Source organism: Mucilaginibacter inviolabilis (assembly GCF_011089895.1).
Taxonomy (GTDB): domain Bacteria; phylum Bacteroidota; class Bacteroidia; order Sphingobacteriales; family Sphingobacteriaceae; genus Mucilaginibacter; species Mucilaginibacter inviolabilis.
In genome coordinates this window covers 1-57,671 of record NZ_JAANAT010000007.1, presented here as the reverse complement: position 1 = coordinate 57,671, position 57,671 = coordinate 1, and the positions used below count along the sequence as shown (strand labels likewise).

The 57,671-nt window shown below is 43.6% G+C and carries 51 protein-coding genes (1 of these 51 running past the window's edge); 22 read left to right on the top strand and 29 right to left on the bottom strand.

Annotated elements, in window-relative coordinates; all coding sequences use genetic code 11:
- On the bottom strand, window positions 1–2,688 hold the 5' portion of the coding sequence (locus G7092_RS30305; RefSeq protein WP_166096220.1) for a methylmalonyl-CoA mutase family protein. It extends 777 nt beyond the left edge of the window; 2,688 of the gene's 3,465 nt are visible here — the first part of the coding sequence; its start codon is at window positions 2,686–2,688; its stop codon lies beyond the left edge, outside the window.
- 320 nt (window positions 2,689–3,008) lie between these two features.
- On the bottom strand, window positions 3,009–3,338 hold the full coding sequence (locus G7092_RS30300) for a hypothetical protein (RefSeq protein WP_166096217.1): 330 nt from the start codon (window positions 3,336–3,338) through the stop codon (window positions 3,009–3,011).
- A gap of 108 nt (window positions 3,339–3,446) precedes the next feature.
- On the opposite strand from G7092_RS30300, the gene G7092_RS30295 reads away from it, so the two are divergent.
- On the top strand, window positions 3,447–3,653 hold the full coding sequence (locus tag G7092_RS30295; protein ID WP_166096214.1) for a hypothetical protein: 207 nt from the start codon (window positions 3,447–3,449) through the stop codon (window positions 3,651–3,653).
- Between the two features lie 58 nt (window positions 3,654–3,711).
- Here G7092_RS30295 and G7092_RS30290 read toward each other — a convergent pair whose 3' ends face one another.
- The 5 genes from G7092_RS30290 to G7092_RS30270 form a co-directional block, all read right to left on the bottom strand.
- Window positions 3,712–4,920: an MFS transporter gene (locus G7092_RS30290; RefSeq protein ID WP_166096212.1), complete on the bottom strand. Its 1,209-nt coding sequence runs from the start codon at window positions 4,918–4,920 to the stop codon at window positions 3,712–3,714.
- Between the two features lie 78 nt (window positions 4,921–4,998).
- Window positions 4,999–5,274: an ArsR/SmtB family transcription factor gene (locus G7092_RS30285; protein WP_166096209.1), complete on the bottom strand. Its 276-nt coding sequence runs from the start codon at window positions 5,272–5,274 to the stop codon at window positions 4,999–5,001.
- Window positions 5,275–5,752: 478 nt separating this feature from the next.
- Window positions 5,753–6,157: a DoxX family protein gene (locus G7092_RS30280; RefSeq protein WP_166096208.1), complete on the bottom strand. Its 405-nt coding sequence runs from the start codon at window positions 6,155–6,157 to the stop codon at window positions 5,753–5,755.
- Window positions 6,158–6,302: 145 nt separating this feature from the next.
- Window positions 6,303–7,562: an RNA polymerase sigma factor gene (locus G7092_RS30275; RefSeq protein ID WP_202985471.1), complete on the bottom strand. Its 1,260-nt coding sequence runs from the start codon at window positions 7,560–7,562 to the stop codon at window positions 6,303–6,305.
- Between the two features lie 14 nt (window positions 7,563–7,576).
- Entirely contained in the window at window positions 7,577–7,912 is a 336-nt protein-coding gene (locus G7092_RS30270) for a YciI family protein (protein WP_166096206.1), read from the bottom strand.
- A 513-nt stretch (window positions 7,913–8,425) separates the two neighbouring features.
- On the opposite strand from G7092_RS30270, the gene mnmL reads away from it, so the two are divergent.
- The 6 genes from mnmL to G7092_RS30240 all read left to right on the top strand — a co-directional run bounded on the left by mnmL (window position 8,426) and on the right by G7092_RS30240 (window position 15,342).
- On the top strand, window positions 8,426–9,376 hold the full coding sequence (gene mnmL, locus G7092_RS30265; protein WP_166096205.1) for a tRNA modification radical SAM protein MnmL/YtqA: 951 nt from the start codon (window positions 8,426–8,428) through the stop codon (window positions 9,374–9,376).
- Between the two features lie 158 nt (window positions 9,377–9,534).
- A complete protein-coding gene (locus G7092_RS30260; RefSeq protein ID WP_166096204.1) occupies window positions 9,535–10,758 on the top strand; it encodes an acyltransferase family protein in 1,224 nt (407 codons plus the stop codon).
- Between the two features lie 20 nt (window positions 10,759–10,778).
- The gene (locus G7092_RS30255; RefSeq protein WP_166096198.1) at window positions 10,779–11,609 is read left to right on the top strand and encodes a hypothetical protein; all 831 of its coding nucleotides are present in this window, start codon (window positions 10,779–10,781) and stop codon (window positions 11,607–11,609) included.
- A 9-nt stretch (window positions 11,610–11,618) separates the two neighbouring features.
- Entirely contained in the window at window positions 11,619–12,974 is a 1,356-nt protein-coding gene (locus tag G7092_RS30250) for an acetylxylan esterase (protein ID WP_166096195.1), read from the top strand.
- Window positions 12,975–13,156: 182 nt separating this feature from the next.
- Window positions 13,157–14,008, top strand: a complete 852-nt coding sequence (locus G7092_RS30245; RefSeq protein ID WP_166096192.1) for a hypothetical protein — start codon at window positions 13,157–13,159, stop codon at window positions 14,006–14,008.
- An 8-nt stretch (window positions 14,009–14,016) separates the two neighbouring features.
- Window positions 14,017–15,342 (top strand): acetylxylan esterase, encoded by a 1,326-nt coding sequence (locus G7092_RS30240; protein WP_166096190.1) that lies wholly within the window; start codon window positions 14,017–14,019, stop codon window positions 15,340–15,342.
- Window positions 15,343–15,550: 208 nt separating this feature from the next.
- On the opposite strand, the gene G7092_RS30235 is transcribed toward G7092_RS30240, so the two are convergent.
- The 10 genes from G7092_RS30235 to G7092_RS30190 form a co-directional block, all read right to left on the bottom strand.
- On the bottom strand, window positions 15,551–16,027 hold the full coding sequence (locus tag G7092_RS30235; RefSeq protein WP_166096187.1) for an SRPBCC family protein: 477 nt from the start codon (window positions 16,025–16,027) through the stop codon (window positions 15,551–15,553).
- A 47-nt stretch (window positions 16,028–16,074) separates the two neighbouring features.
- Window positions 16,075–16,911 carry a sulfurtransferase gene (locus tag G7092_RS30230; RefSeq protein WP_166096185.1) on the bottom strand — a complete coding sequence of 279 codons (837 nt, stop codon included), beginning with the start codon at window positions 16,909–16,911 and terminating at the stop codon, window positions 16,075–16,077.
- Window positions 16,912–16,971: 60 nt separating this feature from the next.
- Complete coding sequence (locus G7092_RS30225) at window positions 16,972–17,445, bottom strand: ribonuclease H-like YkuK family protein (protein ID WP_076378570.1); 474 nt, start codon at window positions 17,443–17,445, stop codon at window positions 16,972–16,974.
- Window positions 17,446–17,757: 312 nt separating this feature from the next.
- Window positions 17,758–18,492 (bottom strand): lysophospholipid acyltransferase family protein, encoded by a 735-nt coding sequence (locus G7092_RS30220; RefSeq protein ID WP_166096183.1) that lies wholly within the window; start codon window positions 18,490–18,492, stop codon window positions 17,758–17,760.
- A 40-nt stretch (window positions 18,493–18,532) separates the two neighbouring features.
- Window positions 18,533–19,093, bottom strand: a complete 561-nt coding sequence (locus tag G7092_RS30215; protein ID WP_166096180.1) for an NUDIX domain-containing protein — start codon at window positions 19,091–19,093, stop codon at window positions 18,533–18,535.
- A 126-nt stretch (window positions 19,094–19,219) separates the two neighbouring features.
- The gene (locus G7092_RS30210; RefSeq protein ID WP_166096177.1) at window positions 19,220–19,582 is read right to left on the bottom strand and encodes a nuclear transport factor 2 family protein; all 363 of its coding nucleotides are present in this window, start codon (window positions 19,580–19,582) and stop codon (window positions 19,220–19,222) included.
- Between the two features lie 32 nt (window positions 19,583–19,614).
- On the bottom strand, window positions 19,615–20,220 hold the full coding sequence (locus G7092_RS30205) for a VOC family protein (RefSeq protein WP_166096175.1): 606 nt from the start codon (window positions 20,218–20,220) through the stop codon (window positions 19,615–19,617).
- 1 nt (window position 20,221) lies between these two features.
- Window positions 20,222–20,662, bottom strand: a complete 441-nt coding sequence (locus tag G7092_RS30200; protein ID WP_166096172.1) for a nuclear transport factor 2 family protein — start codon at window positions 20,660–20,662, stop codon at window positions 20,222–20,224.
- A gap of 100 nt (window positions 20,663–20,762) precedes the next feature.
- Window positions 20,763–21,341 carry a Crp/Fnr family transcriptional regulator gene (locus G7092_RS30195; RefSeq protein ID WP_166096170.1) on the bottom strand — a complete coding sequence of 193 codons (579 nt, stop codon included), beginning with the start codon at window positions 21,339–21,341 and terminating at the stop codon, window positions 20,763–20,765.
- Window positions 21,342–21,382: 41 nt separating this feature from the next.
- On the bottom strand, window positions 21,383–22,006 hold the full coding sequence (locus G7092_RS30190; protein ID WP_166096167.1) for a LysE family transporter: 624 nt from the start codon (window positions 22,004–22,006) through the stop codon (window positions 21,383–21,385).
- Window positions 22,007–22,191: 185 nt separating this feature from the next.
- Here G7092_RS30190 and G7092_RS30185 point away from each other — a divergent pair, with 185 nt between their 5' ends.
- Window positions 22,192–23,121, top strand: a complete 930-nt coding sequence (locus tag G7092_RS30185; RefSeq protein WP_166096164.1) for a cobalamin-binding protein — start codon at window positions 22,192–22,194, stop codon at window positions 23,119–23,121.
- Window positions 23,122–23,378: 257 nt separating this feature from the next.
- On the top strand, window positions 23,379–25,955 hold the full coding sequence (locus G7092_RS30180; RefSeq protein ID WP_166096161.1) for a family 20 glycosylhydrolase: 2,577 nt from the start codon (window positions 23,379–23,381) through the stop codon (window positions 25,953–25,955).
- Between the two features lie 264 nt (window positions 25,956–26,219).
- Here G7092_RS30180 and G7092_RS30175 read toward each other — a convergent pair whose 3' ends face one another.
- From G7092_RS30175 to G7092_RS30155, 5 genes are all read right to left on the bottom strand, one after another.
- Complete coding sequence (locus G7092_RS30175; RefSeq protein ID WP_166096159.1) at window positions 26,220–28,307, bottom strand: TonB-dependent receptor; 2,088 nt, start codon at window positions 28,305–28,307, stop codon at window positions 26,220–26,222.
- A gap of 396 nt (window positions 28,308–28,703) precedes the next feature.
- Complete coding sequence (locus G7092_RS30170; RefSeq protein ID WP_202985470.1) at window positions 28,704–30,878, bottom strand: carbohydrate binding family 9 domain-containing protein; 2,175 nt, start codon at window positions 30,876–30,878, stop codon at window positions 28,704–28,706.
- Window positions 30,879–31,064: 186 nt separating this feature from the next.
- Window positions 31,065–33,479: a glycoside hydrolase family 31 protein gene (locus G7092_RS30165; protein WP_166096156.1), complete on the bottom strand. Its 2,415-nt coding sequence runs from the start codon at window positions 33,477–33,479 to the stop codon at window positions 31,065–31,067.
- Between the two features lie 139 nt (window positions 33,480–33,618).
- The gene (locus G7092_RS30160; protein ID WP_166096154.1) at window positions 33,619–34,065 is read right to left on the bottom strand and encodes a hypothetical protein; all 447 of its coding nucleotides are present in this window, start codon (window positions 34,063–34,065) and stop codon (window positions 33,619–33,621) included.
- A gap of 2 nt (window positions 34,066–34,067) precedes the next feature.
- Window positions 34,068–34,673 carry a DUF1684 domain-containing protein gene (locus G7092_RS30155; RefSeq protein ID WP_166096151.1) on the bottom strand — a complete coding sequence of 202 codons (606 nt, stop codon included), beginning with the start codon at window positions 34,671–34,673 and terminating at the stop codon, window positions 34,068–34,070.
- A 163-nt stretch (window positions 34,674–34,836) separates the two neighbouring features.
- Here G7092_RS30155 and G7092_RS30150 point away from each other — a divergent pair, with 163 nt between their 5' ends.
- Together G7092_RS30150 and G7092_RS30145 are read left to right on the top strand one after the other, a co-directional pair.
- Complete coding sequence (locus tag G7092_RS30150) at window positions 34,837–36,552, top strand: IlvD/Edd family dehydratase (RefSeq protein WP_166096149.1); 1,716 nt, start codon at window positions 34,837–34,839, stop codon at window positions 36,550–36,552.
- A gap of 138 nt (window positions 36,553–36,690) precedes the next feature.
- Window positions 36,691–37,458 (top strand): SDR family NAD(P)-dependent oxidoreductase, encoded by a 768-nt coding sequence (locus G7092_RS30145; protein WP_166096147.1) that lies wholly within the window; start codon window positions 36,691–36,693, stop codon window positions 37,456–37,458.
- Window positions 37,459–37,610: 152 nt separating this feature from the next.
- On the opposite strand, the gene G7092_RS30140 is transcribed toward G7092_RS30145, so the two are convergent.
- Complete coding sequence (locus G7092_RS30140; protein ID WP_166096145.1) at window positions 37,611–37,904, bottom strand: GNAT family N-acetyltransferase; 294 nt, start codon at window positions 37,902–37,904, stop codon at window positions 37,611–37,613.
- Window positions 37,905–38,204: 300 nt separating this feature from the next.
- Here G7092_RS30140 and G7092_RS30135 point away from each other — a divergent pair, with 300 nt between their 5' ends.
- The 5 genes from G7092_RS30135 (at window position 38,205) to G7092_RS30115 (ending at window position 42,853) form a co-directional block, all read left to right on the top strand.
- A complete protein-coding gene (locus tag G7092_RS30135) occupies window positions 38,205–38,894 on the top strand; it encodes a hypothetical protein (RefSeq protein WP_166096142.1) in 690 nt (229 codons plus the stop codon).
- A 177-nt stretch (window positions 38,895–39,071) separates the two neighbouring features.
- Window positions 39,072–40,967, top strand: coding sequence for a DNA topoisomerase IV subunit B (locus tag G7092_RS30130; RefSeq protein ID WP_166096140.1), 1,896 nt, complete (start codon window positions 39,072–39,074; stop codon window positions 40,965–40,967).
- A gap of 646 nt (window positions 40,968–41,613) precedes the next feature.
- Entirely contained in the window at window positions 41,614–42,108 is a 495-nt protein-coding gene (locus G7092_RS30125; RefSeq protein WP_166096138.1) for a cytidine deaminase, read from the top strand.
- A gap of 85 nt (window positions 42,109–42,193) precedes the next feature.
- Window positions 42,194–42,613, top strand: a complete 420-nt coding sequence (locus G7092_RS30120; protein WP_166096135.1) for an SGNH/GDSL hydrolase family protein — start codon at window positions 42,194–42,196, stop codon at window positions 42,611–42,613.
- Window positions 42,614–42,658: 45 nt separating this feature from the next.
- On the top strand, window positions 42,659–42,853 hold the full coding sequence (locus G7092_RS30115) for an SGNH/GDSL hydrolase family protein (protein ID WP_166096132.1): 195 nt from the start codon (window positions 42,659–42,661) through the stop codon (window positions 42,851–42,853).
- Between the two features lie 56 nt (window positions 42,854–42,909).
- Here the strand turns inward: G7092_RS30115 and G7092_RS30110 are convergent, their stop codons facing one another.
- The 3 genes from G7092_RS30110 to G7092_RS30100 all read right to left on the bottom strand — a co-directional run bounded on the left by G7092_RS30110 (window position 42,910) and on the right by G7092_RS30100 (window position 44,457).
- Window positions 42,910–43,338: a nuclear transport factor 2 family protein gene (locus G7092_RS30110; RefSeq protein WP_166096130.1), complete on the bottom strand. Its 429-nt coding sequence runs from the start codon at window positions 43,336–43,338 to the stop codon at window positions 42,910–42,912.
- A gap of 143 nt (window positions 43,339–43,481) precedes the next feature.
- On the bottom strand, window positions 43,482–43,910 hold the full coding sequence (locus G7092_RS30105) for a nuclear transport factor 2 family protein (protein WP_166096128.1): 429 nt from the start codon (window positions 43,908–43,910) through the stop codon (window positions 43,482–43,484).
- 118 nt (window positions 43,911–44,028) lie between these two features.
- Window positions 44,029–44,457, bottom strand: a complete 429-nt coding sequence (locus tag G7092_RS30100) for a nuclear transport factor 2 family protein (protein ID WP_166096125.1) — start codon at window positions 44,455–44,457, stop codon at window positions 44,029–44,031.
- Between the two features lie 173 nt (window positions 44,458–44,630).
- On the opposite strand from G7092_RS30100, the gene G7092_RS30095 reads away from it, so the two are divergent.
- On the top strand, window positions 44,631–45,143 hold the full coding sequence (locus tag G7092_RS30095; RefSeq protein WP_166096124.1) for a YdeI/OmpD-associated family protein: 513 nt from the start codon (window positions 44,631–44,633) through the stop codon (window positions 45,141–45,143).
- A 5-nt stretch (window positions 45,144–45,148) separates the two neighbouring features.
- On the opposite strand, the gene G7092_RS30090 is transcribed toward G7092_RS30095, so the two are convergent.
- Entirely contained in the window at window positions 45,149–47,023 is a 1,875-nt protein-coding gene (locus G7092_RS30090) for a patatin-like phospholipase family protein (protein ID WP_166096122.1), read from the bottom strand.
- 296 nt (window positions 47,024–47,319) lie between these two features.
- Between G7092_RS30090 and G7092_RS30085 the strand changes: the two genes are divergently transcribed.
- The 5 genes from G7092_RS30085 (at window position 47,320) to ftcD (ending at window position 54,200) form a co-directional block, all read left to right on the top strand.
- Window positions 47,320–47,829 (top strand): MarR family winged helix-turn-helix transcriptional regulator, encoded by a 510-nt coding sequence (locus G7092_RS30085; RefSeq protein ID WP_166096119.1) that lies wholly within the window; start codon window positions 47,320–47,322, stop codon window positions 47,827–47,829.
- On the top strand, window positions 47,822–49,381 hold the full coding sequence (gene hutH / locus G7092_RS30080) for a histidine ammonia-lyase (RefSeq protein ID WP_166096117.1): 1,560 nt from the start codon (window positions 47,822–47,824) through the stop codon (window positions 49,379–49,381). The genes G7092_RS30085 and hutH overlap by 8 nt, the downstream gene beginning before the upstream one ends.
- Window positions 49,359–51,032, top strand: coding sequence for a urocanate hydratase (gene hutU / locus G7092_RS30075; RefSeq protein WP_166096114.1), 1,674 nt, complete (start codon window positions 49,359–49,361; stop codon window positions 51,030–51,032). Before hutH ends, hutU begins: the two co-directional genes overlap by 23 nt.
- 113 nt (window positions 51,033–51,145) lie before the next feature.
- Window positions 51,146–52,363, top strand: coding sequence for an imidazolonepropionase (gene hutI, locus G7092_RS30070; RefSeq protein WP_166096112.1), 1,218 nt, complete (start codon window positions 51,146–51,148; stop codon window positions 52,361–52,363).
- Between the two features lie 178 nt (window positions 52,364–52,541).
- Window positions 52,542–54,200: a glutamate formimidoyltransferase gene (gene ftcD, locus G7092_RS30065; protein ID WP_166096109.1), complete on the top strand. Its 1,659-nt coding sequence runs from the start codon at window positions 52,542–52,544 to the stop codon at window positions 54,198–54,200.
- Window positions 54,201–54,288: 88 nt separating this feature from the next.
- Here ftcD and G7092_RS30060 read toward each other — a convergent pair whose 3' ends face one another.
- Window positions 54,289–56,244 carry a PAS domain-containing sensor histidine kinase gene (locus tag G7092_RS30060; protein WP_166096106.1) on the bottom strand — a complete coding sequence of 652 codons (1,956 nt, stop codon included), beginning with the start codon at window positions 56,242–56,244 and terminating at the stop codon, window positions 54,289–54,291.
- Window positions 56,245–56,401: 157 nt separating this feature from the next.
- Window positions 56,402–57,671 (bottom strand): PIG-L family deacetylase (locus G7092_RS30055; protein ID WP_166096104.1); only part of this gene is annotated, 1,270 nt, incomplete at its 5' end.

Genomic DNA, 57,671 nt, shown 5'->3' with positions numbered 1-57,671 from the left:
AATCACTGAATATTCCGGATCGATACCGTTACTGAAGAAGAATGACAGGTTGGGTGCGAAATCATCAATATGCATACCCCGGCTCAGGTAATATTCAACATAGGTAAACCCGTTGGATAGGGTAAAAGCCAGCTGCGTGATAGGATTGGCCCCGGCTTCGGCAATGTGATAACCGGATATGGATACCGAGTAAAAGTTGCGCACTTTCTCCCGGATAAAATACTGCTGCATATCGCCCATCATCCGCAGGGCAAATTCGGTAGAGAAAATACAGGTGTTCTGTGCCTGGTCCTCTTTCAAAATATCAGCCTGTACTGTACCGCGAACGGTAGATATAGCGTAGGCTTTTATTTTTTCATAAACATCGGTCGGAAGAACTTGATCGCCGGTAAGCCCCAGGAGCATCAAGCCGAGACCGTTATTGCCGGGGGGAAGAAGAGCCTCTCCTTTGGAGAGGGTTGGGGTGAGGCTGTTATATCTTGGTCTTTCCAATCCCTTATCATCATATAGCTCTTTAAACTTAGCTTCTACCAGGTGCTCTAAACCATGTTCTTTGATATATTTTTCGCATTGCTGGTCGATAGCGGCATTCATAAAAAAGCCGAGCAACATAGGGGCAGGCCCGTTGATGGTCATGGATACGGAGGTAGATGCTGCACAGAGGTCGAAACCAGAGTATAATTTTTTAGCATCATCCAATGTGGCAATACTCACGCCGGAATTGCCTATTTTACCATAAATATCGGGCCGGGTATGTGGATCTTCCCCATATAGTGTAACCGAATCAAAAGCGGTAGATAATCGGTGAGCCGGCTGACCAAGCGATACATAATGAAAGCGTTTGTTGGTTCGTTCGGGGCCACCTTCGCCGGCAAACATGCGTGTAGGGTCTTCTCCCTCGCGTTTTAACGGAAATACCCCTGCCGCATAAGGGAACTCGCCAGGCACATTCTCTGTGAGTAACCACCGCAATACATCGCCCCAGGCCTCATACCGGGGCAAAGCGATCTTGGGTATCTGTAATTGCGATAAGGAAGTGTAGTACAAGGGTTGTTTAATCTCTTTGTCGCGCACTTTGTAGATAAAGTTTTCGGCCTTATACTTTTTAATCGTTTCGGGCCATTCCTTAAGCAGGTGTTTACATTCGGGATGAAGCTGCCCTTCGAGATGAGCATACACCTCTTCCAAACCCTCGCCAAAAGAGGGGACTTTGCTTTGCTGATTTTTGTTCTTACTCCTTGTTCCTTGCTCCAATGTCCGTCCCAGCTCCATCACCCCCTTTACCTGGAATAACTGTTGCGCAATTTTACACTGTTCATCTACCCAATCATCATAAGCTTTACTGCTTTCGGCAATTTCTGCCAGGTAGCGGTTACGATCAGGTGGAATGATATAGATTTTTTCAGATTCTTCTTCTTTATCTTTTAGTCCTTCACCTTTTCCCTCTAACAGATCAACCCCCGTTTTAGTCCTGATGTTTTTCATGATAGCAGTGAACAGGGTGTTCATCCCCGGATCATTAAACTGCGAGGCCATAGTACCATATACAGGTAGCTCATCATCCTTAGCGTCGAAGAGGTGATGGTTGCGTTTATACTGTTTGCGCACATCGCGGATAGCATCCAGTGCACCACGTTTATCATATTTGTTAAGGGCAACCAGGTCGGCAAAGTCCAGCATGTCAATCTTTTCCAGTTGGGTAGCGGCACCAAACTCGGGCGTCATCACATAGAGCGAAACATCGCAATAATCGGTGATCATAGTGTCTGACTGACCAATGCCGGAAGTTTCTACAATGATCAGGTCGTACCCGGCAGCCTTGCAGATATCGATACTTTCCTGCACATGTTTGGATAGGGCCAGGTTAGCCTGCCGCGTAGCCAATGACCGCATATAGACTCTTGGGTTATTGATGGCATTCATGCGGATCCTGTCGCCCAGAAGCGCCCCACCTGTTTTGCGTTTGGAGGGATCGACCGAAATAATAGCCAATGTTTTATCCGTAGCCATTAAAAAACGGCGCACAATCTCATCTACTAATGACGACTTGCCCGAACCACCAGTACCCGTGATACCGAGTACGACAGCCTCACCTAAATCCTCTCCAAAGGAGAGGACTTTGCCTTGTGCCCCCTCTCCTTTGGAGAGGGCCGGGGTGAGGCTGTTCTCCGCCATACTGATCAGTCGGGCAATAGCACCCGGGTCTTTTTCAGGCAGATGGTTCACCTCGCCATTAAGGTGGGTAACCGTTGGGAAATCACATTTTTGCAACATATCATTGATCATGCCCTGCAATCCCATGGTACGACCGTCATCGGGCGAGTAGATACGACTAATGCCGTAAGCTTGCAGTTCTTCGATCTCCTGCGGCAGGAATACACCGCCACCACCACCAAATATTTTGATATGACCCGCTCCGCGTTCGGCCAGCAGATCATGCATGTATTTAAAATATTCCAGGTGTCCGCCCTGGTAACTGGTGAGCGCAATACCCTGTACATCTTCCTGTATGGCGCAGTTCACCACCTCATCAACCGAGCGGTTATGGCCCAGGTGTATTACCTCGGCACCACTGCTTTGCAGTATGCGACGCATGATGTTGATAGTGGCATCATGCCCGTCAAACAACGAAGCCGCCGTTACAAAACGGATCTTATACCGGGATTGATAAGGAGCAGTGCTTTCCATGAAAATAGATAATTGGTCAACACAAATTTAGTAATTGTTTTGGAGTGAATATTATGCATGCATAATAAAATGATGGTAAGGACTGGAGGATTTGAGGACTGGTGCCGGAGCAGGCGGGGTGGGAGCGTGTTTTGAAATAGCTATGAGTCAGCTTTATTTATAATGCGTTTCCTGTCGTTTAGATGTTTTTTTCAATTGGCATCAAACTTACCGCCTTGCATAATTTTTAGATGTTCTGGAGGATAGCGATAAAAGCTTAAATGTCTGTTTGTTCACTGCCTGTTAATTGCGTTAAGCTATAAAATTAATAAAATCGGCTTTCAATCACCATAGGCTATTAACCCGTTTTTATTTTTTTCGGCAGCCTCAAGTAATGAGAGCAACTGCTTTACATCCGTGTCGGATTGTAATTGTTTTTGATGAATAGTTTTACTTATTTGTTTGATTAAAGTAGTATCCCATCTGAAATCCGAATAATAATCAAAACGATCTGCAATAATCTTTTTGTCTTTTAATCTCTTAAATGTTTGGTTATCCAACCCGCCAACAAATTTGAGATCTTTTGGGTCAGGATAATTAGGTTTTGCCTGGAGGTCATCTATCAAATAAAAGTCTAACATTTTTTGCCTTTTAAGCTTATTGATTGGCATCCCAATATAAAGTTTATACCACATAAAATAAAGTAAGAGCCTGTTGACATAAGGCTGTCAGTAGCTGCTTTTAACTTTGGTTATTAAATAAAATTAATAACCAATAAAATGGCTGCAATGCATACATTACGAGGACTTGCCACCACCTGTTTTTTAGCAGATGATATGGCTGCGTCAAAATGTTATGCCGAATTGCTGGGCATTGATGATTACTTTATCTCCCAACCAGCCGGAAGTGCCGACTATATAGAATTTTGTATCAGCGATAATGGTGAGGAAAGCTCATCTGTATACCGGATGAACGAAGCGGCCTAAATAAAAAAGGATACGTGCCTATTGCACATATCCTTTCATTACTATAATATAACCTATTTTATTCGCAAACAGCAACCTGAATGGGCTCTGGTTCAGGGATTTCCTCTGCTGCTTTTTCAATTACTTTGTGTTTGGCGTTTTCTTTAATAAAGCTCAGGCCCAGGGATAGCAATAACAAGGGTACAGTCATCCATATCACCTGGTGAATACCATAATGAGCAATAACAAAACCGCCTAATAATGTACCTACCGTAATGCCTGCGTTAAAAAAGGAGGGCAGCAGGCTGTTTACAAAATCGAGCGCGGTACCATGTATGCCGTCTATAACCAACAGATTGGCCACCAAAAAGCCTCCTGTATGTACCAAGCCCCAAACCGAAAGTATAATAACCATTGGAATAAACAATCCGCCAAACTGGTAAGCTAATATATGCATTACCACTAGTGCTGCCAAAAACAAACGACTGGTTACCATGATGTTCTTACTGAGCGCAATTCCTGTAAGCCAGTTACCAATGATGCCGGTACCACCAAATACCAGCAGCATCACACTGATCTGTACGCCATTCATGTGCGAAACTTTGTCCAGATATTCGGCCAGGTAGCCATAGGTGGCAAACATGCCGGCCAGTATAATGGTAGCGGTTAACAGTTTTACCCAAATGTGTAACCGGCCCAGGATTTTTACCTGGCTTTTTGGACTTGCTTCGGCTTCATTAACCGGCATAGATGGTACAAATAAAGCTAAAGCGCCAAAGGCCAACAGGTTAATAAAAGCAGATAGGACGAAGGAGGCCCGCCAGCTAAACAGATCGGCTATATAAGTAGTTAATGGTACGCCCAATACAGTAGCTACGCTCAAACCCGCCATTACGATGGCAATAGCTTTCGGGGCGTCTTTAGGTCCTGCTTGTTTGGAGGCAGCCGTCATCGATACCGCCCAGAATACCGGGTGTAAAAACGCGGGTAAAATGCGGGCTATCATCAGCACCGTAAAGTTAGGCGCTATTGCCGAAAGCAGGTTGGAAATCACAAATATCCCTAACACCAGACACATGATGGTTTTGCGGTTCATTTTTGCGGTAAGCATATTGGTAAATGGTCCGGCCAGGGCAACGGTTAAAGCAAAAGCACTTAAAAGCCAACCTGCGGTATCAATAGAAATATGAAACTGTTTTACCAGCATCGGCAGTATCCCGATAACCCCAAATTCGGTGGTGATAATGCCGAATGCCCCCAGGGCCATGATATAGATAGATTTTTTCATAGATTTTAGTATTTAAATATTCAAATGTTTCGATGTATAAGGTCAAAATAAATCTCTTCATTTTTCGGGAAGAGGGAACTAGTCTTTTAATTCGGTCAGGCAGGCGATATAATCGTCAAGGATCTGTTGATTCAGTACATATTTGAGGTTGCGGCCTTCTTTTTGAGGCAGCAGCAACTCGGCATCAACTAATTGTTTCAGATGATGGGAGACAGAAGGCTGGGTAAGGTCCAACAGGTCATTTACCTCGGCGCAATACAGGCAGTCCTTCTTTTTTTTAAATTCTTGTAAAATAGCTATCCGATTAGCGTCGCTCAATGCCCGGGATATTTTTTCTATTTTTTTATTGTCCATTATTTGCGGTCGATCATATTACTTCGCTTATGATCTTTGTACGGTGCAAAGGTAAATAAAAAATATTAATATATAGAAATGTTTCTATGTATTGATTGTGTCATTTAAGTAATACTAAACAAATTACGGTTAACCATATTTGCTGGATACTTTGGTTTAATATATTGATTTTCAATTATATAAATCAATTTTAACCGTGAAAAGTGTAAATCATGTAAACCCACTTTTGTAAACAAAATGGGTTTATTATTCACACTCTCCCGCGAGATTAGCGCAGCGTATCTCGTGGGTAGCATGGTTAAATCTTCCAACTTTAGTTAAGCTGAAATCCCGCTGCAGTGAGGTTAGTATAAAGAATATGTCATTGCGAGCGTAGCGTGGCAATCTCCTCGCGTTCTCGTTGGTGAGAATAGCTACGAGATTGCTTCGTCGTTCCTCCTCGCAATGACATAATGGATACATATCAAAGGTTATCCGCTTATTTAACCAACGGTATCAGGTCTCGCAGTTTGCTATTGGTGAGATAAGCGCCTACCCATACCAGTATGCCAAATATGATGGAGAAATAAAGCGGGAACCCAACGCGCATCATCGTAGCGGTAGCCCCACCCAGATAAGCGGTAAGTAAGATTGATCCTAATACTTTAGTCTTTGGTATGATGTACAGTATGGTGCAAATCAATAAAATAATGCCCAGGGGTTGCACGGCAGTTTCGGACCAGCCTAATTGTTTGGTACCGCTAACGGATTCGCTATAGCGTACTATTTTACCTATGGAGTCAAATAGCAGGAATAGTATACAAAGTACACTGATAACTGTACCGGTAATAAATGATGCTTTACTGTTTTTAATTGCAGGTTGTAGTGATTGAGTAGTTTCCATGAGTTATTGTTTTTTTAGTAAAGTTAGGGCGTATTTATACCACGCGTGATGTGCATAAATGACATTTACAGGGGGGGATTACGACAAATTGTTTTACGAATAAAGATGATATACGAAGAGTAATTGGTATGGAAGAACCAATGAATTATTTTACCTGCTTGGCAGAAAAGGTTAGTCTTTCCATCTGTTTGGTCAATGTTTTCTTTTCAGATGGTGATTTAGTGAGATTAATGGCTTGCCTATAATGTTCTATTGCTTTAGCGGCATTTGTACCGGCATACAAATAACCCAATAGGCAGTGATAGTGGTTCAATTGGGTAAGGTTTAGTTTTTCTGCTTCTGCTATTCCTTGTTCGTATCCATAAACTTTGGCAAAGGCAAAAGTCCTGTTCAGTGCGGTTATCGGAGAGTACTCTATCAGGATAAGCTGGTTGTAGAGTTGCAGAATATGCTTCCATTGATGCTCACTGGCAGGAGTAGTATGCCAATACGCAATACCTGCTTCCAGGTGATATTTAGAGATCTGGTTGCCTGAGCATGCGTTTATCAGATAATAATTGCCTTTGTCTATCAGCTCCTGGTTCCAAAGGGTTTTATCCTGTTCCTCAAACAGAATAACTTCACCCTCCTGATTCGCCCTTGCCTCAAACCTGGAACTTTGAAAACACATTAAGGCCAATAGGGCATTGGCATGGGTGGAATTGGTTAAGGGGTTTTCGGTGAGCATCAATGTCAGGCGGATAGCTTCCGAACAAAGATCCTTCCTGATCAGATGGTTATTTGATCTGGACGAATAGCCTTCATTAAATAAAAGGTATAAAGTACTTAAAACCGTATACAACCGGGATTGTATGGCTTGTTCCTGTAACTGCCCGATCTGAAAATCATCATTGCGCAGATTTACCCTGGCCCTGAACAATCTTTTTTTAATGGTTTCGGTTTTTGTCAAAAACGCGTCGGCAATCTCGGCTACACTAAAGCCGCAAAGTATTTGTAAGGCCAAACATATCTGCGCTTCGGTGGAGTTGGCCGGATTACAGACTGCAAATATCATGGCCAGTTGACTATCGGAAATGGTTTGATGATTAAATTCAAAGTCATGCTGTGCCTGCAATTCATCTGTTTGTATGGCATCTTTTACCCGTGTTTCAAAAACAGCGAGATGTTTGAGATAATCCTTGGTTTTATTTTTAGCTACGGTGTACAACCATGCCGTTGGGTTTTCCGGTGCTCCATTTATACTCCATACTTCACTGGCTTTTAAAAATGTTTCGCTAACAATGTCTTCGGCTGCTTCTATATGCTTTAATCCAAAATGACGGCATAATACGGCCGTCATTTTAGTATACTCCAGCCTGAATAAATGGGGCAGGAGTTCTGTGGACGATGCAGTTTCTTTTTGCATTTTTAAGTTAATGGTCAGGGCCTGTGCACCAGTACTTCCCTTACTTCTATACTACCACCTATTTTAAATATAGGGTTACTTTTGGCAAATTCTACGGCCTCATCAATGGTTTCGGTTTTTACAATGATATAACCGCTTACAAACTCCTTAATCTCGGTATAAGGACCGTCGGTTACTAGATCGCTGCCCTTCACCGTTTTGGCGTTGCCGACAGAAAGGGTATTGCCTTTATCAGCTAGCTTGTTTTGGGCTGCAATACCCGCCAGCCAATTCATTCTTTCCTGCATTTGTTCGGGCGATGGTTTAAAATCAGGATTGTTAAGTCTGAAAATTAATACGAAGTCTTTCATAGCTTATAAAATTATGTTGTTTTACCGAGATAACGATTGACAATTTCCGATGGGGACAAAGGAAATATATTTGTTAAAATCGTCGCGACGAATATAACCGACCAGGGAATTATTAAATATAATTTCTCTGCCGGTATAATGAATTATTGGGAGCATTTAATTCATCCTTTGTTTAACAACCAGATAAGAGATACTGTTACTATTATCGTAATAAATCCGATGAGTTTAACTGATTTGTCAATAGCTTTTGGTATATAAAATATATACCGGTAGCTAGGTAGCTTTTTTTTATAGTATGCTGATTTTATTAAATAATAACCATACCGGGGTAAATTGTACAGATAAATTATCAACAATCCTATAATTTCTAAAAAGGCGGGTAACCCTAGGCTTATCATAGTTTATAAAAATACTAATATAACCGCTTAACATAATTAAACAAAATAGGTTAAGCTATACAGGTACGGGTATACGCTTCTTCGACCGATAGAAAAATCACTATCTTTGCGGCAAATGCAGGTAACAGAGTCAACAACAGGTGTATGGGAAAAGGGCTATAACAATTATGGTCCCTGGTTGCGCGATAAATATAAAGGGCAGCGGGTGTTTAAGGTGATTGTTGATGGCGGCTTTACCTGCCCCAATCGTGATGGCTCTAAAGGCTACGGCGGTTGTACCTATTGCAATGTAGATTCCTTTACGCCTTCGGTAAGCCGTAACGCACCTACCGTGCGTCAGCAGGTGATAGAAGGTATGGAACGCGCCCGCAAAGGTAATAAGGCCGATAAGTTCATTATCTATTTTCAGCCCAATACCAATACTTATGCTCCTGCGCATTACCTGAAAATGATGTATGATGAAGCGCTGAGCTATGGCACCGAAGATATTGTGGGCCTGAGTGTGGGTACCCGTCCGGATTGTATCGACATGGAAAAGATAGCTTTGTTAGAGAGCTACACCGATCGTTTTGATGTGGACCTGGAAATGGGGATGGAGTCTATCTATGATGATACCTTGTCGCAGATCAACCGCGGCTGTAGTCACGAGGAACTGGTAAAAGCCCTGAAACTGGTAGAAAACAGCAAACTTGATATTTGTGTGCATACCATATTTGGTTTCCCATGGGAAACACATGATATGATGCTGAAATATGCCGACGAGATCAACCGTTTTCCACAAATTAAATTCGTAAAATTCCACCACCTACATATTGTAGAAGGATCGGTAATGGGTGTAAAATACAAACGCGAACCATTTAAGGTTTTCAGCATTGATGAATATGCCGATTTTCTTTGCGAGCTACTACCTCGGGTACGTCCCGACATTGTGATACAGCGTTTGTTCGGCTTAAGCGACCGTGAGCTGCTGATTGCACCCAATTGGGGCCTCAAAAAATCGGAGATCCAATACTATATCGACCAAAGGATACTAAGCCGTGGTGTAGTGCAGGGCTCAGCTTTGTAAGTGCCGGTTCGTGTTGCGTGGATTGTGGTTCGTGTTCGATTGTGTTATACTTTTAAAGCACGAACCGCAATTCACGCAACACGAACCAGACAATTGGTATCAGATTTGTAAACCTTTAGTTATAAAATAATGGTTTATTAGTTAAATTTATTCCTGATTTGTCACAAAGAGCGCAACCCAACTACATTCCTGCTTTAACCGGTGTACGTGCAATGGCTGCTTACCTGGTTTTCATATCTCATTTTGCCTATATTTTTGATGAAAGTTTTCCTCACATTGTGCAACGATTTCTGGGTGAGTTCCACATTGGTGTAAGTATTTTCTTTGTGCTTTCGGGCTTTTTGATCACCTTCAGATACTACCAGAACTTTGATGGTTTAAGTAAACCCTGGTTTATGCAATACCTTAAAAACCGGGTAGCACGCATATATCCCATGTATTTTTTACTTACCGTGGCCGCCTTTATTTACTATTTTATAACTAAGGACGAAACCATTACCAAAGGATATGAGCACCCTATTGCGCTTATGCTGATGAATGTTACGTTTGTGCGTGGCTTCTTTTATCAGTTTTGGGATACGGGGATAGCGCAGGGCTGGTCGTTAACTGTCGAGGAGTGCTTTTACTTTTCGGCGCCTGTGATATTTTTGATCGCCAAGCGTTTTGGTAAATTCTATATACAGCCGGTTGTGCTTACCTTAACCGGTATTTTATTATACTTTATATTCAGCCATGTTAACTGGCATGGCTTTTTGGGCAACTTTACCTTTGTCATGTTGTTCACTTTCCTGGGGCGTTGCTTTGAGTTTTTTGTGGGGATACAACTGGCCCGCTATGTATTAAAGAAGAGTTTTACCCGTACCAATAAAGTAAACTATACCTATACCGGTTTTCTGCTCATATTTGTTTGCGTATTTGTGATGGCGCTGCAACCTATCCCTAAAGGCTGGGCGGCAGGTGTGGAGAGCCCTATTGGTATTATTGTTAATAATTACTTTTTATGTATAGCGGTAGCCTTATTCTTTTACGGTATACTCACCGAAACCACCTTGTTTAAGAAGTTCTTGGCGCTACCCTTTATTGAGCTGCTGGGCAAAAGCTCCTACATATTTTACCTGATACACCTGGGCTGGATATATAACCTCATGCATACCTGGTTTGATCATTTAAACGATCAGGTTTTTGAGCTGTATGATCAGTGGGGCGTAGCCTGGCACTCGCCTTTTCAATATGATAGCCTGAACTTATTATATGCTTTTATCGTATTAAATATACTGTCCGTAACCTTATTTAAACTTATCGAGGAGCCATTAAACCATTATATCCGCCGGTCGAATTTTTTGGTCAAGTATAAACCAAGTCATACCAAATCAATTGTTTAAAGTATTACCTGAAGCAACTAATGAAAAAACTGATACTATCCTGCTTATGTATACTGGTTTTTATAGGAATTAACCCCTATAGATCATTTGCCAGCTGGCCCATAGGTAAATATCGCGATATTGTGATCCCGTCTATGTTTCTGTATCACCAAACCGACAGGTTTGACCGCGACGGTCATCGTGTCAAAGGCGATCCGGGAGCAGGGTTTACTTCTTACTCCGCTAACCTTTATGTAGGCTATGGTATTTCGCGCCGGCTCGATCTTATTGCCAGTGTGCCCTATGTGTACACACAGAATAAATTTGCTAATGGCGATAAAATAACCAATCAGGGCTTGGGCGATTTGTACATGGGCTTGAGCTATAACCTGGTTAATTTTAATTATGTGCGTTATCTATCGGTACAGGTATCAGGTATAGCCCCGCTCTATAATCATAGCGTAGAGCTTGGCCTGGGTAACTATGGTGCCGAGGTAAAATTGATGTATTGCGGTAATCTCCCCAAATCTATCGCCAGCAAAGGTTATTTCAATACTGAACTGGCTTACCGGAGGTATTTTGATGTGCAGGGTCCCGATCAGCTAAGCTTTAGCGGTACGGTTGGTTATCCTATCAGTCATCATGATCAATTGAGTCTGGAGTTGTTGTTTTTCCGGTCATTCAGCTCCAACAAGGCTTTCAATCCCAATATTAACAATGCCCGTGATTACGCTTTCTTTAAACCCTCACTCAACTATGGGCATCAGTTTACCCGCAGGTTCTCCACGTTTATAGGTGGTTATTATACGCCATTTGGCAAAAATACGGGAGTAGGTTATGGTGGTTCAATTCTGGCAATTATAAAAATATAAATATCAGCGATGCATAACATCAATACATATTTAAAACGTACGGGCTTTTGGGCTGTGTTTATGGTCGTAACCATTTTTCTGCCGGTTACCAGGGCTAGCGCATTCTTTTTGCAACAAAAGAATAAGGAGGGTGAAGTTATACTGGATGCTAAGCCGGCCAACAAAAATGCCCTGTTTAAAGCAGGCGAGGAAATTAATTATAAACTAAGTGTGAAAAACACTTACAATGAAAAACAGGAAGGTAAATTCTCTTATATCATTACCTCTGATGACGGTAAAAAGATCTTCGAAAATACCTCCGATTTTTCTGTCGGGGCGGGTAGTTCTAAAAGCCTGAATGTAAAGGTGGCTCCTAAAGCAGCGGGCTTTTACCATATCAATTTTATGTTCAATCTGTCGGCTTATGATGATACCGTGCGTAAGGTTTTTGGGGTGAACCCGGAAGCCATTACCTCAGAGCTGCATAAGCCTGATGATTTTGATCAGTTTTGGCAGGAAACCCGTCAGCAATTGTCAAAAGTGTCGCCGCAGTACAAGGTTATATTCCGCCCTGATCTGTCAACCAAATACAAAAAAGTTTACTCGGTTGAGATGAAATCGTACGAGAACCTGCTGATTCGCGGATGGCTCGTGATTCCTACCGATGGTAGTAAGTTCCCGGTACATTACCGTGTGCCCGGTTATGTGGTAGAGCTAAAACCCAATATGGATAACGACGACTATATAGCGTTTGATATCAACGTTCGCGGTAATGGCAATAGTAAAGATGTAGTGCATATCAATACCGATAATTATAGCACAACCAATATACAGGATAAAGACAAATACATTTATCGCGGGGTTTATATGGATTGCCTGCGCGGGCTTGATTTTTTGTATTCGCATGCTAACCTGGGTATTGATACCTCTAAAATATTTATAGAAGGTGGTAGTCAGGGTGGTGCGCTGGCCGTAGTTACTGCCGGTTTGGATAAAAGGGTTAAAGTACTTACTATGCAGGTGCCTTTGTATGCAGATATCCGCGATAATTACAGCATATCGGCATCATACAAAGAGCAGGTGGTACCGTTTAAAATGTTCAGGCAATATAAAAACCAACACCCGGAATTTACCTGGGAGCAGTTTTATGCCACTTTTGATTATTACGATCCGCAAAACTTTGCACCCATGGTAAAATGCCCGGTTTTGATGGGCATAGGTTTGCTGGATCAGTTTTGTCCGCCGCGTTGCAGTATGGCGTTATTTAATCATTTGGGCAGTACCAATAAAGAGTTTGTGTGTGTACCAAATTCCACACATGAGGTAGATTTTAACTACTTCATGTTCCAAAACCTTTGGGTTCGCGAAAAATTCCGCATACCTTGATTACGGCACGGTATTAGCCTACTCTACAATGTGTGAGGATTTGAGGGAGTTATTTAATTAATAAAAATAACGAAAAGATATTTGCGCGGAACGAGGCAATCTCCTGAAGAAGGGAACGATGTGACTTATATGAAGAAGGAGTTGCTTCAAGCCCGCAAATAAAAACCCAACACCTTGTAAATATGATCTCAAAAAATACCTTATATAAGTTTTTACTCATGGCTGTTGTGCTGCTTATGGTAACACAAAGTAAAAGTTATGCTACCGGTGGTTTCCCGGTCAGGCCGGGGAGGCTTACTCTATCACCATCCGTGAATTACTTTTTTGCCAATAAACAATGGGATGCGAATAGTAATAAAGGTCCTTTCCCGGATAATGGCAAATTCTCTTCATTAAGCACATCTCTATATGCCGAGTATGGCCTCAGCAGACGTTTTACCCTGTCGGCCTTGGTTCCTTATGCTACCAATACTTATAAGGATAACAATGCAACTTATAAAGACTCTGGCTTTGGCGATGCTGAAGTAGGCATACGGTATTACCTGGCTAATATCAACTACAAATATTATTTCAGTTTACAGGCTACCGCCATTATACCCATGTATACCAATCTTAGTTTGGGGTATAACCAAAAAGGCGGCGAGTTAAGATTGGCTTTTGCGGGTAGTGGTCATCTGTTTGGTAAAAACAGTTATTTTATACTGGAAAACGGTGTACGCGAATATTTTGGTTACGAATCGGTTTTTCAGGATAGGTATAATGCTACGTATGGTTTAACACTGGACAAAAAATTCAGGGAGCAGATATCCGTAAGTTTTGGCGGTTTTTATGCAAGCAGCGATAACAGGTCGTTTTCACCTAATCCCAATACCAATAAAAACTTTGCTTTTAACCAGGTATCCCTAAGCTACGGGCATTCGTTCAGCAAAAAAGTAGCCTTGTTTGTAAGTGGCGGCACTTTTATAACCGGTAGAAATACCAGTGCGGGCAGCAGTGTTTCGGCATCGTTAAATTATCATATTGATACTAAGTAAATAGCCAGATGGTAAAAACGTTGAACGAAATTAAATATACATTTCTCCTGCTCATCAGCTCTTGCATGGTCTGTATCGCCATTACAGGCAATGCCAAACCTGCATTAAAAGCTGATGAAGAAGTGGTAACCACGCTTGTGGCCCATAGTGACGATGGTATTTTTAATTCCAACGCCAGCTATACTTTCGAAGTCAAGAATACTTATCATACCGACCAAACGGGTCGTGTGGCCTATGTGGTTACTACACCGGCAGGCAAACCACTGTTAAGAGATTCTGTCAGTGTTAATATCTCTAAAAACAGTAGTAACAGCTACAATTTTACTATCCCGGCGTTGAAACCGGGTTTTTATAAGATCAATTTCATGATCAACGTATCTGATTATGACGATACCACCAAGCGTGTTTTTGGAATACGACCCAAAGAGATCAGATCAAATCATCCGCGCCCGGCTGATTTTGACAGCTTTTGGCAAACGGCAAAATCACAGTTAGCAGCCGTTAAACCCAACTATAAGGTAACCGAGAAACCGGAGCTGGAAAAGGATAACCGCCGTGTTTTCCTGTTCGAGATGAAATCATTGGATGATATTACTGTACGTGGTTGGTTAACTATCCCTAAAGGCAGCAGCAAGAACCGCCGTTTTCCGGTATTTGTGGGCTTGCCCGGTTACCAGGTTGATCTGAAACCCATGCTGGGCGAGGATGAAGATCTGGCCATTATTACCATTAACGTGCGCGGGCAAGGCAATAGCCGCGATGTGATACACCCTAAAAGGCCTGATTACATTACCCTGAATATTGAAGACAAGAATAAGTATGTGCTGCGTGGTGCTATTATGGATTGTATACGCACCATTGATTTTATCTGCTCGCGACCTGATCTTGATTCTACCCGTATCGAAATATCGGGAGGTAGTATGGGGGGCTTCCTGGCGGTGGCACTGGCCAGTTTAGACAGTCGCATTAAGCTGGTATCGGCCCAAAATCCTATCCTCGGTGATATCCGCGACCTGGCTGGCGTAGCGGAATGGCCTATCAATGATATTAAAGAATACGTGGACGACAGGCCTGCCCTGAGCTATAACAAGGTGTTGGATAACCTGGATTATTTTGATATCAAGAATTTTGCGCCCAACATTAAATCATCAATCATCGTAGGGATAGGTTTGCTTGACCATTTGGCTCCTCCTGCAAACTCCTTTATTTTTTACAACAACATTCCTTCCAAATACGCTACCATCCGTATCTATAAAGATCTGGGCCATGAGGTACCCAAATCATTCCTGGATGAAGACGGGCATAAGATGCGGGATGTTTTTGGATTGTTTTAATATCGTATAAGTTGCTACTTTTTGCTGCCGCGAGCTTTCAGCTCGTGGTATATATGATTTCAGCTTTCAGCTGACGTAAGCTGGAAGCTTACCACATGCGGTCCACGAGATACGCTACGCTAATCTCGCGGTAGCGAGGAAAATACGCTGCGTTAATCTCGCAGGAACTGTTGTTGTTTTCTTGATTCTTAACTCTTGATTCATGATTCTAAAAGGAACGCATCTTCCCAAACAGTTTCTCAATCGCCTTTTCCCTGAAAGCGAATATCTCCTTTACTTTATTGCCTACAAAAACGCTGTTGCTTAGCCTGCCTATAAAACCGTAGGGGATAGCATAATGTAAAATGTCATTCATCAATACACCGCCATTTATCTCTTTAAAGTGATGCTGGTGATGCCACAATGCATAAGGGCCAAAGCGCTGTTCATCAACAAAATATTGTTTGTCGGCCACGTGGGTTATCTCTGTCATCCAGTTCATTTTAATACCCAGCAGCGGCGCTATTTTGTAAGTAATAATCATGCCGGGATATACTCTGGTATCTGCCGTATAATCAGATGTTACCACAAAGCTCATATCCGGGGGCGTAATTTTGGCCAGGTTTAATGGCGACGAGAAAAAATCCCAGGCCGTATCCAAACTAATGGGTATGGCCTGTTCTGTTTTTAATACGTATGATTTCATCAAAAGGCTGACAATCCGTAAGACTAATTGTTTTAGAAGTCAGTAACTTACCGGTGAGTTGTGCCGATGGGTAAATCCCTGCGCGACCATTCGCTCCACGAACCCACGTACAATTTTGGTCCGATAATACCTGCATAGGCCATGCCCAACAGGGTATGACATGCTGTAACTCCCGATCCGCAATGTACAATCACCTGGCTGTGATCTACCTGGTCAATAGCATCATTATAAAGCTGTCGCAAGGTATCTGCCGGGAGATATTTGCCATCGGCATTCAGATTATAAATATAGGGCAGGTTAAGGGCGCCGGGGATGTGTCCGGCTATCAGATCAATCGGTTCGGTTTGGCCCAGGTAACGTGGCGTTTCACGAACATCTATTACAACGCGGCCTTCGTTACGCGCCGCACTGCCGGTTTCTTCCAGATTAACCGTGCCTTCAAAGCCGCCATTTACAGGATAAGCTGAAACAGATGTTGGCGTATATTCTTCAGTACTTAATTCAATGCCTGCTTTTATCGCGGCATTCAGGCCACCGTTCAGCACCTGTACATGGGTATGACCAATGGCATTCAGCATCCACCAGAAACGGGCACCGCCAAAGGCACCTGCCTTATCGTCATAAACAACCACATGGCTTTGTGGCGTTATACCCAGTTTACCTAATAAGGCCGAAAAATCATGAATATCGGGTAAGGGATGCCTTCCGCCCTGGGATGCATCGGTAACTTTAGAAGCAAGATCTTTGTCAAGGTCAACAAAAGCCGCGTTTTTCAGATGGCCGGCAAGGTAGCGTTGGTGTGCATCCTGCCCGGCACGGGCGTCGATAAGAATGGTATTCGCGCCGGACAAAGCCGGATCGTTGATTTCAATTAGTGGCGACATAGGTATGTTCGATTTGTATATAAATCAAATATAAATACGCCGCAGCTACTTTTGCGCTTTTTACTGCACTATTTTATTGGCGCAGTATGAGCTGGCAAAAGCTTCGGGTTTGGCCTTAAACACAAAGCCCATGCTTAAAATATAACCCATGGCTTCATGTAAAGCCTGGTTCGATTTAAACATTGGATTGGTGTTGATATCGGCATGTACCTCCAGGTCAACATCATACAGGTCAAGCAAATCGCAAAGCTTGTAAGCAATGTCGATAGACTTTTGTACTTCACTCAGCATCCTTTCTTTGATGCTCATTTTTTGCGAGGTACGTTCCTGATGAATGAACATAAAACCGCCGCGTTGCTCCCGTAAAAAAACAATAACGGTTGCAAAGTCGGTTACAGCTCCTTTCACCTGTGAGTCGGTGCCAATACATACTTTGAGTTTGTTGCCGAGGCTGGCTTCCCTTTCAATCGCTCTTTCAACCTCTTCTAAAATGGACGATTGGATAACCTCGCCGCTGAATTTTCTCCAGGTCATAAAATTTGTGTTAGGTAAATTTTTGCCGACCTTTTTTATGGGTCTATAAAAATAAGCGATAAGGTTTCATATTAACGTAAACACCACGTCATTTATTTGTTAACATTTAACTGATTATTAACACGTTGGAAATTTGGAAGAGATTTGTCTGAACCAGGATTTTCAGGATTATGGGATTACCATGATTGTTGGTAAGGGACAATAAGTTTTCCAGGAAAGGGTATAAACAAAAGGAGGCACAATAATGCGCCTCTACAAAACAATCTGAGTTTTCAAAAAAATCACTAATTCAATAAATCAGTAATTCAATAATTAATTACCCAGCGCTTCTTTAATACGGTTTTCAGCTTCCAGTACCAGGTCTTCCATGGGGGCGTTACCTGGTTCAATAGGGTCAAGCACTTCCCAGGTCATGGGGGTAAAAGTATTGAGTGGGTAATAACCATAGCGGATCATTTTCCAGGAATCTTTTATGGCAATAGGCACTAGCAACGCTTCCGGGCATTTTTTTAATATGGTAGCGATACCGCCCACCTGGAAACTTTTTACCTCGCCGTTTTTAGAACGTGTGCCTTCGGGAAATATTACGGCCGACCATTTATTCTCTTTCATGCGCAGAGCCAGCTTTACAATTTCGGCAATAGACTGACGCGAATCTTTACGGTCGATATTGGCACCACCGCCATGTTTCAGGTTATAAGAGATGGATGGGATGCCTTTGGTTAATTCAATTTTAGAGATAAATTTTGCATGATATTTACGCAGGTGCCATATGAGCGGAGGTATATCAAACAAGCTTTGATGATTAGCCAAAAATATAATAGGCCTGCCGGTTGGCAGGTTTTGTTTATTGATAAAAGTAACCGTGTTTCCTAATAGATAAGCTGTACTTAGCAAACACAGGTTCAAAGCATCAACCGAGCGTTTATGGGCGGCATATCCAAACAAACGGAAGCTCACCCATTGTATGGGATGAAAGATAAGAAGTGCCAAAAAAAATGCTACAATAGCAAGGGGGGATAAAATATAGCCTAAAAACTTTTTCATCGACGAACAAATTTAATTCTTTTTGCGCAAATGAGGTGTTTTATAAGCGATTTTCTAACAAAAGCAGTTGCACTTTTAGCACGGCCGCCACTGTCATGGAATCGGTGATCTGACCGTTGCAAACCATTTGATACATTTCGGCAAATGGAATTTTATGAATAGTGAGTTGCTCGGTATCTTCGGGTTCGGCCTCAAACTGACTAAGATCACGTGCCAGGTAAATAATACTCAACTCATCACTTACAGAATTACTGAGATGCATCCGCTGAATTTCTGTCCATTGCGCGGCTTTAAGACCTGTTTCTTCCAATAGTTCACGTTTGGCCGATTCCAACGCATCTGTACCCTCAGGGCCACCGCCTTCGGGCATTTCCCAGCTATATTGGTTCAGCGGAAAACGGAACTGGCCCACGAGGTAAGTGTTGAGCTCATCATCAAGCGGTAATACACCAATGGCTATATTTTTAAAATGAACCTTGCCATAGATACCCGGATTACCCGATGGATTGATAACCCGGTATTCGGTAACGTTTATCCAGGGATTATCATAAACGTTTTTTGCGGATGTTATTTTCCAGGGGTTTTCTTCAGGATGGTGCATGGCGTTAAAAATAGTAAACGCATGGCAAAATCCGACTAATTATTCCACCCCTTTGCCAAAAATTATGGTGTTGCTATTGTGATTATTAACAGCGCAGTCTTTAAGGTTGATTTGCATGGGACATATTTATTTAGTAACTCCATTTACAAAAACTAAAATGGAGGTTATATACCCGTCTGAAATTGTAAATATATCTTGACCGGTTATAGTATCTGGCTTTGTTCGGGGCCCAAACTGCCATGAAAGTATGGCCCGGTTATGATGTGTTTCTATGGGTTTAGCAATAGTAAATTCAAACCCGGGATACTGTTTTAATAAACTGCCGATAAAATCACTTACTTCGGCTCTGCCGTTCAAAATTACTTCGGGGTCAATTACTTCAATATTAGCTGCATAGATATTATTGGCTAAAGCCAAACGTTTTGTATGGGAAAGCTCACTCCACATCTGCAAATGGGCTTGCACCAGATTTTTAATTTCTATACTCATTTCTGTATTATTCTTTTAGGAAGCGGTATTTTTTACCGGTTATTTTTTGGTGACCATAACTTATACTTTGGATGTGTTTGCTCATAAGCCATTCCATTAGGGTAAGTTACCAATTCGATCTGCAGCCCCCAGGGTGTTTCAAAATATACGCCTGTTAATCCGCCGTTTGGGCCCGTTTTATGTTCAATAGGGGCGCCAATAATGCGAACGCCTTTTGATTTGAGGTAAGCCACACTTTTATCCATATTATTGGTATAGATAGCTATATGATACCAGCCCATGTCGTCATTCATAGGTCTTTTCATATTTCTTTCCGGTGAGTTATATTCAAATAACTCGATGTTGCTGCCTTTACCAGTTTCCAACATCGCGATATGCGTAATTTCTGCCGATTGCCTGATATTGAATGCCGTTTTAGCCTCGGCATTAAGCGGTAATTTGCCTTCCTCGTAAACCTTGTGAAAGCCGAGTACATCAGTAAAGAAATTCACCGCCTGGTCAAGGTCAGGAACGTTAAAGCCAATATGATCCATACCCACCAGATCGGGCGTTTGTGCCAATGCCGGCTTTATTGCAACTATTGAAAATAAAGCAATGGATACAATAGTCTTTGTTATACTTAATGATCTGTTTTTCATATTAATCCTCTTTAAATGCTTTTTCTATCTGATGTGAGTCTTCCAGCATCAGCAATCTGGTAATGTGTCCGTTTACAATAGTGAAGCGCATAACAAATGGCTCTTTGAATTTTTTGCCGGTTGCCTTTACTGTTCTGCCGGCTTTCCCAAAAACGGCTGCTTCCGTTCCGTCAATAAAAGTATGATCCATTTCAAAATCATCTTCGGCAGTATTGTGTGCTTCTATAAGTTGTTGTAAGGCGGTTATTACTTCCTGCCTGCTGTTTTTTTTGCCGGTCCAGGGCATAAATGGCGATTCCGCGATATAAAAATCCACATCATCCGCTATGTATTGGGCAATTGCCTCCGGGTTATTTTCGGCAGTTCCCTGGAAAAAACCGTTTAGCACCCGTTGCGTTTCCTCGCTTTCTTTGGATAGTTCTATGTTGTTATGTGTTGACATGACTGATAAATTTTAATACAAAGTTCAGCCATACCCTCCGGGGAAAAAATGATATTTGATTCAAAAACTCTTGATAAATGTCAAGAGAATTTTTTACAGATTATTTAGAGGAAACCTGTTTTCGTATCCTGCTTAATGTTTCGGGGGTAATGCCCAGGTAAGAAGCCAGGATATGTCTTGGCGTACGATTAGCCAAATTGGGGAATGACTTTAAGAATTGATTATATTTTTCTTCTGCAGTTGATTGCAAGGTGGTGTTGATGCGCTCGTGTGTAGCGTTTAAACTTCGTTGCAATATCTGATTAACCATATCCTTAAATGCCGGGATCTTTTCGCATATCATTTCGTAATTTAACTTACTGATGAGTAATACCGCCGAGTTTTCAATTGCATCGATATAGTATTTTGATGGGGTGCCCTCCATTAGGCTAAAACGATCGGCGATCCACCAATTTTCTGTAGCAAAGTAAACAGTATGTTCTGTACCTCGGTCATCCACGCTGTACTTTCGTAAAAAGCCATCACATACAAATCCGTTAAAGGTGCACACATCGCCTTCTGATAATAAAAACTGATGTTTTCTGAGCTTTTTGATAATGCATACAGATTCTATGAGTTGATAATCACCCTCAGAAATGATAATCTTATCTTCAAGATATTTACGAAAGTGATTGAACATGGAATCAAAATTAAAAAAGACCAGCTAATAAGCTCTGGATATTAGTGCTTAAAAAACGACAAATAGATCTGTTTTACGATGTGATACCCCGCAAAAGCGAAGAATAGGACAGCAATACCCGTATTGATAAAACGGGTGCTCAGCGCAAATTTATCCTGGATGTATTTGGCAAATTTGGCATAAAGAAACAAACAGAGGAACGCGCCTGCTGCCGAACCAATACTAAAGATAATCAGTGCGATACGTCCATCCAGTATCCACTCATGAGTAATGAGGTAAGTACCCGTCACCATCCAGAAAGGTACCTGCATAGGGTTTAAAAAGCCAAGAAGTATGCCATATTTGATACTGGCATGTTCGGAGTAATGGGTTTCTGGTGGTTTATTACGATTTACCCAGGTAATAGTACCCAAAACACCAAACAGGATCACCATTATCCAGTCGATAATAACTGATAATTTTAACTCGCCGGATAGCCAGCGGGCGGCATGCATGATGAAGTAGGTAAAGAAAAATTCAACGCAGGAAAAAGCAGTAATAAAACGTACTGCCTCTTTCATCCCACGATTCATAGTGATCTGTATCAGGGTTAGATTTATGTTTCCCGGGGGTATATAACCAATAAAATTGGCAATTATCCCGATAAAAAAGGTTAGGAATATCATTGGCGCAAAGATAAGGGGTAAATGTGCGGATATGCAAATGTGCAGATGATAGTAGATGTGCGGATGTGCAAATTATAGATGTGCAGATTGTTGACCGTACTGTGGTAAACACATTTAATCAATCATTTGCACATCAAATAAATCATCTGCACATTTGCACATCTGCATATCCGCACATTTACAACATGTCAACTGATAAAATAGTTTCCTTACTACCGTCCGCTACCGAAATAATTTGTGCCCTTGGTCTTGAAGATAAGCTGGTTGGCCGTTCGCATGAATGTGATTATCCTGCATCTGTAAAGCAGTTGCCGGTATGTACCGAAGCTAATTTTCCGGATAACTTAAGTAGTAAGGAGATCGATGTTAAAGTAAAAGAGATCCTGACCGAAGCATTGTCGGTATATACGGTAAAACGTGAGCAGATCAAAGAACTGGCGCCTGATGTGGTGATCACACAGGATCAGTGCGAGGTTTGTGCTGTTTCGCTGGCCGATGTGGAACTGGCATTGGATGATTATCTGGAAAAAAAGGCCCGCATTATTTCGTTACAACCCAATAGCCTGGATGATATCCTGAATGATATTACTACTATAGCCAAAGCGTTGAATGTTCCAAAAGCCGGAGAGGAGCTGGTGGAAGGCCTGACTGAGCGTATAGATATCATCAGGCATAAATTAAAGTTTAGTGAAGCCCGGCCAACGGTGGCCTGCATAGAGTGGCTCGACCCGATGATGGTATCCGGTAACTGGGTACCCGGTCTGGTAAAAATTGCCGGTGGAACCCCGATATTGGTGGCGGAGGATGGCAAACATTCGCCTTACGTACAATGGGACGATATCCGCCTGCAGGATCCCGAATTTTTAGTGGTGATGCCCTGTGGTTTTTCAATAGAAAGAACACTTAAAGAAATAGATATTTTAATGAGCCTGCCCGGCTTTGCCGAGCTTAAAGCCATCAAAAACAACCAACTTTTTATAGTTGATGGTAACCAATATTTTAACCGCCCTGGCCCGCGTATAGTTGATTCTATTGAGATACTGGCCGAAATACTTCGCCCTAAACAGTTTGCCTTTGGTTATGAAGGTGAAGGCTGGATCAGGTTTGGGGTGTGATTTTTAGAGCAAGGATTTTTGGAGTAAGGATTTCTTTGATTAAGGATAGAAGGAACAAAGAACAAGGATCTCCAACGCAACGAAAAAGGTCTTTACTCCTTGTTCCAAAAATCTTTATTCCAAAAAAATCCTTACTCTTTGCTCCTTTCATCCTTGCTCCCCAAAAACATCTTCTTAAAATTATTTAAAAAGTATAGTTAAAATTGAAATGTTAAATTATATTTACCATTCAATCTATTATCAATCACGATTATACTATGCGCAAAATTATCACAACAATGCTGGTTGCTGTATTTTTCATGAGTACGGCTTTTACCCTTCATCAGGACATTAAGTTTAATGTTGCCGATCTGCACATTACCTGGCAGGTGGTTGATAATCATTACCAGAACAAGAATCAAGCGCTTACCGCGCTGATTATCACCAATAGCGGGCATGAAGTATTGCCTGCCGGCGGGTGGAAATTTTACTTTAACTCGGGCCGTGGTTTTTCTCAGCAAGCAGTAAGTAACAATGCTAAAATAAACCAGGTTAATGGTGATCTGTACAGCATTACTCCAACCGATGGTTTTAAGGAATTAAAACCCGGCGCATCTACCCGTATTGAATATATTAATGACGACCCCGTAGTAAACGCCACCGATGCACCCGAAGGAATTTACCTGGTTTGGGACGCGCAGCCCGAAAAAGGATATTCTATCACCTCGTTTACCATTGAGCCATATAAACCTACTTACCAGGGTTTGATTACTCCTGAAATTGTTTTCGATAGAAATAAGAACATTGCTGATATCCCGGCCGACCAGCTAACTAAAGTTTTTCCTACTCCCGCAAGCTACCAGGAAACCGGGGCTGGTCAATACCTGATTTTAAATAATCCAGCACCAGTGGCTGGTTTTTCAGATAAAAAATTTGAAAAGGAATCGCGCCTGCTCACAGATTATATTGCTTCGCTGGATAATCACAAGTCGAAAAACGAAAACAAGCCGGGTTCGCTTAAAACCATAGTGATTAAATATAAAGAAGGGCTAAGTGCCGAAGGCTATGAGTTAAGCATCACGCCAACGGGCATACATATTTTTGCATCTACCAATACGGGTGCTTTTTACGCGATACAGTCGTTAAAAACTATGATACCTCCGGCTGCATTAGCCGATCCGAAAAAAAGTATTGAAATACCTTGTGCCGAAATTAAGGATGAGCCCCGTTTCGCCTATCGTGCTGTGATGCTGGATGTGGCCCGTAACTTTCAACCTAAAAAACAGGTACTGAAACTGCTGGAAGCCATGAGCCTGTATAAACTAAATACCCTGCACTTTCATTTAACCGATGATGAAGGCTGGCGCCTGGAATTACCGTCGCTGCCCGAGCTAACTACAGTTGGTAGTAAACGGGGCCATACTTTGGATAGTAAACATTTTTTACCGGCATCGCACGGTTCCGGTCCTGATATAAATAATACTGTTGGTACAGGTTTTTACAGCCGGGCCGATTATATCGAGATATTAAGATACGCTACCGATCGCCACATTGCGGTGATCCCGGAGATTGAAACACCCGGCCATGCCCGTGCGCCTATCAAAGCGATGGATGCCCGGTATGATCGCCTGCTGGCCGAGGGTAAAAAGGCCGAAGCAGAAAAATATCTGCTGCGTGATTTGAACGATAAATCTGAATATCGCTCCGTACAATATTGGAACGATAACGTGATCGATGTGTCGCTGCCATCAACCTATAATTTTGTATCAACCGTAGTGGATGACATTGCCGCTCTTTACAAAGAAGCCGGTGCGCCGCTGCAAACCATCCATTTTGGCGGCGATGAAGTACCCGCACATGTGTGGGAAAAGTCACCTGCTTATCTGGCTTTAAAGGCTAGCCATCCGGAAATAAAAGGAACTAACGATCTGTGGTATTACTTTTACGGCCGTGTAAATGATATATTAAAAGCTAAAGGCCTTTTGCTTTCTGGCTGGGAAGAAATGGCCCTGCGTAAAACCACGCTGGATGGTCACCCGGCTTATGTACCCAATCCCGATTTTACCAAGGAACATCTGCAAGCCGATGTGTGGAACAACGTGCTGGGCGACGGGCAGGAAGATCTGGCCTACCGTTTAGCCAATGCCGGTTATAAAGTGGTGCTTACCTGTGTTACCAATTTGTATTTTGATATGGCCAGCTACAAATCATTTGATGAGCCGGGCTATTACTGGGGCGCGTTTTTGGGTATCGATAAATTTTACTCCTTTATTCCATTTGATTATTTCAAAAATGCCGACGTAGATAAAAATGGCAACCCCATTAACCGCTCGCTATTCATCGGCAAACAACGCCTTACCGATTATGGCAAAGGCAACATCGTGGGTTTACAAGGCGCGCTTTGGGCCGAAACAGTGAAGAGCACCGAGCGTATGGATTATATGATATTCCCGCGTTTACTGGCGCTTGCCGAGCGTGCCTGGGCGGCAGATCCGCAATGGGCTACCGAAACAGATCCGGTGAAAGCAAAGCAGGAATACGAAACAGCCTGGTCGGGCTTTTTGAATGTATTGGGTAAACGAGAATTGCCGCGTTTAAGCTATTACGAAGGTGGTTATAATTACCGTATCCCTAAGCCGGGCATCAGCCTGCAGGATGGCAAATACCTGAGCAATATTGATTATCCGGGCTTAACTATCCGCTATACCACCAATGGTAAAGAGCCTGATGATAAAAGCAAAGTATATACCGGTCCGGTAAATTATAATGGTGGCGTAATCAAGTTCCGTGCGTTTGATGTAAAGGGGCGCGGCGGTAATGTAGCCGAAGGCGGAAGCAATAGTTTGAATCCGTAGATTGCAGTTTCCGGTTAGCTATTGAATACGAGAACCCGCGCTTTGTTGGTGTTGTCACCAACAAATGTATTCGTCTGATTCGCACTTCAGTTATATAAAAAAGGAAGAGTTGTTGGTGACAACACCAACAACGGCTTGAATGAAAAAAGAGACACATGTAATGTGTCTCTACAAAAATGAAACGTAGAGACGCATCACATGCGTCTCTTCTTTTATTATCCAAAAGCGCTATGGACTATCGACCATCGTCCATGGACTATCCGTCTAAAACACCACCCCCATCCCCACGGTATAATTCCGCAATGGCGATGCATTATAGTAGCGGTTGCCTACGGCGTTGAGATCGTTGCCCAGGCTGTATTTCTGGTTCAGGATATTATCGGCACCGGCATAAATTTCCAGGTGGGTTTTGTGACCGATGGTGGGTTGCCAGCTTACTTTGGCCTGTAGCAGGTTATAGCTCCCGGCATAAACCGTGTTGCCATCATTCAGCGGAATTTTGGAGGTGTAATTATGCTGGGCAAATACCGACAAGTTACATGGTACCCGCAATTGCAAACTGCTCACGAACACATTTTGTGGCACACCAGTGAGGTTATTCCCCGAGTAACTGGCGTTGGTTACCGCATCTACATAATTTCTGAACGTAAACTTACTCAGAGTGTACGATTCATTAAACTGCAACCCTCTTACAAAGTGAGTACTGTTTGGCCGGATCAACCAATCGGTAAATGATAGTTCAACTCCCGGCTGATTGGTGCCTCCTGCGTTAATATAGTGCTCCGTTTCGTCCGCATTTACACGCCGCACAATAGCGTTGCTGATACGGTAGTAAAACGCCGATACATCCAGAAATAACGTCTCGTCCTGATTGCGCAGGCGGAACCCGGTTTCATAGTTCCAGCCGGTTTGGGCCTGCAGTGATGTATTCACAATATTGTCTGTCGGTCGCACCTCTGCAGTAGTAGGAGTGGAGTATCCCCGGCTCACCGATGCGCGCCAGATAAAGTTATTGGTTACCTGGTAGCTCAGAGCCAATCTTGGCATGAGCTGCGGTGTAAAATCACGATTGGTAAAGCTCGTTTGCGCCAATGGATAGATATTCTTGAAATCATAGCCATACCAGTTCAGGCTCAGGGCAGCCTCCAGGTGCAGGCGCTTATAAATATCGGCTGAGTAGCGGGCAAATATAAAATGTTGGTTGGTGTGGATATAATCGCTGGTTTGTGTAGTGTCTTTTACGCCGCCCTTATTACCATAATTACTGATCACAGAATTAGTTTGCTGCCACTCCATACCCAGGTTTACTTTCCAGTTGATGTTTTGGTGAGGCAAACCGGCCAGTTCAAAATAGGTACGGAAACCAAAAGTGTTTTCGCCGCGCTGCTCATAATTGGTGATGAATGGATTGGCAAAATCAACATGACTGCCAAAAACAGATAATACGTTACGGATGCGATCGCTGAAGTGGTACTCATTCACCAAACCACCCAGGTACATTTTGGTAGTGATACCGATGCGTTGTTGTATAGCCCCGGGAATAGTTGGTGTAGGTTGCCTTGCCAGGCGCGGGTCGGCATTGAACTGGGCAAGATTTAATCCGCCTGGAGTTTCATAAGCCAGGTTAGAGTACAGACCCAGGAAACGCAGCTCGTTTTTGCCGCTGTAGTTCCATTTATCGGCCACCTGTATATAGTTGCGGCTCATGTTACTGTTTTGCCTATAGCCCTGATAAGCCTGGTAACTTTGATTAATACTCAGCAGGTTTTTGCCAAACTGCTGCTGTATGCTGGCCTTTTCATGAAAAAGTCCGTAGGAGCCGGTATTGATGCCAATAGACCGGTAACTGGTATCGGCATGCCGGTTTACCGGGCTCAGCAACATTACTCCGCCCGAGTTGGCGCCAAATAAGCTGCCATCGGGACCTTTTAATAGCTCGATACCGGGTACGCTGGCAATATCTACCGCGTTCAAATAAGTATTGCCGCCGGCATCGGTCAATGGAATTTCGTCAAAGTAAATTTTTACATCCCGCACCCCAAAAGGCGATCGCAGCAAACTCCCCCTGATAGATAAGCGATAACTGCCCGGCGAACGTTCCTCGGCCCGTACGCCCGGCACGGTATTCAACGCGCTCACAAATGAATTATCGGGCTGAAGCTTTAACTGCGCAGCACCCAACACACTCACCGAAGCGGGAACGCTGAGCACCGGTTGCTCACTCAGATAACCTTTAACAGTAACTGTTTGCAAATGGGTGGTATCTCTTTTGGATGTGGTTTTTGAAGTTTGTGCGATAGCGTTTGCCGCTGCAATAAATGTGAAAAATAAGGTTGTATAAGTTTTTAACATGGGGTAAACGGGTAGAACCCAAAAATATGTGTTTTAACTTTTAAAACCATGTAACAGAGTTAAAACAAAATATAATAATAAAACCATGTCATTGCGAGCGCAGCGTGGACAACCGACCGCAGGGAGTTCATTAATACCTAAAAAAATTAACAACATTAATAATCTCCTCGCGTTCTCATGGATAAGAATAGCTACGAGATTACTTCGTCGTTCCTCCTCGCAATGACATGAAGTAGATTTGTCATTCCTCTCCGCCGTCGCTCGGCTCTTGCCGAGTGACAATTATAACCCGGCCTCCGGCCGCTGTGAAAAACAAGGCTATACTTGAATCGCAGGCCAGAGGCCTGCAAATAGTCGTCACTCGGCTGGAGCCGAGCGACTGCGAGAGGAGTAATGCTACAAATTACACCAGTACGTCCACTTCACTACCAGCTGCCGGTTCTTGACCGTGAATGGGGATGGCGTGTTGTTATCGCCATAAACAATAAAAAAGTCGGATGCCGGTTTGTAGCGCCATTGCATACGGATATTGGTATTGATATTGCGGATCTGTCCGTTGTATTGTATGTAGGTAGTAAAATAAAGCTTGTTGCTTACCGTAATATCGGTACGCGGGCCAATAAGCCAGAAACTGGTATTGCCATAAGGCTGTGCCATCCGTAGATCGTTAAAAGAGCTGTTAACGGCAATGTTTACATAAGGCTGAAAGCGGTAACCCAACTGCATAGTAACAGTAGTTTTATGACCGTTTTGGTAATAGCCACCGTAAGCGGTTTCGGCCAGGTAAGTAAACAAGGCCTGGGGCTTGGATACAAACTGCGCGTCGACGGTGTTCCAATGATTTTCGGTACCAATGGGTAACTGTGGTTTACCGGTATTGGTCGGGTCAAAGGGTACCAGCAGTTTGATATAATCGTTAATGGCCGATAGCGTAAACGTGCTGCGGTTACGCAGGGTGATGAGATAGGAGAGGGTGCTTTCGTTATCGGTACGCTTAAAGCTTTCGTCGAAATAATAATTGGATACCAGTTGTACGCCATGACTCAGTATTCCGCCCGATTTTGGAAAGAAATTGCGTAGCAACAGCGGACTGATCTTGTTATAACCCGTCCGCGGTACATAGCCTACCCCGGCGGTGTAGTTTTTGCCCACGAATTCGTCCTGCAGATAAGCCGTCCAGTATTTGCTAAGGTATTGTAAGTGACCTGCAACTACCAGATCACGCCCTTTCAATCCTGGTGTAAATGATTTGATGCCTAACAATTTACCCGTAAGTAAGTTGTTGGATGATGCCAGGTTAAATTCCATACCCACGTTACGGTTGTACTGGTTGCCAGGCGTAGCAGTACCTGTAGCATCTTTATTGATAAACATAAAGCCGATATTGGAGCGGGCAAATACCCGGCGCTGCAGAGTAAGTACGCCATAATTTTGTGCAGGCATGGCTGCGGCGTCTGCTTCGCCGGTTTGTATATCCATAAGGCCCACACGCCAATCTTTGTCCAGCTTACCCGTGAGCCGTGTGCCAAAACGAATGGGCGCATTCAACCCGATGCGGCGCGAAAAAAATGGCCGGATATCCGAATAGCCAAAGTTGGCAAACAAGTCGCCGTTCTCTAAAAAGAACTGGCGTTTTTCGGGAAAGAAGAGTTCATAACGGTTCAGATTAACCACCTGCTGGTCCACGTCCACTTGCGAAAAATCGGGGTTTACGGTGAGGTCGAGGTTAAGGGACGAGGTCAGACCGATTTTGGCATCGCCGCCTACCTCTTTTTTCCAGGCCGTGCCCGTTTTGGCCTGGTAATCTTTAGATACACCACTCAGCAAATAAGGAATCAGGGAAATATTGGTACCGGCCTCGGGTGGAGGTTCGTCCCAAACCAATGATCCGGTGTAGGCCAGCGAGGCTGTCGGAAATTGACGAGGTACGGGCGCCCAGGCAGATTTTTCGGTAGTTATAAGATCGTTACGACTAAAATTGATGCCCCATACATCTACACCTTTTTTATACCGGATACTTTTAAATGGAATGGCCGCCTCGAATACCCAGCGGTCGGGATAGTTTTTTACTACGGATACCCATTTATTGTCCCAACTCAGATCCACCTTTCCGCCTTCGTACATGGTACCGTCCCATTGACCTCCCGCGGCATTGGCGCCAAAGCTAAAACCATCGGTACGGGCATCAAAAGGATCAAGGAAGAAGATAAAATTATCGTTTTTCTGAAAGGCGAAATCACGCTTCATGGATTCCACCATGTACTGTCCCGGTCCGCTGGTATAGCAGGTGGCAATAATGTAAATATTGTTATTATCATAGGTCATCCGCACCTGGGTTTGCAGGGTGGCCCTGCTGGTATCCATGGGCAGCACCATAAAAAAACGGCTGGTGGAATCGGTTTTATACCAGGCATCATCCATCATACCATCAATAACTATGGGGCCGGTTGCCTTACGGATATGGTACTGATAAGCGGCATTCTTTTTTTGTGCCGATGCTGTAAAAGCAAACAGGCAGCATACCATCAGCATTAATAATTTCCTTGGTGATAAAGGATAAATAAGGTTCAAAATTAATGCTTTGTTAGGTTTTATAAATCGATTTACTTGGCTGCGGTAAGTTAGCGATTTAAGGAATGATGAAGAAATTAAATTAGTAAGTCATCCCGAATTTATTTCGGGATCCCACATGCAAAGTGGATACTACCTTGCATGTGGGATGCTGAAACAAGTTCAGCATGACAATCATTTCGATTTCTACAAATTCACCACCAACGCTTTCCCTGCATATTTAACCACCTTATCAGCTTTATCGGTTACCTCCATATTGGCGCCGTGACTGCCTTTTACCATCACAATATTAAAGGTGCGGCTTTTCAGCATTCCGGGAAATTTGCCTTGGGTACCGGATATGGTGAGTTTGCGGGTTTTGTCGTTCCAGTTTAGGTTGAAAGTTGCGTATTGTCCTTTTTCGTAGTTATAATTATCGTTCTCGTCTTCATAAAATTTAAACGAGCCGTCGGCACCGGGATAGATGCGCAGCTCGATGTTATTGGCTGGTTTTTCGGTAGCGTATTCCATATGCGGCCCCATGGGGATGATAGAACCTGCTTTTACATATAGCGGCAGTATGTCGATAGGGGCGGCGGCACTGATGGTTTGACCGCCATCCAATAATTCGCCAGTCCAGAAATCGTACCATTTGCTGGCAGCTGGCAAATACACCTGACGTGCCTTGGCTTTTTTATCAGCATCGGCCGATGTATATAGTTGCTCCGTAACCGGGTTCACCATAAATGCCGGACCGAACATATACTGATCAGGTATGCCATAAACCTTACTATCATCCCTGAAATCAAAAGCCAGCGAACGCATAATGGTGTAGTTATCGGTAGTAACCCGACCGGCCAGCGAATAGATGTATGGCAGCAGACGATAACGCAGCTTATCAAAGTTCAGCAGGATAGCTTTGGTTTTATCGTCCCAGTTTTTGCTGAACAATGCGCGCTCGCCCTTGCCATGGATGCGGAAGATAGGGCAAAACGTACCAAACTGAAACCAGCGGGTAAACAGCTCGCGCTTATCGGGCTGCGACCAATCGGCAGCTTTCCAGTGAAAATGGTATCCACCGATGTCTGATGTCCAGTAAGGAATGCCCGATACGCCGGTGTTGATGCCCTGTGGTACCTGGTGCTTAAAATCATTAAAAGTACATTCAATATCGCTCGACCATAAAGTGGCCGCATTGCGTTGCTCGCCGGCAAACGACTGGCGAACCAAAAAGAAAGCACGCTTGCCGGGAATATCCCTGCGCCAGCCTTCGTAAACACCTTTGGTATGTTGTAAAGAGTAAGTATTAAAATAATCGATCCCCTTGCCTATAGCAAAATTACTTTGTCGGCGGGCATCCAGCAGGGAACCATTATCCGGCTCGCATTGATCTATCCACCAGGCATCCCAGCCATAACGTTTAATAAGGCTGTCGCGGGCCTGATCCCAATAAAGCTCACGGGCTTTGGGGTTGTGGGCATCGTAGTAAGTGTCAAAAGTATGGGTAACTACATTGTCCCAGGTAATATCGGTAAGACCGCCCATTTTTTGCAGGGCATCATAGTTGGGAGTTCCTTTGCCAAATACCGGCCATATCGAAATCATGGCATGCAGGTTGGCTTTGTGCAATTCATCTATCAGTTGATGCGGATGCGGGTAACGCTCCGGTTTCATTACATGCGAACCGATGGGCAGCGGATCCCAGTAATACCAGTCCTGCACCAGCACATCAACCGGGATATGGTTGTTGCGGTAATTATCTTTTACGCTGATGATCTCCTCCTCGCTCATATACCTGTCCTGCGACTGGAACAAACCGAAAGCCCATTTACCAAACATGGGTGCTTTGCCGGTAGCGGTACGGTACAGATCAATGATATGATCAAATGAAGGGCCGTAGAAAAAGTAATAATCCACCTGTTTACCGCTTTCGGATACATATTTGAATTTGGTATTATCCGCTTCGGCACCGTAAAAGTTGGAGGCGGAATAATTGTCCCACATCAGGCCATAACCTTTGGTCGACAACAAAACCGGGATAGCGCCGGTAAGATACTTAATAAGCAAATCCTGGTTGCGACCTTTATAATTGATAGACAAAGAATCAAGCGGATGGCAGCCCAAACCAAACAAGCCCTCGTTTTGCGGTGAAACAAACTGCGTACTGATGGTATTGGTACTGATGCCGGCCACAGTAGCCGGGGTGATGGTTTTGTTTTCGCTGTCTTCGGCGGTAATGATATTACCTTTGAGGTCGGTATAGGTAATGGCGTTGGTGGCTTTGTTTACCCTGACCTTTAGTTTGGCTGTGGTGATGGTTATCTCAGCTTTATTTTCCGCAACCTGATAAAGGGTTGGGGTTTTCCAGCTATTGTTAACCACTAGGGATGGTTTGGTTTCAAAAGCATTAAAGATAGTGTATTTCACTTCAATGATATCTGCCCGGCGTATCAGCACTTTCAGGAAGCCTTTATCCAAAGAAAAAGTAACGCCGTCGTCGGCTTTCTTGTATGATTTAACAACCGCTAAAGCAGGCGTAAAAATACTGCAGAGAACAAGCGATAGAATTAATGCAATCGATTGTATTTTTTTAGCAAACGGATGATGTAAGGGTTTAAGCATATGTAACATCAGTTTATTGGTTTATAATGAGTGTGAGAATAACACTTGTTTTTGATGCTGTGAATATAGAGTACTTTTTTGGAAATTAAAAGAAGAATTTTTGGATGGTCTAACTAAATAAAGTTGAACGGAGAAGTGATTATTTTCCGGAGTCAGCCGGATCAATATTAACAACTGTTTTTAAAATAAAGCGATATTTATTATTTCCGAGATCGCCAATGCCATGTTCAACACCCCATTGATCATCTCCAAATACACCAATGGCATCTATAATTAAATTATCCCTCCTTTTTTTTAATCGAATCGTTTTAAAATATTTGGAGTATTTTGGATCAAGAAAAACGTTGGGAGGTAAGTATAAATTAGCAACTATATTATTGCAGGTCTTTTCTTCCGGCTGTAGATCTCCTTTACTGGTGTAAATAAACCGGGTATATACCAACTCATTTTTATGATCAGGAAGTTCACATGCCGGGGTAAATGGAAAATCAAAAACCGGGGGAGGAAACCGTACGTGTTGTTTTTTTTGTCCAAAAGCCAACTGGCTTATAGCCAAACAAAATATAAAGCTTAATGATCGCAGCATCTTCAATGCTTCATCTCTTTACCAAACAGCTTCTCCCCGGCTTCCACTGCAATAGCCAGGCGGTTGCCATCCGGTGGTTTGGGGCAGGAATACCCGGTGCCGAAAGCACAATAGGGGTTATAAGCCTTGTTGAAATCAATCACTACTTTGCCGTCTTTAAAGTCGCCTTTACGCAGGTCAATATAGCGGCCACCGCCGTAGGTTGTGGTGCCATTGGTATCGTCAATAAATGGTAGAAACAAGTAGTCGCTATACTCCGGAACATTGTATAACCGTGTACTCTTGTATACCGTTAATTCCAGAGGCTTACCCTTAAGGGTGAACTTTAGCACCGCATAAGGCACATATTCGCTGCCTGTACCGCTAAATACCGGCATAATAAAAGCCTGCGCATTAACCAGGGTTGTTGCCTGTGCAGTAACACGAAAAGTGCTGTCGGCATCGTAAAAACGTAAAAATTGGAAATCGTCCTTTTTTAGCGGCGAGCGCGGGTCTTTCAAAAAATCGTCCATATAACCTTTGCGATAATCAGCAATCTGCGTTTTAAAATCCTGGCCAAAGGAGTTTAGGCCGGTTAACATAAGCAGGATGAGGATGTATTTGGTCATGGCGGTAAAGTTTGAGCCAATATAGGTAAAAAAGCCTCAGCTCAATCCTCTCCTTTGGTGAGGGCCTGGGTGAAGCTGAAATAATTTTATTTTATCCGTACCTAAAACGATTTACAGAAATTTATATTTGCTTTATTGAACTCTCAATATACCAATTATACTTATGGACAATAAACCGCTAAGAAGCAGGGGCTGGTTTGGCAAAACGGGCAAAGATGGTTTTATTTATCGCGCATGGATGAAAAATCAGGGTATTCCGGCGCATCAGCTGCAGGGTAAACCCGTTATCGGGATATGCAATACCTGGTCGGAATTAACTCCTTGTAATGCCCATTTTCGCGAACTGGCCGAATCTGTAAAAAATGGTATTTATGAGGCTGGTGGTTACCCGGTGGAGTTCCCGGTGATGTCCTTAGGCGAAACACTCATCAAACCCACAGCCATGCTGTACCGTAACCTGGTAAGTATGGATGTGGAAGAATCTATCCGCGCCAACCCGCTTGATGGCGTGGTGCTCCTTTGCGGTTGCGATAAAACTACCCCAGCGCTCATCATGGGTGCCTGTAGTGTGGATATTCCCACCATTGTAGTATCGGGTGGAGCTATGCTGACGGGTAAATATCGCGGGCACGACATCGGTACCTCAGACATCTGGCGTTTTTCTGAAGATCACCGCGCCGGTCATATGAGCGATGAGGAGTTGTATACTGCCGAAGCCTGCATGGCCCGCAGCAGGGGGCATTGCGCGGTAATGGGCACAGCATCAACCATGGCCTGTATGGTGGAGTCATTGGGTTTATCCCTGCCCGAAAACGCCGCTATTCCGGCAGCCGATTCGCGCAGAAAGGTACTGGCTCATTTGTCGGGCAACCGTATTGTAGAGATGGTTCGGGAGGATCTGAAGCTGTCTGATATACTCAGCCGCCAGGCTTTTGAAAACGCCATCAGCGTAAACGCGGCCATCGGTGGTTCAACCAATTTTGTTATCCATTTGCTGGCTATAGCGGCACGTATTGGGGTTGATCTGCATATGGACGATTTTAATACCACCGCTAAACGCATCCCGCTGCTGGCCAACCTGCAGCCATCGGGCAAATACTTCATGGAGGATTTTTATTATGCCGGTGGATTACCCGCCTTGATGAAAGAGCTGCATGAAGTGCTGCATGGCGATACCATAACCGTTACCGGTCAGCCTATTAAAGCTAACTATGAACACGCCGAATGCTTTAACCGGGAGATGATAGCCGGCTGGAAAAAGCCATTTAATGAAGTTGCCGGCATCGTAGTGTTGAAAGGTAATTTATGCGAGAATGGTGCGGTCATGAAACCATCGGCTGCAAGTACCGAACTGATGATCCATACAGGCAGAGCCATCGTATTTGAAGATATTGAAGACTATAAGAACAAGATCAACGATCCTAATCTCGAGGTGGACGAAACCAATGTGCTGGTGCTTAAAAATGTAGGTCCCAAAGGTTATCCTGGGATGCCCGAGGTAGGCAATATGGCCATCCCTAAGAAATTGCTGGATAAAGGTGTGCGGGATATGGTGCGCATATCCGATGGGCGTATGAGCGGTACGGGTTTCGGCACCGTGGTACTGCATGTATCGCCCGAAGCGGCTGTAGGTGGTACGCTGGCTGTTGTACAGGATGGCGATATTATCAGCCTGGATGTTTACGCGGGTACCTTACACCTCGATGTGAGCGACCAGGAAATTGCGGCCCGTAAAGAGCGATTGGTATTGCACACCAATATAGCCAAACGCGGTTATGTACATCTCTATCAAACGCATGTAGAGCAAGCGCACCTCGGCGCCGATTTTGACTTTTTAAAAGGCGGCTCTGGCAGCGAGGTTGTGCGCGACTCGCATTAGGAGTAAAGCCCTATCGATTTTGTCATTCTGAGGAACGAAGAATCTGCTATTGAATTTGCAAGATTTACAATAGATGCTTCACTCCGTTCAGCATGACAAGTGAAATAAAGTGGGCATATTAATAAATAAATCAAAAATATGACAGCAAATAATTTTACCGGGCAGGTAGCTATTGTAACGGGGGCAGGACAGGGTATTGGCTTTGAAATTGCCAAGCAAATATCCCTGCAAGGCGCGGCAGTATTGGTTAACGATGTAAGTCCGCAGTTGGCTGCTAACGCTGCCGAAGCTATTAACAAGCTCGGTGGTAACTGCATCGACCTGGCCGGCGATGCTGCTGATATTAACTTTATACAGCAAATGGTTGATACCGCGGTACAACAATTTGGCAAACTCACCATCGCCATAGCCAACGCGGGCATTACCCTGTTTGGCAGTTTCCTGGATTATCCCGTACAATCTCTGCAAAGTGTGATGAACCTTAATCTGCAGGGAAGCTTCTTCCTGGCACAGCGTACCGCCAGGCAAATTATCAAACAAAAAAGCGGAGGCAGCATCCTGTTTATGTCATCAGTAACAGGGCACCAGGCGCATCAGGATCTGGCGGCTTATGGCATGACCAAAGCCGGACTCGAGATGCTGGCAAAAAGTCTGGTAGTAGAGCTATCACCATACCACATTACCGTAAATACGGTAGCCCCTGGCGCTACCTTAACCGAACGCACCATGGAAGATGCCAGTTATAAGGACACCTGGTCGCGCATTACCCCTATGGGCAGACCAGGTACGGTGCAGGATGTAGCCAATGCCGTACTATTTTTGGTATCGCCGCAGGCCACCCAGATCACCGGGCAAAATATTGTAGTTGATGGCGGCTGGTCGGCCGTAAGCGCATCACCTTATTAATTATTGAATTAGTGAATGAGTGAGGGATGAATTCTTCAATGGTTGAATTAGTGACTTTTTATTTTTTTAAATGAGATGCTAATTCTTTAAATCAGTTAATTCGCTCATTGATATAATTCACTAATTCAGTCATTCACTAAATCACTAATTACCTATTCAAATACTGCTCTTAACCTGGTCCATTCGGGGTGGCGTTTCAGGTAGGCTTGTATATAGGCGCATAGGGGTACCATTTTCAGGTTATGCTGCTCCATGTATACAAAGGCTTTCTCTACCAGGGCCGCGGCAATGCCCTGGCCTTCCATTTCCTCGGGTACTTCTGTATGGATCAGGTAAACTACATCACCTCTTAGCTTATAATCAATATAAGAAGTGGTGCCGTCAACCGTAAGTTCAAAGTGATGAATGGCTTCGTTATTAATTAATGGAATATCTTCGTACTTCATGTTTGTTGAGTATTATTTAAATAATTTAAATACATCGTATGGTTTGGTAACATAAATATCCCTGTTGTATCTAAGGTAATTTATGAACAAGCATTGATACCGTAATAATAAACAACTTTAATGAATAATATTTTATGCTTTATTCAATAAAAATGTCAGAAATGCGTTTGGTACAGCAGGTTATATCAGAAAACTAAAAGGCTTTAGCAAGTTGTTCATTTCTTTAAATTTTTAATTAGTTTTGATTTGTATTTATATATTTATAACAATACCTTAAAACAATTTGGACCTTCCCAGAAAATGAAAGCCATTGTGAAAAAGAATAAGCACATATTACTACAGCTTGGGCTTTTGTTTTTTGTTACAAATGGCTGGGCACAGGTAAGCCATCAGCATGCTAAATCTAAGGTTAAAAAGAAACCCATACCCGGGCAGGTTCAGCCGGTAGTACAGGGAAGTGAACAGCTTAAGGAGTTTTTACAGCTTTTGGCACAAGCCAGCGCTACGTTTACATTCCCCAAAGGCTTTAAAGAAATTCCGGCTACCAACAACGAGGATTTTTCTTTTGATTATGCGATGGAAATGCCCGGGAAAGATTTTGAAGTATGGTTCCAGGTAAAATCTCAAAAAGAAAACTGGGCCAGTTACGAACGGGCGCAGAACGATAAAGGCCGTCAGGTGGCCAACCCCGATTCATTATATGTGGAAATGGGCAAAGCCCATGCTATAGCCTTTACCGGCGATAATAATTATTTTATACGCAACATGCCGCAAAATGTACTGGAGCGTTATAATGCCGATGCCGGTAAATCATACCTGCTTAACCTGCTCGATCTACCCTCTACCAAGCATTATAAATATGCCCTGCTCATTACCCTGCAGCGCAACCATACAGGCACTATCATGATGGTATGCTTTACCAATGAAAAAGATCCCGAGTTTTTTAAAAACATCGACAAGGCCGGCAACTGTCTGAAGTTTAAATCGTAAAGGAGGGGCGTATTGTCGTTTCGAACGAAGTACGAGGAGAAATCTTCTGCCGCGCGAGTAACCTCTCTACCACAAATGTTAATAAGTTGACAGTTTTGAACCCCAAGTTCGGTACTTAAACTATATTTTTGCAGTTAGGTGCATTTTTTGCCCTGGTTAAAAAAAGATACTTTATAAATGGCAGACGCAGTTAATTATAGTGAAGATAGTATCCGCTCGCTGGATTGGAAAGAACACATCCGTTTACGCCCTGGTATGTACATTGGTAAACTGGGCGATGGCTCGGCTTATGACGATGGGGTGTACGTATTACTCAAAGAAATTATCGATAACTCGATAGATGAGTTTGTGATGGGATCGGGCAAAACCATTGAGGTAAACATGAGCGATCATAAAGTATCCGTACGCGATTATGGCCGCGGCATACCCTTAGGTAAAGTGATTGATTGCGTTTCCAAGATCAATACCGGCGGTAAATATGATAGCAAGGCCTTCCAGAAATCGGTAGGCTTAAATGGTGTGGGTACCAAGGCGGTTAATGCCTTATCTAACGTATTTGTGGTGCAATCATACCGCGACGGTCGTACCAAACTGGCCGAGTTTGCTAAAGGCGAACTGATACGGGATGAGGCCGAAAAAGAAACCACCCAACGTAACGGTACTGCCATTAATTTTACACCCGACGATACCATCTTTCGCCATTACCGTTTTATCCCGGAGTTTGTGGAAAGCATGATCTGGAACTATGTGTTCCTGAACTCGGGCCTGACATTGAACTTTAACGGACAGAAATATTTTTCAGAACGCGGACTGTATGATCTGCTTACCCGCAATACTGATGTGGAAACCCTGCGCTATCCCATCATTCACCTCAAAGGCGAAGACATTGAGATAGCCATGACCCACGGCCAGGCCTACGGCGAAGAATATTACTCCTTTGTGAACGGACAAAATACAACCCAGGGCGGTACGCACCAGGCTGCTTTTCGGGAGGCCGTTGTAAAAACCGTGCGCGAGTTTTACAAAAAAGAATTTGACGCGTCTGATATCCGGGCATCCATTGTGGCAGCTATCGCCATCAAAGTACAGGAGCCGGTATTTGAATCGCAAACCAAAACCAAGCTGGGCTCGCAAAATATTGGTCCGGAAGGACCATCGGTACGTGGATTTATCAATGATTTCCTGAAAAAGGAACTGGATAATTATCTGCATAAAAATCCCGCTGCTGCCGATGCTCTGCTGAAACGTATCCTGCAATCGGAACGCGAGCGTAAGGATATTGCCGGCATTAAAAAACTGGCCAACGAACGCGCCAAAAAAGCATCGTTACATAACCGTAAGCTGCGCGATTGTAAGCTGCATTTTGAAGATACGCACGAACGCCGCCAGGATACCACGCTGTTCATCACCGAAGGTGACTCTGCCAGCGGATCTATCACCAAATCGCGCGATGTACAGACCCAGGCCGTATTCAGCTTAAAAGGTAAGCCGCTCAACTGCTATGGACTTACTAAAAAGGTGGTTTACGAAAACGAAGAATTTAACCTGCTGCAGCACGCCCTCAATATTGAGGATGGCATTGACGGCCTGCGTTATAACAATATTGTAATAGCTACCGATGCCGATGTGGATGGTATGCACATCCGCCTGCTGCTGATGACTTTCTTTTTGCAGTTTTTTCCCGACCTGGTGAAAGCCGGACACGTATCTATACTGCAAACGCCGCTGTTCAGGGTGCGCAACAAAAAAGAAACCATTTATTGTTACAGCGACGAGGAGCGCCGCAACGCCATTGCCAAGCTGGGCAACAAACCCGAGATAACCCGCTTTAAAGGTTTGGGTGAGATATCGCCCGAAGAGTTTGGCCTGTTCATTGGCAAGGATATCCGCCTTGACCCGGTAATCCTGAAAGATGCCAACATCAAAGGCTTGCTGGAGTATTTTATGGGTAAAAACACTCCAACCCGTCAGCTGCACATCGTGAACAACCTGCGCGTTGAAAAAGATGATGAAAGTATCAATCCGCTAATAGCCGAAGACGCAGAATCCCTGGCCCTGCCGGTGGCAGTATAAGCTATTTAAACCATATAATTTTATGTAGAGACGCATCACATGCGTCTCTTTTTTTATGTCTTGCGGTTGCGGAGGAACAAAGGCGAAACCAATCATGTCATTGCGAGCGCAGCGTGGCAATCTCCTCGCGTTTATACTAACGAGGAGATTATTAATGTTGTATTTGTTTTCTTTATTGTATTAATGAGCTCTCTTTGGTCGGTTGTCTTCGTCGTTCCTTCTCGAAATGACATGATGGATGGTAAGACTTTATATTCTCCCTTGTTTTTCGTATCTTTATACAAACACCAGCCCGGCTTTCTTTTTTGAGGATGCCGGGCTGTTTTGTTAAGAGCAAAACAGAGCCAAAAAGTAGTTGTTTTTTGCTTAATTATTTGATAGTCAATAAATTAATACTTTTTAAAGTTTTAAAAACCCTTCAAAATCGCATTGGAATTTGTTAAAAAGTGTTAAAATGGGTTTTTTTCGAGTGATTTTAACCCGTTTTTACCCTGTTTTTGAGCAGAAATTTGTTAAAATTCAAGGTTTAAAAAGTTTTTTGCGGGTGTTATAAGTCAAAGAAATCTGATAAATCCTATTAAATCTTTTAATCCTGTCAAAAAAAACCTTATCTTGTTTCCCCCGCTTTTTTTCGGGATGAATATTTATGACCAACCATGAAATTAAAATAGCTTTTGATGAATATGATTCACTAAAAGAACTGCCCACCGCCGATCATGATTTGTGCCTGGAGGCAACGGAAGCATTAAAAAACTCACATTCGCCATATTCAAAATTCCGGGTAGGGGCAGCCCTGCGTTTACAAAGCGGTAAAATTATTTATGGTAGCAATCAGGAAAATGTAGCCTATCCATCCGGCTTATGTGCCGAGCGGGTGGCCCTGTTTTACTGGGGAGCCAATCATCCGGATGACCCGGTTGTGGCGATGGCGGTTACCGCCCAGACAGATGAATTTATGCTCACTAAACCGGTAACTTCCTGTGGATCATGTCTGCAGGTACTTGCCGAAGTGGAAAAAAAACAGAACAAACCCATCAAAATTTTATTGTTTGTGGAGGGTGGCCCGGTATGGGTAATAAAAGGTATCGAGAACCAATTACCGTTTTTGTTTTTTGAAGAACGACTGATAACTAGTCAATAGTTTAAAGTCTAAAGCCAAGAGTCAAAGGAGAAAAATCCGGCGCCAGGCTTATAACTAGAGGCTTTCGACTTAACTTTACTTCGTCATGAAACTGAAAATATTTTTGTTTTTAATTGGCTGTGCTTTCATAAGTAAAGCATCTGCACAACAGGGGTTCCCGTTTGATAATGAGATCCGGGCTTTTAAGCACCAGGATAGTTTAAGCTTTCCTAAACCGGGCGGCATATTGTTTATAGGGAGTTCGTCTATCCGTTTATGGACCGATCTGGAACAGCGCTTTGCGGGTAAACCTATCATTAAACGAGGTGTAGGAGGTTCAACATTGGAACAGCTGGTTGATTACTTTACACCATACATCCTTTTTCCATATCAGCCCCGGAAAATATTTATCTATGCCGGCGAAAATGATATCGCCGCTGATAAACCGGCCTCGTTTGTGGCTGATGAATTTGCTAAGTTATGGCCTCTGCTGCACCAGAAATTACCCAAAGCAGAGATCTATTAGCTGTCGATAAAACCGAGTCCGGTACGGGCTAAATATTATACAACCGTGGCGCAGGCCAATGAATTGATAAAAAAGTATCTGAAGAATAAACCCAACAGTCATTTTGTTGATCTGGTTGATGTAATTTATAAACCGGGCACTACAAGGCCTGATTCCAGCTTATTTAAGAGTGATTACCTGCATTTGAATGCCAGGGGATATGATAAATGGCAATCGGTTTTGCGGCCTATGGTAAAATAAAAAAGGCCCCGACGGGCGGGGCTCTTTTCTACTTGAACTATTACACTAAACCAAGTTTATTTAAAAACGCTGTAAACGTTGGTGATCTTCCATCCTTTGCCGGTATTGGCAATGGTTACATAATTGCTGCGTACAAACTTTTCATATTGCATATCAACCTTTACCACGGTGATATCAGAATTGCTTTGAACAATGGTGGTGCTGGTGGTGCAATCCTGTTCTACATTTTTGTTGAGCTTTAAAGATTGAAATATTTCATCGCGGGTAAAGGTCACGATCTTTTTACCACTGAGCAGGCTGAATTTGGCGTTTTGATCTACCACATCGTCCAGCCCTTTTAATTTACCGCGGGTCATGGCATCAACATAAGTGTTGATGGCAAAGGTTTTGGTTAGGTTATCACCATCTGCAAACGGGATGGCTTTTGCGGCACTGCATGCTATCAGCAATGCAAGTGCTAGTACTACTGATTTTAAGGTTTTCATATTGTTGTTGGTGTTTGGTCATGTTTAAATTATATCTATAAGACAACACTAATTTTCAATACGTTACAATAAAATCAATAAAAGCCAATAAAAATAAAAAGCCCCGTTTGGCGGAGCTTCAGATGTATATAGTCAAATTAAATTTACTTAAAAGCGCTGTAAACGCTGGTGATTTTCCAGCCTTTACCGGTGTTGGAAACGGTTACGAAATTGCTGCGGGTAAACCATTTGTATTGCATGTCGATTTTTACAATGGCTACCTCAACGTTACTTTGAATAACAGAAGTGCTGGTGATACATTCCTGCTCAACATCTTTATTGAGGCTTAGTGATTGAAGCATTTCATCTTTGGTAAAACTCAGCACATCCGTTCCTCTTAACTGACTGAATTTGGCATTTTGATCTATTACATCGTCCAGGCCGCGTAATTTACCATGGGTTATGGCATCAACGTAGGTGTTAATTGTGAAAACCATGGTTAGGCCTTCATCATTGGTAACAGAGGCGGCTTTGGCTGTTAGGCAGGTTATTAGTAAAGCAAGTGCAAATATGATTGATTTTAAATTTTTCATTTAATAATTTTATTACATAACGGTCTTATTTTCAGATTATTATAAAATAAAATCAAAATAAAAAGCCCCGCTGGGCGGGGCTCTCTACTTACATATTAACACTAAACTAAAACTAAACTTATTTAAAAACGCTGTATACGTTGGTGATCTTCCAGCCTTTACCGGTGTTTGATACGGTTACAAAATTGCTGCGGGTAAAACCATCATATTGCATATCCACTTTGATAACTGCAATAGCTTCGTTGCTTTCAACAACTGATGTAGTAGTGGTGCAGGTTTGCTCAGTATCTTTAGAGGCATTTAATGATTGAAGCATTTCATCTTTGCTAAAGTTCAAAACGGTTTTACCGCGTAACATGCTGAATTTAGCATCCTGATCAATCACTTCACTCAGGCCTTTTAATTTACCATGGGTCATGGCATCAATGTAGGTACTGATGGCATAATTTTTAGTTAAATTTTCACCATCTGTGTAGGTGGTTGCTTTAGAAGCAGAGGCTATTACTAATAAAGCTAAGCCTAATAATATTGATTTTAAAGTTTTCATTGTATTGCTATTTGAGGTTGTTTATTATTATTAATTAATTTTTATATCCATAAGACACCGGCAATATGCCTTACGTTACAGAATATGTTAAAAATTTTGTTGATTTAACATAAATTTAATATTTTACTGGTTTTTTTAGATTCCTGGTAATAGAAATTAGCTTAAGCCTTGCTATGATTGATTATACTACCATTATTTTGCAATTTGCTGAACAGGGCGAAAAAACTGGCTGGACGTATATTGAAATTCCGGCCGATCTGGCACAACAAATGAAGCCTGGTAATAAAAAATCATTTAGGGTAAAAGGTAAATTAGATGCGATGCCCATTGCCGGTATAGCCTTGATGCCCATGGGCGAAGGCAATTTTATTATGGCCCTGAAACGGGAAATATGTAAAGGCCTACGCAAACATAGTGGCGCTATGTTACGGGTACAGCTCGAACCAGATAATGATTACAAGGTTGAAGTTCCGGCCGACTTACAGGAGTGTTTTGATTTTGAACCCGAAGCCAGTGAGTTCTTTTTTACCCTGGCACAAGGCCACCGCGACTATTTTATTAAATGGATCAACAGCGCCAAAACAGAAACTACCCGTGCAAATCGCATAGCCAATACCATCGAGGCCATGCTGCGCCACCAGGGCTATCCTGAAATGTTAAGAGCTTTGAAAAAAGCAAGGGAATAGTAACATTAGGTAGTTTTCTTTTTCTCCCTCCAATTTTTCGGAAAGGGAATATCTGTCATTTTAATAGGTTTAAAGCTTGGTATCTGATAATCGGTTCCCGAAGTATTATACAGGAAAAACGGATCGGTTTTAAAATGTTCGTAGTCTGCAGTCATCTGAGCCTTGAGCCTGAGCAGGCGGTTTTCGTATTTGTCGTCATAAGGAGTACCGGTATTTTTATCCAGCAGCCGGTCTATATACTCAATCAGGTTATAGCAGGTGGTAAACTGCCCACATGCTATCAGACAGGCTTCTGTATGTTGTTGCCCGGCCGATTTTTTATCAAACCAAAGTGTGGTACCCATATTATAAGCGGTTTGTGCCACTATCTGCATGTCGGTACTCGGATTAAGGGATGATGGTGTCGTCATGTATTGACTGTTGCCCTGGCTACGGTTAATATCATTGGAAAAGGAAAGATCATAAACGTGATTGCCTTTGCCGCGATTGTTCCATTGGGTACTGCCATAAAACTTATCATACAGCAACTGCCTGATGCGTTTTAAAAATATGCTGGTATTAAGCATTAGTACAGACTGCGCCCGGGTGTTGAGCATATGTATAAGAAGACTGAGCGATGTTTTGGAAAAAAAGCTCACCAGTATGTGAATGATCTGTTCGGTAAAGTTGCGTTTTAAGTCCATCCCCGCCGATGCTTTTGATACGCTAAATAATTGTTGCCTTACATATAATACGCCAGATACCCATATAAAGGGAATGGGGATAAATAAAGCGCCGGCAATTATCCACGGTGTACTGTGATGGCTTATTCCATACCAAACCCCGGTTAAAGCGGCCAGTAAAATGGCAAGAGTAATATAAAATACACCCCAGAGATTTAGCTCATAACCTTTGCTTATTTTAGGCAATACGTAAGGGTGTATATAATGGCTACCCACGTCATTCACCAGCATCAGCTCAAAATAAGGGAAGCTGGTCTTTTTGTCGAGCCGCCTGCCATCGGCTTCCATCATGCTTTGCAGGCCCTGGTTATCGGTAATGCCGCCATCCATCAGGCCAAATTGTTTGTGTTGTATAAATTCAGCTTCTTCCTTGTCGCCGGTTTGTGGTATCAGAGATAGCGCGTTTTTCAGGTCGTGGATGTTTAGGTGCTGATGGGTGTAGTCGTTAGGGTAAATGATGGGCTCAAACCCGGCAGGAAAACAGGATGACGCAGCCAGTACATCGCCCAGTTTTATTTTGCCGGCAACCACGCTGTCTACATAAATAACCTCGTTGCCGTATTTGAATCTTTCGTCGGCACCAGAATCCGGAACCAGTTTGATATTCTGCCGGAAGGATTGCCCGGTGTAAAATTCGGTAGCGTTGAAACAAACCTCCTGTAAATGGGCTGTAGGTGATGGTGCATCATGGCAAAGTGACTCTAAGGTTGCTCCGTCAAACAAATATTGATCGTAAGCAAGCGCAAAGGAGTTGATAATGTTGCGGGTTTTTTGCGGTCTTTTTTTCCAGTGCTTTTTATCGGCCAGTATTTCTAATGATTGCCGCAGCAGATCGTCGCCGTTTAGGCCGGCAGATAATTTAGTGTAAAATTGCCCAAAGGTTTTGCCCTGCGCATTGTACAATGCATACAAAGTTGTGGTGATGGTACCGCCCGATGCAGATGAGAGGTAACGTACCTGCTGCAACAGTGTTTGGTTGCAAAGCCCATCGGTATCATCATCAAAGGTTACTTTATTCAGGTATGACAGTACCCCCAATGCAAAGGAAGCCGCTCGAAATCCGCCACCTGAAAATGCCAGCGCTATATTTGCAAAGGGCTTAATATAATCAACTTCGAGTTTGTTTTCGGCTAAGGTATCGGGTAGGGTATTTGCCATAAGGTAATGGATTTTGTAGCGATAAAATTAGGGAATAAAATATATTTCATTATACGTAAAAATACCCAAATTATGAGGTGTTATCACGGATTAAAGCCTCACCCAACCTTCTCCAAAATATAGGGTGTCACCCTGAGCTCCGTCGAAGGGTAGAGCGCAGAGGCCTTGCCCACTATGCTTCGACGAGGCTCACCATGACAGCCGTTTAGGAAATATCTGATCATGACTATTACTCCCCAAAAGGAGGCTTTTAAAATAAAATTTGCAATTATATAAGCACTTATATAAATTGCACAATGAATTTATATCAAAGCCTGGGTTACCTGGTTTTAGGCAGTCGTTTACGTCGCCTGAGCGAAGCTTTTCTGGCCGAAATTAACCGTGCCTACCAAAATGAGGGTATTGATTTTGATGCCAGCTGGTTTCCTGTTTTTTATTTGCTATCTAAAAATGAGGCCCTATCCATCAAAGAATTGAGCGAACAGATCGAAGTTTCGCACCCGGCTGCCAGTCAGCTTATTACCAATTTAAAGAACCGTAAGCTGGTTACTTCGGCTACCTGTGCCGATGATGGTCGCAGGCAACTGGTAACACTTACCGATAGTGGTCGTGAGTTATTAACACAGATATTACCCATGTGGGATGCTATCAGCACCGCGATGACCGAACTGGTGGAAAGCGATGAGATAGCCAAACAACTATTGCCAGCCATAACCGGACTGGAAACTGCCTTTCGTCAGACAAACCTGGCCGAAGTTATCAGCCAGAAATTAATTACCGATCTAAAAACAACCAGCCATGAATAGTATATTTAATTATGGTACCGATCATTTAACTATAGGCATTTGCCTGGATATAGCAGCCGGTAAAACCAAGGGTGTTATTAATGCCGAAGCCGATAAAGCCATCCGTGCTTCCTGGCGCGAGGTGGAGAAAATTGTACACGCCCAGCATCCGGTTTATGGTATTAATACAGGTTTTGGTCCGCTGTGTGATACCCGCATATCCGAGGCTGATACCAGTTTGCTGCAAAGTAATATCCTGAAAAGTCATAGCGTGGGTGTAGGTAAACCCATCCCAAAAGAAATTGCCAAATTGATGCTGATCACCAAAGTACAGGCATTGGCGCAGGGCTATTCTGGTGTGGCACCTGAAACATTGCATCGCATCATCTGGCATATCGACCATGATATTATTCCCATAGTTCCTGAAAAAGGATCGGTAGGAGCTTCCGGTGATCTGGCGCCGTTATCGCATTTGTTCTTACCGCTGATTGGTTTAGGCGAAGTGTATGAGCATAACGAGCGCGTACCTGCCGGTGACTTATTAAAAAAACATAACCTGCAACCCCTGGTATTAGGCCCCAAAGAAGGCCTGGCATTGATCAACGGTACACAATTTATATTAGCCTTTGCTGTAAAAGCCGTTCAGCGCCTGGATGATGCGCTGAACCGCGCCGACCTGATCGGCGCTTTATCATTAGAAGGACTCATGGGCTCCGCAAGACCATTTGACGCACGGTTACACGCTATCCGTCCCTTTAAAGGTACCAAAGTAGTAGCCGACAGGTTGTTTACTTTATTAACCGGATCAGAGATTAACTCCTCACATGCAAATTGCGACAGGGTACAGGATCCATACTCATTAAGGTGTATGCCACAGGTTCATGGTGCATCGCGCAATGCCTGGCTGCATCTGAAAGAACTGACAGAAATAGAGTTGAATTCCGTAACCGATAACCCCGTTATTTTTAATGCCGATGATACCATCAGCGGAGGTAATTTCCATGGTCAGCCATTGGCTTTACCATTGGATTATGCCACCGTTGCGGCTGCCGAGTTAGGCAATATTGCCGATCGTCGCTGCTATTTGATGAGCGAGGGCCGTTACGGTCTGCCCAAACTGCTTACACAGGATGCGGGTTTAAACTCTGGCTTAATGATACCCCAATACACCACTGCGGCGCTGGTCACCGAAAATAAAACCCTGTGTTTTCCGGCCAGTGCCGATAGTGTGCCTACTTCCCTGGGGCAGGAGGATCATGTATCTATGGGCTCCATCAGCGGGCGCAAGCTGCACCAGGTAATTGATAACCTGGAATATATACAGGCTATTGAACTGTTGTATGCAGCACAGGCGGTTGACTTCAGGCGGCCCTTAAAATCAACACCGGTTATTGAAGCGATTCACGATCTGGTAAGGCAACATGTACCCCACATACAGGACGACCGTGTTTTTGCAACCGATATCCATAATTTACATCAACTGATCACTAACGGCTCTTTGCTGGCAATCGCTAACGAAACAGCTATTCATCACCATATCAATCTCAGTCATGACGAGTTCGGAATTTATTAAAACTTACGCCAACCACCCGGTGTACAAAGCACCGCGTGGTATGCAGCTGCACGCCAAAAGCTGGCAAACGGAAGCGCCATTACGGATGCTACTTAATAACCTGGATGGCCAGGTAGCCGAAAACCCAGACGAACTGGTGGTTTACGGTGGAATCGGCCAGGCAGCTCGTAACCCGGAATCACTCCGGAAAATTATTGAGTTGCTACTGGAGCTGGATGAACATCATTCGTTACTAATACAATCGGGTAAGCCGGTTGGTATTATCCGCAGTCATCCCGAAGCGCCGCGTGTGTTGATAGCCAACAGCAACCTGGTACCCGCATGGGCCAACTGGGAGCATTTTAATGAACTGCGTGCCAAAGGTTTGATGATGTACGGCCAAATGACGGCCGGCAGCTGGATCTACATTGGTACACAAGGCATTTTACAAGGCACTTATGAAACTTTTGTGGAGTGCGGCAACCAGCATTTCAACGGCGATCTGACCGGCAAGTTAATCGTAAGCGCCGGTTTAGGTGGTATGGGCGGTGCTCAACCCTTAGCTGCTACCATGGCGGGTGGGGTTTTTTTAGGCGCCGATGTGGATGCGTCTCGTATCCAAAAAAGAGTGGATACACAATATATCGATAGGATCACGCATTCTTATAAAGAAGCCATTGCCTGGGTAAAGGAAGCTATCGCCAAAAAAGAAACACTTTCGGTAGGCCTGGTAAGCGATGCCGGCGATCTGTTGGAGCGCTTGCTGAAAGATAATATTATTCCCGATGTTTTAACTGACCAAACATCAGCACATGATCCATTGAATGGATATATCCCGAATGGGTTGTCATTAACAGAAGCTGCCGCACTACGCAAAGCTGATGCGGTAGAATATAAACGGTTATCATTAAAAAGTATGGCCCGTCATGTGAGCCTGATGTTGCAATTACAAAACAAAGGTGCTGTTACTTTTGATTATGGTAACAACCTGCGCGAGTTTGCCAAACAGGGCGGCGAACCCAATGCATTTAATTTCCCGGGATTTACCCCGGCTTATATCCGGCCGTTGTTTTGCGAAGGAAAAGGGCCGTTCAGATGGGTAGCTTTATCTGGTGATCCGGAGGATATTTTTACGACAGATAGAGCACTGATGGAATTGTTTCCAGAAGATAAACCACTCATCAAATGGCTCAAAAATGCGCAGGAAAAGATCTCCTTTCAGGGCCTGCCTGCGCGTATTTGTTGGCTGGGTATGGGCGACAGGGAAAAGGCCGGATTGCTGTTTAACGAACTGGTGAAAACAGGTAAAGTGAAAGGGCCTATCGTAATTGGTCGCGACCATTTGGATTGCGGCTCGGTAGCATCGCCCAACCGCGAAACGGAAGCCATGAAAGATGGATCGGATGCGGTATCCGACTGGCCACTGCTCAACCTGATGGCTAATGCCTCAGGCGGTGCCACCTGGATTTCGTTCCACCATGGCGGCGGGGTAGGTATGGGTTATTCGCAACATGCGGGCATGGTTGTTTTGGCCGATGGCACCGAACGTGCCGCTACCTGCCTCAAACGTGTACTGTATAACGACCCTGCGATGGGTATCTTCCGTCATACTGATGCCGGTTATGATAAAGCACAGGAATGGGCAGATAAGTTTGGATTGAAGGTATGGTAAGCCCCACCCAACCCTCCCCTAAAGGGAGAGGGCTTTAAAAATGAAATTATTAATCAATTAAAGTTTCTAAAAGTCTCACCCTTTAGGGGGAGATTTAGAGGGGGCTGATGCTTATGAAACTAATAGGTCGGTTCACACAGATATTACCATTAACTGGGTTGCCATTAAAGGGCGCCTTGAAGGATGAACAGCTTCACATCATTCCAAATGGAGGCGTGCTGGTTGATGACGGGCTGATTGTGGCTGTTGATGATTTTGAGAAATTGAGATCAGCTAATCCATCGACACCAATTGAAGAAATTACCGGTGATCATGTATTATTACCAGGCTTTGTGGACTGCCATACGCACATCTGTTTCGCGGGCAGCCGGGCAAAGGATTACGCGCTGCGCACGGCGGGTAAAACCTATCTGGAAATAGCCAAAGCAGGTGGTGGTATCTGGGATTCGGTTACACAAACCCGTGCAGCAGATGAGATTGCGTTGAGCAGTTTACTATTAAGTAGGGTACAACGGCATCTGGCTGAAGGGGTTACTACGATAGAAGTGAAAAGCGGTTACGGTTTAAGTATTGATGCCGAGTTAAAACAGTTAAGAGCTATAAAAGCCGCCGCGGATAAAACACGGGCAAGTTTAGTATCCACTTGTCTGGCAGCGCATATGCTGCCCAAAGATTTTGATGGTACGCATCCCGAATACCTGCATCATATTTTACAAAACCTGCTGCCGGTTATTAAACAACAGCGCCTGACAAACCGGGTGGATATATTTATTGAAGAAAGCGCTTTTAATACTAGTGATGCTTTGAACTACCTGGCCAAAGCCAAACAAATGGGTTTTGAAGTAACCGTTCATGCCGATCAGTTTACTACGGGCGGCAGCGAGGTGGCTATTCAGGCAAGAGCCGCCTCGGCCGATCATTTGGAAGCCAGTACAGATCGTGAGATCAATATGCTGGCTAAATCTGATACGGTTGCGGTAACTTTGCCCGGTGCATCTTTAGGTTTGGGGATGCCTTATGCACCTGCCCGTAGACTGCTGAATGCCGGCGCATGTCTGGCCATTGCCAGCGACTGGAACCCGGGCTCGGCTCCCATGGGTGATCTGCTGATGCAGGCCGCAGTGATGGGCGCTGCAGAAAAATTATGCGCCGCCGAAGTATTTGCAGGTTTAACTTTCAGAGCGGCATCGGCATTAAAATTAAATGATCGTGGTATTTTAGCCCCCAATAAACTGGCCGATATGCAGGCTTATCCATGCAATGATTACCGGGAGATATTATATCACCAGGGGAAATTGAAACCGGATAAGGTATGGTTATCAGGTATATAAAAAGATAAAAAGTAGGGGATCGTGCGATTCCCCTCTTGAGAGGGGTGGAGGGGTGTGTTTTTCTGCTTCATGAACACACCCCTGCAATTACACAACCCCACGCGCCCCCTCTCAAGAGGGGAGCTTGAAGAAAACAAATGAACGATATCAACCAATGAACAAATAACTAAGTAAACCAATGAGCCAGAAACTAATTGAATGCGTTCCGAATTTTAGTGAGGGTGTAAACCTTGATATTATCAAACAGATCACCAATGAGGTGGAATCGGTAGAAGGCGTGCTCCTGTTGAATGTTGATCCGGGCAAGGCCACTAACCGAACCGTGGTAACTTTTGTAGGCGAACCGGAGAAAGTGATCCAGGCGGCTTTCCTCGCTATAAAAAAAGCAGGAGAGCTGATTGATATGAGCAAACAAAAAGGCGAGCATCCTCGGATGGGTGCTACCGATGTTTGTCCGTTGATCCCCATCAGCAATATCAGCATGGAAGAAACCGCGGAGTATGCCCGTCAATTGGCTAAACGTGTGGGTGAAGAATTGCAAATCCCGGTTTATTTGTATGAACAGGCTCAGCCTAATAAAAACCGCAGCAATTTATCGGTAATCAGGGCGGGTGAGTATGAAGGCTTTTTTAAGAAGATCAAACTGCCAGAATGGGCACCAGATTTCGGTCCGGCAGAGAATGATGTAAAACGTGGCGCTACCGTAATCGGTGCGCGTGATTTTCTGGTGGCTTATAATGTAAATTTGAATACCACCTCAACTCGCAGAGCCAACGCTATTGCCTTTGATGTACGCGAGGCTGGCCGTACGGTAAATGATGAACATGGTAATCCAAAAAATATCCCCGGTACGTTGAAATCGGTTAAAGCCATTGGTTGGTATATTGAGGAGTATGGCATCGCCCAGATCTCGATGAATTTGACCAATATTGAGGTAACACCGGTTCACAAAGCCTTTGATGAGGTGTGTGATAAGGCCAATGCACGTGGCATCAGGGTTACCGGCAGCGAACTGGTTGGGTTGATCCCATTGAAAGCCATGCTGGATGCCGGCAAATATTTTCTGCGGAAGCAAAAACGTTCGGTAGGGGTAAGCGAAAAGGAATTGATCAGGATCGCCATCAAATCAATGGGGTTGGATGAGCTTGGCCCTTTTATCCCCGAAGAACGTATTATTGAATACCTGCTGAAAGATAAAGCCGCCAGCAAGCTGGTGAGCATGAGCCTGGTGGAGTTTGCCGATGAAACAGCCAGTGAAAGTCCGGCTCCGGGTGGTGGTTCTATCTCGGCTTATGTCGGTTCGCTGGGCGCGTCATTGGCGGGAATGGTGGCTAATCTGAGTTCCCATAAAAAGGGCTGGGATGATCGTTGGGAAGAATTCAGTAACTGGGCCGAAAAAGCGCAGGTTTATAAAGACGAACTGATTCGCCTGGTTGATCTGGATACTACCGCGTTTAACCGCATTATGGAATCGTTCGGTTTACCAAAATCAACTCCGGAAGAAAAAGCGGCCAGGGATAAAGCCATACAGGATGCTACCAAATACGCCATTGAGGTGCCATTTAAAGTGATGCAGGCCGCACTGAACAGCATGGAAGTGATCAAGGCGATGGCTGAAATTGGTAATCCCAACTCGGTAACCGATGCTGGTGTGGCGGCCCTTTGCGCCCGTACCGCAGTTTTGGGAGCTTTTATGAATGTAAAGATCAATGCCTCGGGCTATAAGGATAAAGGTTTTGTAACAGATATTATTGCAAAAGGTAATGATATTGAGCAAAAGGCGATCGCCCTCGAAGCCGAGATTATAGAACTGGTGAACGAAAAGATAGGGTTGTAAACGACTAAGCAGTGTTATCCCTGTCTGCAAAAAAAGATACCTTATATGAGCTGTACCATGCCTCATATAAGGTATCTTTTTTAGCGGTTTAGTTTAATGGCAATGTAAACCAAAAGGTGCTGCCTTTACCTAATTCACTTTCAACGCCTATTTTACCGCCATGTCGTTTAATGATCTCGGCGCTGATATATAAACCCAGTCCCAGTCCCGAGTTCTGGAAACCCTTAACCTCGGCCTGGTAATACCTTTCGAATAAATGCGGTATTTTGTCTGCCGGTATTCCGTGGCCGGTATCTTTAACCGATATTTTTGCAAATCCTTCGGTAAGTTCAATCAGCATCACAATATCAACAGAATCTGGCGCGTATTTAACAGCATTATTAACCAGGTTTACAATAACCTGGTCTATCGCATGCTCATCGGCATAAATTTGTAACTGCTCATCGCCCCGAATGATCAGATTGTATTTACCGGTAACCCTGATATGGTTGCAACAATTTTTTAACAATTCGCTGATTACAAAATGGGTCTTGTTCAACTTCAACTGTGACTCATTGGTACGGCTCACATTCAGCAGATCTTCCACAAGCGAACTTATTTTTTGCATGCTCCTGTTTGATTGATCTATCAATTTAGTAAGCAGCACCGGCGAAGGGTTCTCTTTCATTCGCTCCAATAGCTGTAAAGAGGCTTTGAGGCTGGTTATCGGGGTTTTAAGTTCATGACTGGCTATACTGATAAAATCATCTTTTTGCTGGTTTAACCGCTGTACATGGGTAATATCAAGCAATGTGCCCAATATCCTTTGCGCATGATCATTGATATCATAAAAAACCTTTCCCTGAACTCTTATCCAATGTATGGAATGATCGGGGTGGGTGATCCTGGCTTCATAAAAAAGTTTGCCGCTTTTAATAGACTCTGCATGCGCTAATAAACGTGCTTCCTGATCTTTCGGGTGAATAACAGACGCAAATGTTTCCCATGAAACCGGGTGATCAAAACCAAATATGATATTGAACCTGTCTGATGTTACCATAGCCTTTGTGTTCAGGTTAAGGTCGAAGGTGCCAATTTCGGCGGCTTCAACCGCAAGTCTGCCGCGCTCTTCTATTTCCTCAATATTGAGCCGGGCCTTCACTTTTTCGGTAACCTCAATGGCTAAAACCATAATCGCATTAACGATATCATCATGACCTTTGATGGGTTCATAAACAAAATCAACAAACACAACCTCGGGCACACCGTGCCGTATCAATAAAAGTTCGTGCTCTTTAGCAAAAAAAGGTACGCCGGAGTCAATAACTGTTTTCATTATAGGAGCGTATTGATCAGCTGCCTCAGGTACAGCATTCCAGATGGTGAGGTTTTCTATTTCATTACGTTTTTTCCCTACAAGTTCCAGGTAAGCATCGTTTACTTCCAGTATCATCAGGTCGTCGGCTCTGATAATGCATATACCAACCGGGGCCTGTTTTACCAGGCTTCTGAAACGGCTATTGCTTTCAACCAGCTCATTGTAAAGAATTTGCTGTTGTTCCTGCGATCTGATCAGCTCCTCATTACTGGCAATTAATTCTTCGTTGGATGCGGAAAGCTCTTCGTTAATGGCCGATAGCTCTTCGGCCATGTTTTGTTCACGCTGCTGACTTAAATACCGCGACGTCACATCTGTGGCTGTATGTAATATACAGTATGTTTTACCATGCTCATCTTTGATAGCCCGGTATTCAAAATCAAAATAGAAGGTTTTTAGCTCACCATTTATTTCAAGATCGGCGGGAGTGTCTTTGCCCGAAATGGTAATACCCTCATTCCATACCTGTTTAAACATATCAATAAAAGGCTGACCTTTTAATTCAGGTAGCGCTTCTTCCAATGATTTACCGATAACATTTTTAGTTTTACCCCAAATAGAAATCATGGCATCATTAGCATACTGTATAATGCTTTGTTCCGATACATGTATGGCAATGCCATTTTGATACAGAGACAAAACGTCCAATAATTGTTGATTACTTAATGACTGCGCCGGGGAACTCATATTTTTGTGATAAAAACTTGAGATAGGATAACCCACTTTTTTTTAAAAGGTTTTAGGATTTACCAGTATATTATTGATTTTAAATATTGTTCAAAATAAAAAGAGCGACAGGTTGTACCCGTCGCTCTTTTTGGAAAAAATATTTTGTTTAAAGCTATTAAAAGCGATATCTAACAAACGCCTCCATAGCTTCATATTCAGCGAGACCTAGACGGTCATAACGCTGAGCGGTATCACGGGTACGGTCTTCAGCCCTTACCCAGAACTCACGGGCATCATCACCCGGGAACACCGGACGGTCCTTTTGCGACTGATGTTTAAAGATGGCGTTGCGCTTGCGGATCACCTCCTGCGGTGAAAGCGGCACAGCCATTTCAATTTCATAGGTTTCAAACTCATGCCATGCACCGCGGTACATCCACAACCAGCAATCATCTACCCAGGCTTCTTTACCTTTCAGACGGGCCAAAGCCGCCAGGATAATGTTGAAACACACCAGGTGCGTACCATTCGGATCGGCAAAATCACCGGCAGCAAAGATCTGCTGTGGTTTTACTTTTTGTAACAGTTCGATGGTTAACAGGATATCTTCTTCACCCACCGCATTTTTCTTGGTCTTGCCGGTTTCGTAAAAAGGCAAAGCCATAAAATGGATATGATCATCCGGTAAACCCGCGTAACGGGCACCCGAGATAGCTTCTGTTTTACGGATAAAACCTTTTACATTGCGGATCTCGCGGGTATCAATCTGGTTGGGCTGCTTCTGGGGAAAGAAAGCCCGCATCTCTTCGTATAATTTGTGCAGGTGACCACTGTCTTCACCAATAGAGTTGGTAAAATCAATGGCAAACTCCATGTACCGTAACACATCATCATCCCAAACGGCAGTATTACCCGAAGTTTGATAAGCCACATGCACATCATGCCCCTGATCCACCAAACGGATAAAAGTACCCCCCATGGAGATCACATCATCATCAGGATGCGGAGAAAAAATAATAGAACGTTTTTTTGCAGGCAAAGCACGCTCCGGACGCTGCGAATCATCCGCATCGGGCTTGCCACCCGGCCATCCGGTAATAGTATGCTGTATCTGGTTAAAAATATCAATGTTGATGTTGTACACCGGTCCTTGTTCTACGGCCAGCTGTGCCATACCATGATTGTTATAATCCTCCTCGGTCAGCTTTAATACCGGTTTACCAATGGTATCGGCCAGCCAGATCACGGCTTTTTTCTTCAGTATATTATCCTCCCATGAACAATCTTTTACTAACCATGGGGTATCAAAACGGGTAAGTTCGGAAGCAGCAGCCTCATCGAGTACAAACTCTACATGATCAGACAATTGCAGGTAGGTAGCCGGCACCTCGCCAGACATTTCGCCTTCCACTGCTTTTTTAATGATGGGAGCTTTTTTCTTGCTC

Coding starts and splice junctions, on each gene's coding strand:
- G7092_RS30300 (WP_166096217.1), bottom strand. CDS start 3,338: ATGCCAATCAATAAGCTTAAAAGGCAAAAAATGTTAGACTTTTATTTG.
- G7092_RS30195 (WP_166096170.1), bottom strand. CDS start 21,341: ATGTTCAATCACTTTCGTAAATATCTTGAAGATAAGATTATCATTTCT.
- G7092_RS30165 (WP_166096156.1), bottom strand. CDS start 33,479: ATGCTTAAACCCTTACATCATCCGTTTGCTAAAAAAATACAATCGATT.
- G7092_RS30135 (WP_166096142.1), top strand. CDS start 38,205: ATGAAAGCCATTGTGAAAAAGAATAAGCACATATTACTACAGCTTGGG.
- G7092_RS30175 (WP_166096159.1), bottom strand. CDS start 28,307: ATGTTAAAAACTTATACAACCTTATTTTTCACATTTATTGCAGCGGCA.
- G7092_RS30225 (WP_076378570.1), bottom strand. CDS start 17,445: ATGACCTGGAGAAAATTCAGCGGCGAGGTTATCCAATCGTCCATTTTA.
- G7092_RS30275 (WP_202985471.1), bottom strand. CDS start 7,562: ATGCAAAAAGAAACTGCATCGTCCACAGAACTCCTGCCCCATTTATTC.
- G7092_RS30280 (WP_166096208.1), bottom strand. CDS start 6,157: ATGGAAACTACTCAATCACTACAACCTGCAATTAAAAACAGTAAAGCA.
- hutI (WP_166096112.1), top strand. CDS start 51,146: ATGAAACTAATAGGTCGGTTCACACAGATATTACCATTAACTGGGTTG.
- G7092_RS30270 (WP_166096206.1), bottom strand. CDS start 7,912: ATGAAAGACTTCGTATTAATTTTCAGACTTAACAATCCTGATTTTAAA.
- G7092_RS30245 (WP_166096192.1), top strand. CDS start 13,157: ATGATCTCAAAAAATACCTTATATAAGTTTTTACTCATGGCTGTTGTG.
- G7092_RS30235 (WP_166096187.1), bottom strand. CDS start 16,027: ATGAAATCATACGTATTAAAAACAGAACAGGCCATACCCATTAGTTTG.
- G7092_RS30220 (WP_166096183.1), bottom strand. CDS start 18,492: ATGAAAAAGTTTTTAGGCTATATTTTATCCCCCCTTGCTATTGTAGCA.
- G7092_RS30210 (WP_166096177.1), bottom strand. CDS start 19,582: ATGAGTATAGAAATTAAAAATCTGGTGCAAGCCCATTTGCAGATGTGG.
- G7092_RS30120 (WP_166096135.1), top strand. CDS start 42,194: ATGAAACTGAAAATATTTTTGTTTTTAATTGGCTGTGCTTTCATAAGT.
- G7092_RS30240 (WP_166096190.1), top strand. CDS start 14,017: ATGGTAAAAACGTTGAACGAAATTAAATATACATTTCTCCTGCTCATC.
- G7092_RS30125 (WP_166096138.1), top strand. CDS start 41,614: ATGACCAACCATGAAATTAAAATAGCTTTTGATGAATATGATTCACTA.
- G7092_RS30140 (WP_166096145.1), bottom strand. CDS start 37,904: ATGAAGTACGAAGATATTCCATTAATTAATAACGAAGCCATTCATCAC.
- G7092_RS30190 (WP_166096167.1), bottom strand. CDS start 22,006: ATGATATTCCTAACCTTTTTTATCGGGATAATTGCCAATTTTATTGGT.
- G7092_RS30255 (WP_166096198.1), top strand. CDS start 10,779: ATGAAAAAACTGATACTATCCTGCTTATGTATACTGGTTTTTATAGGA.
- G7092_RS30205 (WP_166096175.1), bottom strand. CDS start 20,220: ATGAAAAACAGATCATTAAGTATAACAAAGACTATTGTATCCATTGCT.
- G7092_RS30090 (WP_166096122.1), bottom strand. CDS start 47,023: ATGGCAAATACCCTACCCGATACCTTAGCCGAAAACAAACTCGAAGTT.
- G7092_RS30200 (WP_166096172.1), bottom strand. CDS start 20,662: ATGTCAACACATAACAACATAGAACTATCCAAAGAAAGCGAGGAAACG.
- G7092_RS30230 (WP_166096185.1), bottom strand. CDS start 16,911: ATGTCGCCACTAATTGAAATCAACGATCCGGCTTTGTCCGGCGCGAAT.
- G7092_RS30105 (WP_166096128.1), bottom strand. CDS start 43,910: ATGAAAAATTTAAAATCAATCATATTTGCACTTGCTTTACTAATAACC.
- hutH (WP_166096117.1), top strand. CDS start 47,822: ATGAATAGTATATTTAATTATGGTACCGATCATTTAACTATAGGCATT.
- G7092_RS30150 (WP_166096149.1), top strand. CDS start 34,837: ATGGACAATAAACCGCTAAGAAGCAGGGGCTGGTTTGGCAAAACGGGC.
- G7092_RS30295 (WP_166096214.1), top strand. CDS start 3,447: ATGGCTGCAATGCATACATTACGAGGACTTGCCACCACCTGTTTTTTA.
- ftcD (WP_166096109.1), top strand. CDS start 52,542: ATGAGCCAGAAACTAATTGAATGCGTTCCGAATTTTAGTGAGGGTGTA.
- G7092_RS30145 (WP_166096147.1), top strand. CDS start 36,691: ATGACAGCAAATAATTTTACCGGGCAGGTAGCTATTGTAACGGGGGCA.
- mnmL (WP_166096205.1), top strand. CDS start 8,426: ATGCAGGTAACAGAGTCAACAACAGGTGTATGGGAAAAGGGCTATAAC.
- G7092_RS30215 (WP_166096180.1), bottom strand. CDS start 19,093: ATGCACCATCCTGAAGAAAACCCCTGGAAAATAACATCCGCAAAAAAC.
- G7092_RS30185 (WP_166096164.1), top strand. CDS start 22,192: ATGTCAACTGATAAAATAGTTTCCTTACTACCGTCCGCTACCGAAATA.
- G7092_RS30155 (WP_166096151.1), bottom strand. CDS start 34,673: ATGACCAAATACATCCTCATCCTGCTTATGTTAACCGGCCTAAACTCC.
- G7092_RS30250 (WP_166096195.1), top strand. CDS start 11,619: ATGCATAACATCAATACATATTTAAAACGTACGGGCTTTTGGGCTGTG.
- G7092_RS30060 (WP_166096106.1), bottom strand. CDS start 56,244: ATGAGTTCCCCGGCGCAGTCATTAAGTAATCAACAATTATTGGACGTT.
- G7092_RS30085 (WP_166096119.1), top strand. CDS start 47,320: ATGAATTTATATCAAAGCCTGGGTTACCTGGTTTTAGGCAGTCGTTTA.
- G7092_RS30285 (WP_166096209.1), bottom strand. CDS start 5,274: ATGGACAATAAAAAAATAGAAAAAATATCCCGGGCATTGAGCGACGCT.
- G7092_RS30180 (WP_166096161.1), top strand. CDS start 23,379: ATGCGCAAAATTATCACAACAATGCTGGTTGCTGTATTTTTCATGAGT.
- G7092_RS30290 (WP_166096212.1), bottom strand. CDS start 4,920: ATGAAAAAATCTATCTATATCATGGCCCTGGGGGCATTCGGCATTATC.
- G7092_RS30130 (WP_166096140.1), top strand. CDS start 39,072: ATGGCAGACGCAGTTAATTATAGTGAAGATAGTATCCGCTCGCTGGAT.
- hutU (WP_166096114.1), top strand. CDS start 49,359: ATGACGAGTTCGGAATTTATTAAAACTTACGCCAACCACCCGGTGTAC.
- G7092_RS30095 (WP_166096124.1), top strand. CDS start 44,631: ATGATTGATTATACTACCATTATTTTGCAATTTGCTGAACAGGGCGAA.
- G7092_RS30110 (WP_166096130.1), bottom strand. CDS start 43,338: ATGAAAACCTTAAAATCAGTAGTACTAGCACTTGCATTGCTGATAGCA.
- G7092_RS30160 (WP_166096154.1), bottom strand. CDS start 34,065: ATGCTGCGATCATTAAGCTTTATATTTTGTTTGGCTATAAGCCAGTTG.
- G7092_RS30100 (WP_166096125.1), bottom strand. CDS start 44,457: ATGAAAACTTTAAAATCAATATTATTAGGCTTAGCTTTATTAGTAATA.